Source organism: Nocardioides ginsengisegetis (assembly GCF_014138045.1).
GTDB lineage: Bacteria > Actinomycetota > Actinomycetes > Propionibacteriales > Nocardioidaceae > Nocardioides > Nocardioides ginsengisegetis.
This window is the reverse complement of the sequence record NZ_JACGXA010000001.1, coordinates 1-56619: the sequence shown is the minus strand read 5'-3', so window position 1 is coordinate 56619 and position 56619 is coordinate 1. Positions and strand designations below refer to the sequence as shown.

Sequence of the window (56619 nt, the reverse complement as noted above, 5' to 3'; positions counted from 1 at the left end):
AACGTCCGACGCCCACCGACCAGCGCGCTCTGGCCACCCTGGACCGCGCGTTCCGACCGACCTGGTCCGCCCTGCAGCTCGCGGCGGCCGGACCTCGAGGAGTGAACTGATGACGGCAACCGAACCCATGTCCAGCCCGCTCGTCGAGCAGGCCAAGGGCGTGCTGATGCTCCGCTACGGACACGGCTCGTACGAGTCGCTGGCGACCCTTACGCAGTGGTCGCACGAGGCGGGCGTCACGCTCCAGGCCCTGTGCCGGGCCATGGTCAGCGGCATCTGCCAGGGCCGGGTCGGCCCGGAGGACCGGCACGTCGTGCGGTGGCTGGAGCAGCGGCTGCGCGGCGAGCTGCCGGGCCCGGTCGCGCCGCCCGTGCCGGCGCCGCGCGGTGGCGGCGAGGTCGGCCGGAGCAGCCGTCGGTCGGCGCCCGACATCACGATGGTCAAGCGCTGGCGCTACGCCTCCGCCGTGCACGCGGCGCGGGCGCTCGAGACTGGGGTATAGGGGGGAACCCCGCCGGGGGAAACAAATGGGGGGCGAAATCGGGGGATGAAAGCGGGGGGTAGGAGCAGTGCCGCAGGTCGGTCAAGGACCTGCGGTACTGCCTCCCTTGCCACGCGTTGCCACGTCCCGGGCTTGTGAGGCTCAGGCCTCGCCGCGCACCTGACGGGCGGCGAGCCAGGCGTCGAAGCGCCCTGCCGAGGTCCGGAGGTAGTCACGGACCCGGGTCTCGAGCTCGGCGACCTCGTCGCGGAGCCCGAAGAGCTGGTAGTCGGCCAGGCGCTCCGGCGAGCAATCGTGCTGGGAGTCACCGGCCCGGTCGACGGACGCGCCGCAGTCGGGACAGGGCAGGTAGCGGGAGTGGAACATCGGGGGACCTCGCTTCTCGGTGCTGTCGTGAGCATTCCCAGACGGCACACGGCCCAAACGGTCCATTGCTGCCCGCGGGAGCACAGGTCTAGCGTCGACGAGGGCGGGCAGGTGTCAGAGCGGAGGCTCACATGACAGACAACGCAGACCTCGCACGCAGCATCTACGAGGCGTGGAACCAGCGCGACTTCGACCTCATGGCCGACTCCGTGGCACCCGACGGCACCCTCACCGTCGTCGGCACCGGCGACACCTTCACCGGCCAGGAGGGGTCGCGGCAGTACAACCAGATGTGGGCGGACGCCTTCCCCGACGGCACGATCACGATCGACCGGCTGATCTCCTCGGGCGACCAGGTCGTCGTGGAGTTCACCGGACGCGGCACGCACACCGGCACCCTGGTCACGAGCATGGGCGAGATCCCTGCGACCGGGCGCAGCGTCACGCTGCACCTGTGTGACATCGCCGAGTTCAAGGACGGGAAGGTCCGGACCCAACGGACCTACTTCGACACCGGATCGCTCATGTCCCAGCTCGGGCTCGGGGTCGGGCAGGCCGCCGCATCGACGCAGCAGTAGCGCACCACCACTCCCGAACCAGACACGACACCGACACCTGTCACCGCCCGCACCCTGTCCCACCGCCGTACCCGACATCGGGGACGCCGGGTCAAGCGGCTGCGAGCCGCTGCCGCGGCCGCCAGCATGGGGAGTCATGACGACTGCACCCGGCGGCCGCTCCCGCCGTCTCGGAGCCCTGGGCTGCGCGGCCCTCACGGCCGCCGCCCTCGCCTGCGCCAGCACCACCGTCGGCGGTCCTGCCGACGCCGCACCCGCCGGCACCGTCCATCTCCCCGACCTGACCACGGTCATCCCCACCGACTCCTTCTCCATCGTCGACGGTCCGGACGGGCGGGAGTTCCGCTACACGCACCTGGTCTTCAACCGGGGTGAGGGGCCGTTGCGGATCGAGCCGTCCTACTCCGAGGCCGCCGGGACCTACCTCGGCCACCAGCAGCTCATGACCCACGACGCCGGGGACACCTGGACGGTCGTGGACCAGCGCCGGATCGCCGACGCGTTCACCTTCCACGCCGAGCACGGCCACTTCCACTTCCCGCTGGCGACGTTCGGCCTCTTCGAGGTCGCGCCCGGCGGCGGCATCGGGGCGGCGGTGACCATGTCGCCGAAGGTCGGCTTCTGCATCTCCGACTCCTACATCTACGACACCTCGATGGAGCACGCCGGCGTCGGGCACGACTGGTGGGGCACCTGCGCAGATCCGACGACGCTGCGGGGGCTCTCGGTCGGCGGGGCCGACGAGTACGACTACCGCGACCCCGGCCAGTCGGTGCCCCTGGACGGCGTCCCGGACGGCACGTACTGGTTCCGCGCCATGTCCGACCCCAACAACGACTTCGTCGAGTCCGACGAGAGCAACAACGAGACCGACGTGCTGGTGACCCTGTCGCAGGGCACGGTCACCGTCGGGACGACCACCGAGCCGGACACCACGCCCTGCACCAGCGAGCTGGTGTCACCCGCGGGCGGCGACACGGTCTCGGGCACGGTCGCGCTCACCTCGACGACGTCGGCGGGCAACCCGGCGCGCGTGCGCTACCTCGTCGACGGCACCCCGGTCGGGTCCACGACCGCGGGGGCGCCGTACGACGTGGACTGGGCCTCGGGGACGGTCGTCGACGGCCAGCACTGGCTCGCCGCTCGGGTGACCACCGGCGCGGGTCGCGTCTGCACCTCGCCGGTGCGCGCGATCACGGTCGACAACAGCAGCGGCCCGGACCACGCGGGTCCACTGGTCACGTTCACCGACCCCGAGGCGGGGAGCACCGTGGGCGGCCGCGTCGCGGTCGCGGTCAGGGCGGTCGACGCGAGCGGGGTCGACCACGTGCAGTTCCTGCTGGACGGGAAGCCCCTCAAGGCGGCCCGCACCGCACCGCCGTACACGGTCATCTGGAACAGCCGCGAGACGACCCCCGGGACGCACCACCTCGGCGCCCGGGCCGTCGACACCCGGGGCAACGCCACGACGAGGACCATCCGGGTCGACGTCGTGCCCACCACCCCGCCGAAGCCGCTCAGCATCGACGCGTCCGTCGTCGCCCGCGGCTCCGACAGCCTGACCACGCCGAAGCTGTCCACCTCCTACCGGCGCGAGGTGCTGCTCGCCCTCGTCTCGTACGACGGTCCCGCGGGCGCAGACGGCCAGTCGGCGCAGGTGTCGGGGGCCGGCCTGACCTGGCACCTCGTCAAGCGGAGCAGCTCGCAGTCCGGCGTCTCAGAGATCTGGGCGGCCCGGACGACCGCGCGGGTCAGCTCGCGGACGGTCACGGCAACCCCGGCGTCGCCCGGCTACGACGGGATGCTCAGCGTCGTCTCGGTGCGCAACGGCGCCCGGGTCGGCGTCGCCGCAGCGGCCGGTGCGCCCAGCGGGGCACCGGACTTCTACGTCCCCGCCGTCCAGGAGGGATCGCTCGTCTTCGCCGCGGGCAACGACTGGGACGCCGCCGTCGCGCGAACCCCGGTGTCGAACCAGGTCGTGCGCCGGCAGTGGCTGGACACGGCCGCGGGCGACACGTTCTGGGTGCAGGCGCTCAAGCGCCCCACGACGGCACACCGTCTCGTCACGATCCGCGACACCGCACCCACCGCCGACCAGTGGAACTACGTCGGCGTCGAGGTCGTGGCCCGGCACTGATCCCTCCGTTGCCCGTGGGGCGTGGCGCACCCCACGTCGGACTTTCCTTGTGTGAATAAGTAGTAATGTGATCGACTTCGGTTGTTTTGTTTACTACTGCCCCGTACGACAGGAGCTCACGCATGGCAACCGGACCGGCCTCACCCCGAAAGGTCGCTCTGGCCTCAGCGGTCGGCGCGACCATCGAGTGGTACGACTTCTTCCTCTACGGCACGGCCGCCGGCCTCGTCTTCGGCAAGCTCTTCTTCAACGGCCTCGACGGCCCGGCCGCCCAGTTCGCGGCGTTCGGCACCTTCGCGGTGGGCTTCATCGCCCGACCCATCGGCGGCTTCCTCTTCGGCCACTTCGGGGACCGGATCGGCCGCAAGAAGATGCTGATCTGGACGCTGGCGATCATGGGCCTCGGCACCGCCGCGATCGGCCTGCTCCCGTCGTACGACCGGATCGGCGTGTGGGCACCGGTCCTCCTCATCGTGCTGCGGGTGCTCCAGGGCATCGGCGTGGGCGGCGAGTACGGCGGCGCCGTGCTGCTCGCTGTCGAGTTCGCCCCCCAGGGCCGTCGCGGCTTCTTCGGCAGCTTCGCCCACATCGGCGTGCCCGGCGGGCTCTTCCTCGCCTCGGGCGCGTTCGCCCTGGCGAGCCGCCTGCCCGACGACGCGTTCCTGGCCTGGGGCTGGCGCGCCTGCTTCCTGGTCAGCGTGGTCCTGCTCGCGATCGGCGCCTGGATCCGGATGAGCGTCATGGAGACGCCGGCCTTCGCGCAGGTGCAGGAGGAGAAGCAGGTCTCGGCGATGCCCGTCGGCCAGCTGCTCCGCCGCCAGCCCCGCCGGCTGCTGCTCGGCATGGGCACCCGCTTCATCGAGGGCTTCACCTTCAACTTCTTCTCGGTCTACCTGCTGGCCTACGCCGTGACCACCGTCGGCGTCTCCAAGCAGACCGTCCTCTACTCGATCATGGCCGGCGCCGCCCTCGGCGTCGGGCTCGTGGTCGTGTCCGGCCGGTTGAGCGACCGGTTCGGCCGCAAGACGATCTACAACGCGGGCACCGTGGTCGCGCTGCTCTTCGCGTTCCCCGCCGCCTGGCTCGTGCAGACCGGCCAGACCTGGGCAGTGGCCGCGACCTTCATCGGCGGGCTGGGCGTCATCTACGGCGTCGTCTACGGCCCCCTGGCCGCGTTCTGGAGCGAGCTGTTCGACACGCGCTACCGCTACACGGCGCTCAGCACGCTCTACCAGATGTCCGGCATCGTCGCCTCGGGCTTCACGCCGCTCATCGCCGCCTGGCTGGTCTCCCGCGGGGGTGGAGATCTCTGGCTGGTGGCGACGTACAACGTCGGCGTGGCGCTCGTCAGCCTGGTGTGCGCGCGGTTCCTGCCCGAGACACTCGGTCGGGACCTGCAGGTCGACGAGGCGGCCGAGCCGAACTCGGCGACCGCACCGCGGCACCGGGAGACGGTCGCCGCCTGAAGCAGCGGCACGGCCGGACATCACGAGGGGCGGACCAGGGGTCCGCCCCTCGTTGGCATTTCGCCCGCTGTCGCCCGCTGTCGCCCGCTGTCGCCCGCTGTCGCCCGCTTCGCGGGCGGGTTGCCGCTGCGCGGGGCAGCCTCCCCGGGAGGTCGGGCTTCGGGGTGGGGCCGACGGGGCGCTCCCACGGTCCCCTCGCGAGTCCCTGGGGTCGCCGTGTCGCCGCTACAGGCGGTTTCCCTTCCGTGTTCGCCGTCGGCGGCGCCACGCCGACCTTTTACGGGACCTCGCGAGGGGCCCGCGTGCTCACCCCGCCGTCCCCGGGCCGTCCCCGGGCTCTCGGGCGGGCGGGGAACAAGGTCGGTTGACCACTCAGGTTGCACTGCCGCAGGACAGGGGACATTCCGCGTCAGCGCGGAACGGGTCACTGGGCGACCCTTGACCCCCGCCCGCCCGGGAGCCGGGCGGCGAGCCGTGGGGACGGGCGGGCGCGCACGCGGCGACGATGCGAGGTCCCGTCAAAGGGAGGCGCGGCGCCGCCCAGCGGCGGCCCGGCAGGAAACCCACGCCGTGGCGAGCGACGCGGCGAGCATAGGGACTCGCATCGTCGACGTGGGAGCGACCGTCCGGCCCCACCCCACCCCGCGCCGAGACTGTCCCGGGAAGGCAGCCCCGCGCAGCGGCAACCCGCCCGCGAAGCGGGCGACAGGCTGAGTCGACGTACTCATCTGGACCTGAGCACGGTTTCGCTCCCCCGCAGGGCCTCCGTCGGGCCCAATGAGCGCATGCCTCGCTACGCCGACCCCACCCGCTGCCCGGACTGTGGCTTCCTGCTGCCCGTCGACCCCGACGCCTGCCCGCAGTGCCGGCTGCCGCTCCGCCACCCGCTCGCGAGCCAACTCTTCGCCACGCTCACCTCGGCCGACCAGCTGCTCGCCGACCTGCGCGCCACGATCGACCTGGCCCCGGCCCTCGCCGTCACCCCCGTTCCCCTGCCCGAGGACGCGCCGCCCGCGGCCCGCCGCCGCGGGCTCACGGGCGCGTCGGTGCCCCGGATCCTGCTGAGCCTCGGCGCGCTGTGCCTGCTGGTGGCCGCCATCACGTTCCTCGCGGTCGCGTGGTCGTGGCTCGGTGTCGGTGGGCGTACGACGATCCTCGTCGCCCTGACCCTCCTCAGCGGCGTACTCGGCAACCGCCTCGCCCGGCGCGACCTGCGGGTGGCCGGTGAGGCGCTGACCGTCGTGGCGTTCGGCCTGCTGGCCCTCGACGTGGTCGGCGCCGACAACGCCGGCTGGCTCGGCGACCTCGATGTGCACGGCCTGACGCTGGCCGTCGGTCTGGTGCTGGGTGCGAGCGCGCTGGCGATGGTGGTCGTCGACCGCGCCGGTCTCGTCGCGACGCAGATCGTCGCGGCGTTCGGGCTGTCCGTGGCCGGTGTCGGTGCCCTGGGCTCGACCGTGCACGACCACGTCGTCGCCGTCGTGGTGACCCTCGCGGCCACCACCCTGGCGGTGCTCGGCCGCCGCGTCGGGGCCGCGGCGCTCTCCGTCGCCTCGGTCGCGGTCGCCGGCACGTGGTGGACCGGGCTCGCCCTGTCCGGGCTCTCCGACGCCAGCGACCACGCGTCCGTGCGCGCGCTGTGGCTCGACGGGCACGCCGGCGGCCTCGTGTCCGCGGCGCTGCTCGCCCTGCTCCCTCTCGCCTTCCGACCGAGCCGGGTGGTCGCCAACGCGGCGGCGGCCGTCGCCGCGGTGCTCGCCAGCACCGTCGTGGCCCTGCCGACGCTCGCCGAGGGCATGACGCGGATGGCCCTGACCTGCCTGGTCGCCGTGCTCGTGTGGTCGGGGGTCGCGGCCGTCGTACGGCGTGAGCGGCTGGCCGTGCCGCTGGCCCCGCTGGCCCTCGCCGCCCTCGGCGTTCTCGCGGGTGCCCTCGAGCTCGTCGCGTTCGCGGCGGACAACGTGGTGTCCGCGGGTGACGCCTTCACCCGCACCGCGGGCGTCCGGCTGGTCGCCGCGACACCGGAGACGCACCGGTTGCTGCTCGTCCCGCTGGTCCTCGGGCTGGTGGTGGCCGTCGCGGCGACGGCCGAGCCCCGGCAGCGCCGGACGGTGGGCCTGGCCGCCGTCCCCGTCGTCGCGCTCGCCGCCACCACGACCCTCGCGCTCTTCGCGGTCCCGCTCTGGACGGTCGTCGCCTGCCTCTCGGCCGTCGGGCTCGTCCTCGTCGCCGACGGCGTACGCCGGGCGGGTGGCCGGGGCGCGCAGCAGACGGCCGTCGGTGGGCTGGTGGCCCTGCTCGGCGTGGGTGCCGCACTGCCGAGCGCCGGCCTCACCGCGGCCGCCACGGCGGTGGTCGTGGCCGGGGCCGCCTGGTGCCTGCTGCGCGGCGCCTTCCCCGGCGGCGAGACCGCGGCCGGTGCCGTCCTGCCGCTGTCGCTGGCCGGGCTGGCCTGGTCGCTGGCCGAGGCGGTCTCGGTGGACACCGCCTACCGCGCCGCGCCGGTCCTCGTGGTCGTCGGGCTGCTCGCGATCGCCCTGCCCCGGGTCGAGATCGAGGCAGCCGCCACCCTGGCCGTGCTGCTCGTCGCGCCGCCCGCGATCGAGGCGGCCAGCCGACCCAACACCTCGCTCGCGCTGCACCTCACGCTCGCCGGCGCCCTGGTCACCGCGACCGCGCTGGTGCACCCGTCGCGCCGTCCGGTGGCGTGGCTCGGCGGCCTGCTGCTCGCCGCCGCCACGTGGGTGCGGCTGGCCGACCTCGGCGTCACGGCCCCCGAGGCCTACACCCTGCCGAGCGCCGTCGCACTCGTGCTGGTCGGCCTGTGGCGGCTGCGCCGACTGCCCGACAGCAGCACGGCCACCGCCCTGGCGCCCGGCCTGGTGCTCGCCACCACGCCGTCGCTGCTGTGGCTGGTGACGGGTGACCCGATCTCGTGGCGGGCGGTCCTGCTCGGGCTGGGCTGCCTCGCGCTGGTCCTCATCGGGGTGCGGCTGCGGTGGGGCTCGCCGCTGGTGGTCGGCGGACTGGTCGGCGGGCTGCTCGCCCTGCGCGAGGTGGCGCCGTACACCGGGAACACGCCGCAGTGGGTGCTGATCGGGCTGGCGGGGACCCTGCTGACCGTCGTCGGGGTGACGTGGGAGAGCCGCCTGCACGACCTCCGCCAGGCCACGGCGTACCTCGCCCGGCTCCGGTGACAGCCCGGTGACAGCGCGAGGGGCGAGCCGGACGGCTCGCCCCTCGCGGGTGTCCTGCGGAGTCGTCAGCCGGTGACGACCGTGACCCGCTTGGACTTGTAGGTGCCGTTGTCGGTCACGACCAAGGAGTACAGCGTGACCTTGGTGCCCGGCTTGTACTGCTTGTCGAGCACCGTGTTGAGGCGACCCAGGCTGTTGAGCTCACCCGAGAACACCTGGACGGCCTTGCCGTCGACGACGCGGAAGACCTTGACGCCGGCGTGCGGCGCCGCGGGCAGGGTGTCGACCTTGGCGCGGACGCGGCCGTCGCTGGCCGGCAGCGCCTTGAGGCCCACGCGGGTGTCGTCGTTGACGATGGTGCCGCGCGCGGTGCCGTCGGCGATGGTGCCGAAGCCCGGCGAGCCGAGCGTCAGGGACAGCGACTCGTCGTCCTCGCGGACCTTGTCCGAGATGACCGGCACGCTGATCGTGGCCGTCTTCTGGCCGGCCGGGATGGTGACCTCGCCGCTCGTGGCGGTGTAGTCCTTGCCGGCCTTGGCGGTGCCGTCAGCGGTCCCGTAGGTGACCGTGACGTCCTTGCCGGACGTGCTGTCCAGCGTCACCGGGAACTTCAGCGTCGCGCCGCTGTTGCCCTCGGAGACCCGGGCGTTGCCGACCGAGACCGCCGGCGCGGTGGGCTCGAGGTCGAACTCGTCACTGGCCTTCGTGTGGCCGGTGGCCGCGTCGACCTTGCCGACGGTGATGTCGTCGAGGAAGTACTGGCCGTTCATCTGGGTGTCGGTGCCGCTGCCACCCACGAGGAACGACAGGCCACCGCCGTCGGCGTTGCCATCGGGGGTGTTGTTGACGATCGTCGCGTCCGGGTGGGCGACGAGGTAGTCGTCCAGCGTCACGCTCTGCTGCGGGCCCGGGTCGCCGTTGACGCCCCAGACACCCTCGGCCGCGTGCCACTTCTGCCACGCGTTCTGCTGCACCGCACCGTTGTTGGCCGGGTAGTAGAACAGGCTGGTGTCGCGCTGGCCGTCGCCGTCGTCGTCGAGGCTCAGGCGGGCGTAGACCGGCTGCTGCGGGGTCGCGTTGCCGCTGTTGGGCCGCTGGTAGGTGCCGAAGTCGAGCGTGCGCAGGTCGCGCAGCCGGGTGCCGTCGTACTGCGCGGTGCGGAAGAGCTCCACGCGGTCGGGGTTGGTGTCGTTGGACAGCGTCATCCGCAGGCTGCCCCCACCGGACGGCGGGTTGCCGGGACCCTCGACGAACTGCTGGTCGGAGGTCAGGTAGTTGACGTTGTCGTAGGCCTGCGACGCCCAGCCCTGGGCGTGCCCGGGCTCGACCGTCTGCTGGCTCGTCGCACCGCTGGTCTCGCTGTCCGGACCGAAGTCGAACAGCGTGTCCACGCCGGCCTGGCCCACGATGACCCGGTCGACGTCGTAGCGGCCGTTGTTCTGCGGGTCGGCGTTGCCGGCGTCGTTGCCGCCGGTGACGAGCGCGAGGGCACCGCCGTCGGGCTTGCCCGCGTCGTTGTTCACGAGCTTGGCGCCGGGGTTGTCGCTGGCGTACTGGGCGAGCGTCGTCGTCGCGCCCGGACCGCCGTCGCCGTCGACGCTGATCTTGCCGCTGTCGACGTCCCAGTCCTGCCACTGGCCGTTGGCGACCGGGTGCCCGGCGCGGTCGACGTTGTTGGCCGGGAAGAAGTACAGGCTGTGGTCACGCTCGTTGTCGCCGTTGGTGTCGACGTTGAGCCGCAGGTACGTCGGCTGCCGGAGGTCGCCGGTGCCGGAGGTGCGCTTGGCGTACGTCGAGTACTCCAGGCGGGTCAGCTCGGAGAGGGCGGTCCCGTCGTACTTCGGGGTCCGGTAGAGCTCCGTCTGCACCGTGGACTGCCCGATCTCGATCTGGTGGCTGCCCGTGCCGAACGGCGTGCGCTGCGGCCCGTCGACCTCCGACTGCTGGGGGTCGAGGTCGGCGCCGCCACTGCTCGCCTCGTAGGCCTGCTCGACCCAGTCGGCGTGGCCGGTGATGGTGGACGTGGGCTGGGGGTCACCGTCCGCGAAGGCGGGGACGGTGACGCCGGCGATGACCAGCGACCCGACTGCGAGCACGCTCAGGCGGCTGCGAAGGGGGGAAGTCATGGATCTCCTTGCTGTCGGTGGATCTGCGGTCACCTCCACCCCTAACACACCTCGTGACGACACTTCGAGCGCGGTTGTGAGCCATGTCACGCACCTCGCGGGACTCGCCACGCCGTCGTCGCCGGGGATCCTCCGGGTGTTCACCGCGAGGTCCGACGCCCTGCACATGGTCGAGCGCATGTCATCTCGGAACATCTCGGGCGCCGCCGCCCTCCTCCTCGGCGCGGCCCTCGTCGCCCCCCTCCACCCCGCGGCCGCGCAGGCCGCCACCGACAAGCCGACGTTCGACCTGCAGGCACACCGCGGCGGCATCGGCCTCACGGTCGAGAGCACGCTCGCGTCGTTCGACAAGGCGATCCGGCTGGGGGTCAGCACCCTCGAGCTCGACGTCCAGATCACCGAGGACGGCGAGGCCGTCGTCACCCACGACCGGAAGGTCAACGGCTCGAAGTGCCAGGACACCGGTCCGGCGACGCCGGGCGACCCGGAGTACCCCTACGTCGGCAAGTACGTGAACACGCTGAGCCTCGCCCAGGTGCGCACGCTGGACTGCGGCAGCCAGACGCTGCCGGACTTTCCCGGGCAGCAGGCCTCCCCCGGCGAGCGGATGCCGCTGCTCAGCGAGGTCTTCGACCTCGTGAAGGCCTACCACGCCAACGGGCTCAAGCTGAATGTCGAGACCAAGGTCGAGGCCGGCGCCCCCAGCGAGACCGCACCGATGGAGAAGTTCGTGCAGGTCACCGACCACGAGATCCGGGCCGCCGACATCGCGCCCCAGGTCACGATCCAGAGCTTCGACTGGAGCTCGCTGATGCGGATGAAGCAGGTCGACCCGCGGCTGCCGCTGGTGGCCCTGACCAACTACGACTTCCTCCAGGTCGACCAGCCCGGCAAGTCGCCGTGGCTCGGCGGCCTTGACATCGACGACTTCGACGACGACCCGATCAAGGCGATCGACTCGTTCGGCGCCTCGGCGTTCTCGCCGGTGCACGGCTTCCCGCAGAACGGCAAGGTCACCGACCCCGGCTACCAGCCCTACGTCACCAGGGCGATGGTCGACGAGGCGCACGCCGCCGGGATCAAGGTCATCCCGTGGACCGTCGACGACAAGCCCACGATGAACAAGCTCATCGACGACGGCGTGGACGGGATGATCACCGACTACCCCGACCGGCTCCGCGAGGTCCTCGCCGACCGCGGCTTCGCCCTCCCCCGTGCCTACGGCACGGCCCGCCAGGCCCAGCCCCTGCAGCAGGCGCACGCGCACAACGACTACGAGCACACCCACCCGCTGACCGACGCCCTCGACCACGGCTTCACCAGCGTCGAGGCCGACGTCTGGCTCGTCGACGGCCAGCTGCTCGTCGCCCACGACCGCGACCAGGTCGTCCCGGGCCGGACCCTCGAGAGCCTCTACCTCTCCCCGCTCGAGGCGCGCCGGAAGATGAACGGCGGCACGGAGTACCCCGGCTGGCACGGCACCTTCCAGCTGCTCGTCGACGTGAAGTCCGACGCGTCGACGACCTGGCCGGCCATCGACCGGGTGCTGCGCGAGCACCCCAACCTGATGACGACGTACACCCCCTCGACGACGCAGCAGGGCGCCGTCACCGCCGTCATCAGCGGCAACCGTGACCGCGCGGCCATGCTCGCCCAGCCCACGCGGTACGCCGGCTACGACGGCCGCCTCGCCGACCTCGACCAGGGCACGTCCCCCTCGTTCATGCCGCTGGTCAGCGACAACTGGACCAACACCTTCACGTGGGACGGCGCCGGCCCGATGCCGGCCGCCGAGGAGCAGAAGCTGCGCGACATCGTCGCCCGCGCACACCAGCACGGCTACCGGCTGCGGTTCTGGGCGACCAACGACGTCGCCGGCGCGTCCCGCGATGCGCTGTGGACCGAGCTCGTGAAGGTCGGCGTCGACCAGATCAACACCGACGACCTCGCCGGCCTGCAGAAGTTCCTCGCCCGATGACCGGCCGGAGGAGGACCCTGCAACGCAGCGCGGCCGCCTTCGTCTGCGGCGTCGCCGTCGCGGCCGCGGGCACCACCGGGACCGTGGCTCCCGCGCTGGCCGGCACGTCCGGCGCCCACCTGGACCTCGGGCCGGCCGACCTGCCCGAGTCGCGCACCACCACGACCCTCCAGCCCGGGGTCACGCTGACGCGGATCACCCGCGGGGGCACGGATCCGAGCCTGCGCTGGACGGAGGAGGCCGCCATCCCGGCGACCAGCACGTCCCCCGACCCGGACGCGCCACCCAAGGCGATCTCCGACGAGGCCAGCGCGCGTGCGGAGGCCGACCGGCTGACCGCCAAGGGTTTCGCAGCCCGGGTCGAGCGGGTGCGCCAGCCGCAGACCGCGGACGTCGCGGCCGGCGTCCTGGGCTACCGGGTGCGCGTCGGCAGCTTCACCACGAAGGCCGACGCGGACGCCGAGAAGGCCCGCCTGGCGGCGGCCGGCGAGACGGCCTCGTCGGTCTACACCGGCTGGGACGGCGACGCCTCGGACCGCGGTCCGTGGCACGTCAACGTCCTGCGCATCGACCCGCGCACGTTCTCGGGCCACCTGGGCGGGTCGTTCGGGCCCGACCTCTACCAGCGGGAGAGGACCTCGGACCTGGCCGCCGCCGGCGGCGCCACGGCCGCGATCAACTCCGGCTTCTTCGTGCTCGATCCCGCCGCCGGCGCGCCCGGCGACCCGGCGGGTGCCGGCGTCTACGACGGCCGGATCGTCTCGGAGTCCACCGACGACCGCCCGGCGCTCGTGCTGCACGACGACGCCCGCGGGAGCGCCGTACGACGTCTGACGTGGGGTGGGACCGTCGAGGTCGACGGGCGATCCCTCGACCTCGACGGCATGGACCGGGTTCCGGGCCTGATCCGCAACTGCGGCGGCGACGCGACCGACGCCCCGACGGACCTGCCGCTGCACGACGTCACGTGCGCGGACGGGAGTGAGCTGGTGGCGTTCACCCGGGAGTACGCCGCGTCCACGCCGCAGGGCCCCGGGCGCGAGGTCGTCGTCGAGAAGGGCGCCATCACCGCGGTGCGCGACTCCCGCGGCACCGCCCTCGCCCCCGGCCAGACGGCCCTCCAGGCGACCGGGGACGACGTGTCGCTCCTCGCAGGGGTCAGGGTCGGCGACGAGGTCTCGCTCCACCCCCGGCTGGAGTCCGGCGGCCGGCCGGTCGCGACGCCGCGCGGCACCACCATCACCAACGGCGGGCCGCTGCTCGTCCGCGACGGGAAGATCGACATCACCCAGAAGCGCGACGGCTTCGTCCACCCGGGCGACCCGAGCTTCCAGTACGGCTGGTTCATCAAGCGCAACCCGCGCACCATCGCGGGGATCGACGGGCAGGGCCGCACCGTGCTCATCACCGTCGACGGGCGCACCGACCAGGACCTCGGGCTCTCCGGACCCGAGGCCGCCGCGGTGGCGAAGTCGCTGGGGCTCGTCGACGCGATCAACCTCGACGGCGGCGGCTCGACCACGATGGTGGTCGACGGCCAGGTCATCTCGCACCCCTCGGACGCCACCGGGGAGCGACCGGTCGGGGACGCGCTGCTGATCCGTCCCTGACCATCGCAACAACGCAGCGGCGGTGACCCACGTGGGTCACCGCCGCTGCTCGTCTCACCGGGTTTCGAGGCTCAGGCCCCCAGGGGGCCTTCGCACCTCAACCAGCGGTCAACCGGCGGCGCCGAGTCGGACGTCGTCGACGTGCACGCCGTCCCAGCCGGAGGTCGAGGAGCACAGCGGCCCACCGATCGCCGAGCAGAGGGAGTCGGAGGTGAAGTGGAAGCGGACCTGGACGTTCCCCGCCGGGGCGGTGAACTTCAGGGCGTAGCGCGACCAGCCCGGGGCAGCGGGGTTCTTGCCGGAGAACTCCGCCAGCTGCTTCCACGTCGTCCCGTCGGAGGACCACTCGACCGAGACCGGGTCGAAGCCGCCCTCGGTGTCCATCTTCATCCACCACTCCACGACCGTCGCGCCGCCGGTCCCGGCCGTGGCCGGGGAGGTCAGCGAGGCGTCCATGTTGTCGACGTAGCCCGTGGGGCCGGCGATGGCCCAGGCCTGGCCGGAGTCGTCCGAGGCCGCGTCGGCACCGTGTCCGGGTGAGCCCTGCGACCACGTCAGCGGAACGCCGTCGGCGGTCCAGGACTGGGCGCCGTTCTCGAAGTCCCAGTGGGCGTACTCGTGGCCGATGGTCGGGGTCGGCGGCGGGCCCGGGTCGACCGGGACCGGGATCCGCTTGGCGAAGTCGTAGGTCCACACGCCGCGGCCGAACATCGCCAGGACCGCCTTGTTGGGGTTGCCCGGCTTGGTCGTGATGCTCGCGACCGGCGCGGACGGCAGGCCGCCGAGACGGGCGAACTTCGGTGTCGACTGCGTGACCCCGCGCGGGCCCGAGGCGAACGCCCCGACGTCCGTGGCGACGAGCAGCTGCTTGCCGCGGATCGAGACCCACGTCGCCGGCGCGTCCGGCAGGTTGCCGGTCGCGTTGCGGAACGTGCGACCGCCGTCCTTCGAGACGAACAGGTGGCCGGTGCCGATCTGCTTGTTGGCGTCGCCCACCGCACCCGGCGGCAGCCAGCGCCGCGTGTAGCCACCGAGGGTCACGAAGACGTGCTTCTTGTCCTTCGGGTCGATGGCGACCGACGTGATGTAGCGGTTGGGCAGGCCCTTGGCGGGCACGACGTGCCAGCCGTCGGCCTTGCCCTTCTTGCCGGGCTTGGACCCGCCGACGTTGGTGGCCAGACCGTTCTTGAAGTAGGTCTTCGACGTCGACAGCTTGTTGAGGGTGTCGCAGTAGCCGCAGTAGCCGACGTACTCCGCGTTGCCCCGCACCGCGACCGCCGACATCGAGTTGTCCGGGTCGGTGGTCGAGGACGTGGCCGACGCGTCGCCGGGGTGGCTGCGGGTGCCGAGGTCGAACACCTTGATCCAGGTGGTGGTGCTGCCGTCGGCGTCCGCGGCGGCGGTCATGCCGGCGTCGGTGCGCGGGCCCACCAGCGTCTCGACGACCTCACGGCCGGCGGTCAGCAGGTGGTCGGCGTCCAGCGGGTCCATCTGGAACGGGTTGGAGAACTTCGACGAGGTCAGGCCCGGGTCCATGTCCTTCCACGAGGTGCCGCCTTCGGACGTGCCGGACACGGCGCCGTTGGTGTACTCCTCGTAGGCGACCTTGGAGTCGTCGGGGTCGACCGCGCTGAAGAAGCCGTCGCCGCCGTAGGTCTCGTACTGCTTGCGGGTCTTGCCGTCGATCTTCAGGTTGCCGTTGTCCTGCAGGCCGCCCCAGACCGTGCCGTCCTTCGCCATCGCGGCGAAGTAGGGCATCAGCGTGTAGAAGCCCGTCTGGTTGCCCTTGCCCCAGTGGGAGTTGTCGAGCTCGGCGTCGTCGTCGTTCTCGAACTGGTAGCGGTAGGAGCCGCCGTCGTTGCCGACGACGAGCTGCACGCCGCCCTGGACCGACTTGTCGGCGAACCAGATGCCGTCCTGCTGGTCCGGGTGCGTCGTGTTGTTGTTGTCGGTGGGCTCACGGTCGCCGGGGCAGGTCGGGAGTCCGGTGGAGAGCAGCAGGCAGGAGCTGCCGCCGAAGTACTTGCCGACCACGCGGAAGTGCACGGGGGCGGTGCCGTCGAGCGGCTCCTCGACACCGGTGGACTCGTTGGTCCAGATCTCCTCGAGGCCGAAGGCCAGCCGCGTCGGGATGCCGTTGGCGTCCTGGCGGGTGGGGTCGGGCTGGACCCAGAGGTTGTACCAACCCTGGACGCCCGGCTGGTAGCCGGTGGCCGTGCCGGTGCCGACGAGGGCCGAGCCGGTGGTCGGGTCCCCGGCGAGCTGGGTGCCGCTGGCCAGCCTGCTCCACGTGGTGCCGAAGTCGCTGGAGACGTAGAGGCCGTTGAGGACGGTGCTGCCGACCGGCGGCTTCGCCCCCTCGGGTACGTCGATCCCCGAGACGCCGCCGTTGTTGAGCAGGTTGGCGTCCTGGACCAGCGCGTAGAGCACGTCGTGGTCCTGCTGCGGTCCCACGGCGTTGCCGAGCTCGACCCGGCCGATCGCGTCCTGGGCGGCGAAGCCGGTCACGGCCAGCTTCTTGAACGTGCCGGGCTTGCCGGTGCCGGAGCGGTAGACGCCGTTGCGGGGGCTCTGGACGGTGCCGTCCTGGTTCTTGCGCTGCCCGCCGCGCCAGCCGATGGTCGCGACCACGGTGCCGGCCTTCGTGGTGGTGCCCTCACCGCCGGCGGCCGCGACGACCACGTCGGTGACGACGTTGCGCAGCGCGCAGCGCGGGTGGGTCGTGGAGTCGGTGACGCCGGTGCATCGACCGGTCGGCAGCTTGAGGTTGCGGTAGGTGCGGCCGCCGTCGGTCGAGCCGAACAGGCCCAGCTGGGTGGCGGCGTACACGCGTCGGGGGTTGGCCTGGTCGACCGCGATCGCGAAGCCGAGCGCTCCGGAGGGCACGCCCTTCGACCGGGTCCAGTGCTTGCCGAGGTCGCCGGACCAGTAGGCGCCCAGGCCGGTGTAGGCCGAGGAGCCGAAGGTCGGCTCACCGGTCAGCGCCAGCAGCGTGCCGCCGCGGGCGGGGGACCAGCCCACGGCGCCGGTGACCGTGGTGGGCAGGTTGCCGTTGGCGTTGCGCCAGGTGGCCGCCTTGTCGTCCGAGCGCCAGATGCCGCCGTTGCCGACGGCGGCGAACAGCCGGCCGGCCTTGGCGTCGTAGACGTAGGAGTCGATCCGCCCCATGTTGTGGGAGAGGCCCAGCCCGTTGACCTCGGGATAGGCCGGGTCGTCGACGACCAGCGGGCCCTTGCCGTACTGGTGGGCGGTGCCGGCGGTGCCCGGCACCGAGCCGGGGGTCAGCGCTGCGGCCTCGCGGGCCGCGTTGACCGCTGCGCCGTCCTGGTAGGCGCCGTAGGGCGCGAGGCGGGAGATGGCCCGGGCGCCGAACATCGCCGAGAGCTCCTTGAGCGACTCGGGCCGCTTGCTGCGCACGCAGAGGTGTCCCCAGTCCTCGGGGTCGGTGCCGGCGAGCATCGGGAGCTCCTTGACGGCCTCGCGCACCAGCTCGGGGTCCAGGCCGGACTCCTCGTGGTCGCCCTCGGACTCCTCGCGCTCGCGCTCGGCCTCCTGCTCGGCCCCGGCGTCACCCTCGCCGCCGGACGCGCGCTCGTTGCGCATCTCCGAGCGGACCTCGGTGATCGCGGCGAGCACCGGCTGGTAGCCGCTCGCGCAGGAGCCGGACGCCTCCGCGTCGCGCTCGGCGCGGTCGGTGGACCGCAGGACCAGGGCCGACAGGGCCCCCGCCACCACGAGGGCCAGGACGGTGGCGATCAGGATCCATCTGTTGACGTGGCGCATGCAGGCTCCTCCGTGGGCGGGCGCGACTACCCGGCATCATGGGGCCCAACGGTGGACGACGTACATGGTTATGAGTCGTTCACTGGGGGAATGCACGCAAACTCCCCCTCTCCCGCGCGCGTGGGGAATGATGGGGCCCTCGGAAAGAGGGGACACATGCAGGAGCACACGGGGATGCTCCGTTGGATCGCTGCGGCGAGCACCGACGGTCTGTGGATCCTTGACGAGCACGGACGGACGGTCTTCGCCAACGACCGCTTCGCCGAGCTCATCGGCCGCTCCCCCGCCGAGCTGGAGACGATCTCGGCCCTCGAGCTGCTCGACGAGGAGGGCCGGGTCCAGTTCCGCAGGCACCTGGCCGACATGGCCGCCGGGCACCCCGGCGAGGAGAACCTCGAGACGCTCTTCCTGCGCCCCGACGGCAGCCCGATGTGGTGCCTGGCCAGCTGGGGCCCCGTCCACGACGGTGATGGCACGCGGCTGGGCTGGCTGCACCGGATCACGCCGTACGCCGAGCGCAAGGAGCTGCTCGGCGAGCTTCAGCACCGCAGCGAGCAGCTCGCGACCGCCCAGCGGATCGCCCACCTCGGCAGCTGGGAGTGGGACGTCGCGAGCGACACGGTGACCTGGTCCGACGAGCTCTACCGGATCTACAACCTCGAGCCACAGGAGTTCGAGGCGACCTACGAGGGCTTCCTGCAGTTCGTGCACCCCGAGGACCGGCCGCTGGTGAAGGGGCACGTCGAGTCGACGTTCGGCGGGGTCGACGAGTTCGCGTGGGACGCCCGCATCGTCCGCAAGGGCGGCGAGATCCGGTGGGTGCGCGGCCTGGGCCTGGTCGAGCGCGGCCCCGACGGGATGCCGGTCAAGATGGGCGGCACCGCCCAGGACATCACCGACCTCAAACGGGCCGACGAGCTGGCCGCCGAGGCCACCCGGCGGCTCGAGCTGCTCCAGCAGATGGCGATGGCCGCCAACCAGGCCGACAGCCTGGAGGAGGCCATCACGATGATGGCGATCGGCCTGCCGGTGCACACGAGCTGGGCGGCGACGTCGGTGTTCCTGGTCGGCAAGGACGACGGCGTGCTGCGCCCGCGTGCCCTGCCCCACGACCACGTCGAGTGGAGCGTGCCGCCCGATCCGGTGCTCGCCGAACGCGCCCGCATCTCGCGCCGGATGGAGGTCGGCCGGCCGCCGACCCACCAGGACACCCACAGCGTGGTGGCCATCCCGATCCTGCTCCGGGGTGACAGCGTCGCGGTGATCCAGGTGCTGGCCGACGAGGTGCCGCCCGACGACAACTCGCGCTTCCTGATCGGCCAGATCGCTGGCCAGCTCAGCCTGGTCGCCGAGCGCGAGCGCAACGCGGCCCAGCTGGCCGAGGCCCGGGACGAGGCGATGGAGGCCTCCCGGCTGAAGTCGGAGTTCCTGGCCACCATGAGCCACGAGATCCGCACCCCGATGAACGGCGTGATCGGCCTCAACGACCTGATGATGCGCACCGACCTGGACGCCCACCAGCGGCGCCTCGCCGAGGGTCTGCAGAGCGCCGGCCTGACCCTGCTCGGGATCATCAACGACATCCTCGACCTGTCCAAGATCGAGTCCGGCAAGCTCGAGCTCGAGGAGGCCGACTTCGACGTCCGCGCCGTCTTCGAGCAGACCGCCGCGGTGCTGAGCGGGCCGGCCCACGACAAGGGGCTCGAGCTGGTCGTCGCCTGCCACCCGGATGTTCCGCTCTTCCTGCGGGGCGACCCCGTGCGGTTCGGTCAGGTGCTGACCAACCTGGGCTCCAACGCCGTGAAGTTCACGGACTCCGGCGAGGTGGTCGTCCAGGCGACCGTCGAGAGCCAGTCGCACGACGCCGTGGTCCTGCGCGTCGAGGTCACCGACACCGGTGTCGGGATCCGTCCCGATGCCCGCGACCGGCTCTTCGACGCGTTCACGCAGGCCGATCCCTCGACGACCCGGCGCCACGGCGGCACCGGCCTGGGCCTGGCCATCTCCCGCCAGCTGGTCGAGGCGCTCGGCGGCGAGATCGACCTGCGGAGCGAGCTGGGCCGCGGCAGCACCTTCACGTTCACCGCGCGGTTCGCCCGGGCGACCGGTGCCCCGCAGCGCCCGCAGGTCTCCCCGCACGTGCTCAACGCCAAGCGGGTGCTGGTCGTCGACGACAACGAGACCAACCGCTTCATCCTCACCGAGCAGCTCGCCGCCTGGCAGCTCCGGCCGGTGGCCGCCGCCGACGGGCGCGAGGCCCTGATGCGGCTGCGCGAGGCCGCCGAGGAGGGGCAGCCCTTCGACGTCGCGCTGCTCGACATGGTCATGCCCGGCATGGACGGCCTCGAGCTGGCCCGCCGGATCGGCGCCGACCGGTCCCTGGGCCGCCCGGCGATGCTGCTGCTCTCCTCCGACCAGGGCGTCGGCGCCCAGCTGGTCCACCAGGCCGGCATCCGGGCGGCCCTCAGCAAGCCGGTGCGGCACTCCGAGCTGTTCGACACGCTGCTGGACCTGCTCGCCTCCGGTCCCGCCGCCGCACCCCGGGAGGTCGAGCACGAGTCGGCGCCGGCGATCGACGTACGCGTGCTGGTGGTGGAGGACAACCAGGTCAACCAGCTCGTCGCGATGGGACTCCTCGAGTCGATCGGCTGCAAGGTCGACATCGCCAACGACGGCGCCGAGGCGGTCGAGATGCTGGCCCGCCCGCACTCCTACGCCGCCGTCCTCATGGACTGCCGGATGCCGCGCCTCGACGGCTTCGACGCCACCCGGGCGGTCCGGGCCCACGAGCCGCCGGGCCGGCACGTCCCGATCATCGCGATGACCGCCTCGGCCCTCGAGGGCGAGCGGGAGCGCTGCCTGGCGGTCGGCATGGACGACTTCCTGACCAAGCCCGTGGACGCCGCCGAGCTGGAGCGGGTGATCCGCCAGTGGACCGGGGTCTCCGACCCGCCGCAGGCTCAGGCCCGCCCGGTGGAGGCGCCCCGGGCGCGGTCGGTGGTGCCCGAGTCCTCGATCCTCGACCCCGACCGGCGGCGGATGCTGGAGGAGCTGAAGAAGGACGGCGTCAGCTTCTTCGAGCGCACGTCGGCGTCCTTCATGTCCCGCGTCGGTGACCAGGTGGTCGCGATCCGGGACGCCATCGACTCCCGTGACGCCCACCGGCTGATGAGCTCGGCACACCAGCTCAAGGGCAGTGCGCTCAACCTCGGGCTGCCGCTCGTGGGCGCGACGGCCGCCCGGCTCGAGGCCCTCGGCGACGGTGGCCGGACCGACGGCGCGACCGAGCTGCTCGCCGAGCTCGTCGTCGAGATCGACCGGGCGGTCGCCGCCCTCAAGACCTCGATCGGCAGCCGGGGCTGACCGCTCACCCTGCGCTGGGCGGCTGCCAGACTGCTGGGGTGCTGCCCCGCTTCGAGATCGTCGGCCGGCGCCGGCCCGTCGACCTCGTCTCTCCCGGGTCCGCCCTCGTCGACGCGGCGACCGCCGGAGCCGTCGAGTGGGCCACGCCGCACCCCGCGCCGTACGCCGCGGTCGTCGCGACGGGCCCGCCCACCAGCGGCACCCTCACCCTGTCGCTCACCGGCGGGGACGTCCGCCTCTCCGGGGAGTACGACGCGTCGCGGGGTGCCGTGGGGCTCACCGTCCGTGCGGGCGGTGCCACGACGACCCACGCCAGCCGTCGCAGCGGCCGGGCGACCGCGCCGGTCGACGGCGTCGCCCTGACCCTGACCGGCACCCACCTGACCGTGCTCACCCACGAGGCCGGCACCTGGCTGGCCCGCGGCCGCGTGAACCTCGCCGAGCGGTGCGACACGCGGGACGAGGTCTGGCTCGCTTCCCTGGTCACCGCCGTCGACGGACCCGTCGAGCGCCTCACGGCCGGCGGCTTCGGCCAGCTCGGGCTGCGCGACGTCCGGCTCGTCACCCGGGAGGACGGCAGCCCGGTCCGTGACGGTGACGACCTGCTCCTCAGCGCCACCAGCGCAGGACCGGGCTTCTTCGACACCGCCCACACCTCGCTGTGGCGGCTCTCCCCCGCGCTCGACCTCGCCCACGTCTCCGACGTGTTCTTCCGCCGCCCGGACCGTCCGGGGGTCTTCGGCGACCACGCGACCCACGTGGTGCGCCGCGACGACGACTGGCTGGTCGCGACCAGCACGTGGGGCGACTTCGACCGGCGCCGGCCCGGGGCATCGGTGGCGATCACGCTCGCCACGACGCGTGCCGACCTGCTCGCCGGCCGGCACGTCCTCGACACCCGTCCGCTCGCGGTCCCCACCACGGGGTTGCGCTCGGTCGGCGTCTGGGACCCGCACCTGGTCCGGATCGGGGACACCTGGCACGTGGGTTTCGTCAGCGCCCCGAAGTTCTTCCGCTTCCACCCGGCCCTGGCGGCGGGCCCGTCCCTCGACGAGCTCACGCTGGTGGGCGCCGACACGGGCCGGATCGCGACCGAGGGCACCACGCTGGTCCGCCTCGACGACGGATGGCGGGTGCTGGCCAGCGACGGCCGCGACGGGCGCCGGGGCCAGCGGCGCGGCTACCCGGTGTACGACCTCGCGCTGGCCGAGGTCGGCGGGCTCGACGCGCCGTACCCCACCAACATCCCGTGGCCCACGCTCGTCCGCGAGGACGACGGCTGGCTGATGGTCGGCTTCAACGGCGCGTCGTACGGCGGCCGGCTGGTCGGCTACGGCAGCCACGGCGACGTGGTGCTGATGCGGACGTCCCCGGCCGACCGAATCGGAATACCCGCCGGTCACGACTAGCCTTGTGAGCACGGACACGCGCCACCCCTGCGGGTCCGGTACGCACGCCACTCACCCGTGGCCGACACACAAGAAAGTGGGCAGCACCCATGTCTACGCAGACCTCCGGTGTCGACGTGTTCGATCTCGGTTCCGAGCACGAGCAGGTCGTCTTCTGCAACGATCCCGCGACCGGCCTCAAGGCCATCATCGCCATCCACTCGACCGCGCTGGGCCCCGCTCTGGGCGGCACCCGCTTCTACCCGTACGCGTCGACCAACGACGCCATCACGGACGTCCTGAACCTCTCCCGCGGCATGTCCTACAAGGCCGCGCTCGCCGGCCTGGACCTCGGCGGCGGCAAGGCGGTCATCATCGGTGACCCGGCGACGCTGAAGAACGAGGCGCTGCTGCGTGCCTACGGCCGCTTCGTGCAGTCGCTCGACGGTCGCTACTACACCGCCTGCGACGTGGGCACGTTCTCCGAGGACATGGACCACATCGCGCGCGAGTGCGACTACGTCACGGGGCGCACCGTCGCCCACGGCGGCGCCGGCGACAGCTCGGTGCTGACGGCGTTCGGTGTCTTCCAGGGCATGCGCGCCGCGGCCGAGGTCGTGTGGGGCACCGACTCGCTCGCCGGCCGGACCGTCGGCGTCGCCGGCGTCGGCAAGGTCGGCCGCCACCTGGTCCGTCACCTGATCGAGGACGGCGCAACCGTGGTCGTCACCGACGTGCACCAGCCGTCGGTCGACGCGGTGCGCGACGAGTTCCCGCAGGTCACCAGCGTCGAGTCGACGCAGGCCCTCGTCGCCTCCGAGCTCGACGTCTACGCCCCCTGCGCGCTGGGTGGCGCGATCACCGACGAGGTCGTCGACGTGCTGTCGGCCAGGATCGTCTGCGGCGCGGCCAACAACCAGCTGGCCCACCCCGGCGTGGAGAAGGCCCTCGAGGACCGCGGCATCCTCTACGCCCCCGACTACTGCGTGAACTCCGGGGGCCTGATCCAGGTCGCCGACGAGCTCGAGGGCTTCAGCTTCGACCGGGCGCACCACCGCGCGACCGGCATCTTCGACACCACGCGCCAGGTCTTCGAGCTCGCGAAGACCGACGGTGTCGCCCCCGCGATCGCGGCCGACCGGCTCGCGGAGCGGCGGATGCGCGACGTGGGTCGCCTGCGTGGCCTCTGGCTGAACAGCTGAGCCGGACAGGCCAGCAACAACGAGACAGGGCCTCGCGTTCACAGACGTGGACGCGGGGCCCTTCTCATGTGGGCGGGTGACCCGTGACGACGAGGAGAGTCAGTCGCGCCGGGGCTCGACGTAGTCGGACCACTTGTCGAGCACCTCAGGGTCGACCTGGTCGGTGTCGTTGTTCTCTTCGCCATGCAGCTCATTGGCCAACGCACCGAAGTCCGTCTCGTGAGTGCGGTACTTAAGGTCGCGTGCGACCTTGGTCTGCTTGGCTTTCGCTCGGCCGCGCCCCATAGGGTCAGCCCCCTCGCACACTCGGCCGGGGCTCGTTGGCACCCGGGCTGTCCTCAAAGATTTCTCGTGGGGGTAACGCTACCTGCTGGGCGGCTGTTCCCGCACACCGAGGGAGCGTTTCGGCTGTGGATCACACCGAATCACCCAGATTCGGGGGGGATCCGCCCTCACCAGCCGGGGTGCTGGCCCGTCAGGGTGACCCGGCCGCCCCCGCCATCGCCTGCCTCGTCGGCCCGGACCTCGCCGGCGACCCAGGCCCGGATGCCGTGGGTGGCCAGCACCTCGATCGCGGTGTCGACGTCCTCGGGGTCGGTCAGCGAGACCATCCCGACGCCGCAGTTGAGGGTGGCCTCGAGGTCGGCCTGGGGCACCGAGCCGACCCGGCGGACCAGGTCGAAGACCGGCTGCGGGGTCCAGGTGGCGCGCTCGAGCGTCGCCGAGAGCTCGGCCGGCATGACCCGCTCGAGGTTGGCGGCCAGGCCGCCGCCGGTGACGTGGGCCATCGCGTGGGTGCGGGTCCGGTCGGCGAGCTCGAGGCAGGCCTTGGCGTAGATGCGGGTCGGCTCGAGGAGCTCCTCGCCGAGGGTGCGCCCGAGCTCGGGCACGTCGCGGTCCAGCTCCCACTTGGCGGTGTTGAGCAGCACGTGGCGCACCAGGGAGTAGCCGTTGGAGTGCAGGCCGCTGGCCTCCATCGCGATGACCGCGTCACCGGGTCGGACCCGGGCCGGGCCGAGGAGCTTGTCGGCCTCCACGACACCGGTCGTGGCACCCGCGACGTCGTACTCGTCGGGGTCCAGCAGCCCGGGGTGCTCGGCGGTCTCACCGCCGATGAGGGCGCACCCGGCGACCACGCAGGCCTCCGCGATGCCCTTGACGATGGCGGCGATCCGCTCGGGCACGACCCGGCCGGTGGCGATGTAGTCGGTCATGAAGAGCGGCTCGGCGCCGCACACGACCAAGTCGTCGACGACCATGCCGACCAGGTCGAAGCCGATGGTGTCGTGGACGTCCATGGCCTGCGCGATCGCGACCTTGGTGCCGACGCCGTCGGTGGAGGTCGCGAGGAGCGGGCGCTCGTAGCGGGTCAGCGCCGAGGCGTCGAAGAGCCCGGCGAAGCCGCCGAGGCCGCCGATCATCTCCGGCCGGCGGGCCTTGTCGACCCAGACCTTCATCAGCTCGATCGCCTTGTCGGCGGCCTCGATCGAGACTCCGGCGGCGGCGTAGGCGTTCTGCTGCTCGGTCACGGGTGCTGCTCCTGGGCTGGTCGTCCGGCGGGGATCAGGGGTTGTTCAGGACGGGGAGCGACTTGCCCAGCGTCGGGGCGCTCAGCGTCGACTCGAGGAGGTGCTTGCCGAGCATGCTCTCGTCGGGGAGCTCGATGGGGTACTCCCCGGTGAAGCAGGCCTTGCAGAGCCGGTCGGACGGCTGCTTCGTCGCGTCGATCATGCCGTCGAGCGAGATGTAGCCCAGGGTGTCGGCGCCGACGCTGGCGGCGATCTCCTCCGGGGTGAGGCCGTTGGCGATCAGCTCGGCGCGGGTGGCGAAGTCGATGCCGTAGAAGCACGGCCACTTGACCGGCGGGCTGGAGATCCGGACGTGCACCTCGAGGGCGCCCGCCTCGCGGAGCATCCGGACCTGGGCGCGCTGGGTGTTGCCGCGCACGATCGAGTCGTCGACCACCACGATCCGCTTGCCGCGGATCATGTGCTCGAGGGCGTTGAGCTTGAGCCGGATGCCGAGCTGACGCAGCGTCTGGCTGGGCTGGATGAAGGTGCGGCCGACGTAGGCGTTCTTGACGAAGCCCTGGCCGAAGGGGATCCCGCTCTCCTCGGCGTAGCCGGCGGCGGCCGGGGTCCCGGACTCGGGGACCGGGATGACCAGGTCGGCCTCGACGGGGAACTCGCGGGCCAGCTGGCGGCCCATCTCGACCCGGGACTCGTGGACGCTGCGACCGCTGATGGTGGCGTCCGGCCGGGCGAGGTAGACGTACTCGAACACGCAGCCCTTGGGGGCCGGCTCGGCGAAGGTGTGGGAGCGCAGGCCGTTCTCGTCGATGACGATCATCTCGCCGGGCTCGACCTCGCGGACGACGCTCGCGCCGATGGTGGCCAGGGCCGCGTCCTCGGACGCCACGACCCAGCCGCGGTCCAGCCGGCCCAGGACGAGCGGGCGGATGCCCTGCGGGTCGCGCGCGGCGTACAGGGTGTTCTCGTTCATCCAGACGAACGAGAAGGCGCCGCGGAGCGACGGCAGCACCTCGAGGGCCCGCTGCTCCAGCGAGGTGTCGGGGTGGTGGGCGAGCAGCGCGGTCACCAGACCGGTGTCGTTGGTCGACGCCTCGTGGTTCTTGGCGTGCAGCTCGAGCTCGTCGGCGGGACCCGGCAGCGCGGCGACCATGTCGCGCAGCTCGTGGGTGTTGATCAGGTTGCCGTTGTGGCCCAGCGCGATCGACCCGTCGGCGGTGGGCCGGAAGGTGGGCTGGGCGTTCTGCCAGGTGCTCGCGCCCGTGGTCGAGTAGCGGGCGTGGCCGATCGCAAGGTGGCCGTGCAGCGAGGCCAGCGTGGTCTCGTCGAACACCTGCGAGACCAAGCCCATGTCCTTGTAGACCAGGATCTGGCGGCCGTTGCTCACCGCGATGCCGGCCGACTCCTGGCCGCGGTGCTGGAGGGCGTAGAGCCCGAAGTACGTCAGCTTGGCGACGTCCTCGCCCGGGGCCCACACCCCGAAGACGCCGCAGGCGTCCTGAGGTCCCTGGTCCTGCGGGTCGAGGGCCAGGGTCAACCGGCCGTCGCCGCCCTTGCGGCTGGTGCTGGGGTGGGGCACGGTCCGAGTGTAGGGGGCGGGACAGACGCGTCCCATTCGCCGGACCCGCCGCCGCCCGCTCGGTCGACGGCACCCGGACAGTGTTCGACTACCGGAAACCACGGTGCCGGCGCGTTCGAACACCGGAATCTTGCGTATTCCTTGAAAGTAAAGACCGAGAACGGTGACGCACGTAACATGGCTCGGCAACCACCCATGAAGACGCGAGGGACGATGACCGGGGACATCACCGAGCACCAGCTGGATGCCGCTGACGCGGCCGAGCTGTCCGAGGCGCCTTCGCGGGATGCACTCCAGACCATCGCCGAGGGCGTCACCCAGCTGGCCGGCTTCGGGATCGCCGCCATCAGCGTCGTCCGCGACGACGGCCGCCTCGAGGTGATGGCCGTCGCCGGGTCCGACGACGCCCGTCGCGAGCTCCAGGGGCGCCGCACCCCCGTCGACAAGCTGCTCGCCGAGATCGAGAAGGCCGACGAGTGGGGCCTGCTGCGCTTCGTCCCCCACGAGCGCCTCGACCTCGGCCCCGAGGGCGACGCCTGGGGCTGGGTCCCCGACGTCGAGCCCATCGACGACCCCGACGCCTGGCACCCCATGGACCTCCTGGTCGCGCCCCTCCTCGACGAGTCCGGAGCGATGCGCGGCACGCTCGCGATGGACCTGCCCCTCGACGGCCGGCGACCGGGCGCCGAGCAGCGCCGCGTCCTGCAGAAGTACGCCGAGCAGGCCGGCCGCGCCGTCCTCACCGCGCTGGAGCGGGAGGCCCTGGCCCACCAGGTCCGGCTCGCCGACGCCGCCCGCCACATCGTCCGCAACGCCAGCGCCCAGCTGAGCATGAGCCGGATCCTGGCCGACAGCCAGGCGGCGCTCGTCGAGGGCTTCCAGGCGCGCGGCATGTGGATCCAGACCTTCGACGAGGACGGCCTCGGCACCGGCGCGATCTACTCCGCCAACGGCACCACCATCCAGCTCCCCGAGGAGCTGGTCAGCATCGCCGACAACGCCGCCCACCGGGCGTGGGAGCTGCAGCGGACCGAGGTCGTCTCCCCGGACCACCCCTTCGGACCCTCGATCACCGCCGGCCAGGGCGAGCGGATCCTGGAGTTCCTGGCCGCCATCGGCATCGGGTCGCTGCTCTTCGCCCCTCTGGGTGCCGGGCCCGAGTGCCTGGGCAACCTCGTGCTCACCCGGGAGCCGGGGGCGCCGGACTGGACCCACATGGAGGGGGCCACGGCGCTCGACATCGGCCACGACCTGGGCCGCGCGATCCTCAACGCGCGCGCCTTCGAGCGCGAGCACCAGCTCGTGGAGGAGCTCCAGGCGCTCGACAGCTACAAGAGCGAGCTGATCGCGACGGTCTCGCACGAGCTGAAGAACCCGCTCACCGCGATCATCGGCCACCTCGAGATGCTCGAGGCGTCGCCCGACCTGAACGGCACGACCCGCAGCTCGCTCGCGGCGATGGACCGGGGAGCCCGGCGCCTGGCCCGCGTCATCGACGACCTGCTGCTGCTCTCCAAGGTCGGCGACCCCACCAACACGATCATCCCGGCCCCGGTCGACCTGCACCGTGTCCTGGACGACGTGGTCGACCTCTCCTCGGTCGCGGCCGACCGCAAGCACCTGACGGTCCGGATCGAGGCGCCCGACGCGCCGGTGCTGGCGCTCGGCGACGCCGACGAGCTCGACCGGGTCTGCGCCAACCTGGTCAGCAACGCGGTCAAGTACACCCCCGAGGGCCGCTCGGTCACCGTCTCGCTCGCCCACGTCGGCGACCAGGTCGTCCTGGAGTGCAGCGACGAGGGCATCGGCATCTCCACCGCCGACCAGGAGCAGCTCTTCACCGAGTTCTATCGCTCGACCAACCCGGAGGCGATCGCCCAGCCCGGCACCGGCCTGGGCCTGGCCATCGTCAGCCGGATCGTGGGCCGCCACCACGGCCGCATCGAGGTCGAGTCGGCCCTGGGCAAGGGCAGCACGTTCCGCATCTACCTGCCGGCCGCCTGACCCGCGGCGCACGCCTCACATGTGCTGCTCGCCCTGCTTGATCGCTTCCCGGATGCGCGTGTAGGTGCCGCAGCGGCAGATGTTGCGGATCCCGTCGAGGTCGGCCTCGGTGATCGAGCGCCCCTCCCGCCGGGTCTTCCGCACGAGGGCCACCGCGGCCATGATCTGGCCCGGCTGGCAGTAGCCGCACTGGGCCACGTCGCGGTCCAGCCACGCCTGCTGCATCGGGTGCAGGTCGCGCCCAACGGTGTCCGGCAGGCCCTCGATCGTGGTCACCTCGTCGTCGCTGCTGAGGTCGCCCACGCGCACCGAGCACGGGTTGAACGCCTTGCCGTTGATGTGCGAGGTGCAGGCCTTGCAGACGTTGATGCCGCAGCCGTACTTGGGCCCGGTGACTCCGAGCAGGTCGCGGAGCACCCACAGGACGCGCACGTCGTCATGGACGTCGACGGTGATGGACTTGCCGTTGAGGACAAAGGTCTGGGTCGGCATCGCGCGCTCCTCAGTAGGTCTTCTTCAGGCCGTTGGTCGGCGACTGCGGGATGGGCGGGACGACCGGCTTGGGCCGGAACCGCAACGGGTCGCGGTGGTTGATCGGGAAGTACGTCGGCAGCTCGCCGGTCGCCCGTGCGAAGGCGCACGCGACCGCCGCGAACGAGGCCGCGACCCCCGCCTCGCCGGCGCCTCCGGGCTGGCCGGAGTCGGACGGCATCAGGATGACCTTCACCTCCGGCGGGGTGTTCCACTGGCGCGTGTAGAAGTAGTTGTCCCAGCTGGCCTCGAGGAAGTGGCCGTCGCGCAGGTGCAGGCTCGAGGTCAGCGCCAGCGCGATGCCGTCGTTGATGCCGCCCTGCATCTGGGCCTCCATGCCGCGCGGGTTGATGACCAGGCCGGCATCGATGGCGAACACGACCCGGGTGACGCGCGGACCGGTCGTGGCGTCCGGGACGTCCCGGTCGACCGTCGCGGGCCGGCAGTCGATCTCGACCAGGCAGGCGCTGGCGCCCTTGTACTCCTTGTGGATCGCGATGCCCTGGGCGGTGCCGGCCGGCATCGACCTGCCCCAGTCGCCGACCTTGGCGACCTTGTCGAGCACGGCGGCCACCCGGTCGTTGCGCAGGTGGCTGCGGCGGAACTCGTAGGGGTCCTTCTTGAGCTTCTTCGCCAGCTGGTCGACCACGAGCTCGCTGGCGCAGCGCACGTCGGGTGAGTAGATGTTGCGCATGCTGCCGGTGTTGAAGCGGTCGTCGGTCTCGGTCAGCGTCTGGGAGACCACCCCGAAGTCGTAGGGCACCTCCTGGGTCAGCGAGAAGATCGTCTCGGCGTACCCGAGGTTGCCGTAGCCCGCCGGGAGGTCCGCGGCCATGGCGCTGATGATCTCGCCGAGGCCGTGGCGGTAGTCCGTCTCGACGCTCGTGTGGGTCTGCTGGAAGGCCAGCACCTCGTCACCGGCGTGGGTGATCCGCACCCTGTTGGTCGACATCGGGTGCCCGCGGCCCACCCGGGCGTCGTCGGCGCGGTGCCACATGAGCTTGACCGGCTTGCCCATCGCCTGGGAGATCTTCGCCGCCTCGAGGGCACCGTCGAAGAAGAGCCGACGACCGAACGATCCACCGGCGGTGACGACGTTGACCGTGACCTGGTCCTGGGTCATGCCCAGCGCCTCGGCGATCCGCTGCTGGGCGGTGATCGGGGACTTCAGCCCGGCCCAGATCGTCGCGCGGTCGGCGCGGACGTCGGCGATGGCCGAGTTGGTGTCCATCGCGGAGTTGCTGCGGAAGTAGAAGAGGAAGTCGGCCTCGAGGGTCTCGGCCAGCGGGTTGTCGGGCGGCGCCGGCAGCGCGAGCTCGGCCGCCTTGAGCTCGTGGACGATGTCCTCGTCGGACTCGCCGGCGACCGGGCCGTCGTTCCACTCGACCTTCATCGCGCGGATCGCGTCGATGCACTGGCCGAACGTGTCGGCACGCACCGCGATGCCGGTGTCGACCTTCGCGAGGTCGCGGACGCCCGGCATCCGCGCGATCTCGGCCTTGTTGGTCAGCCGCTTCGGCGTGCCGTTGAGCGTGGGGGCGCGGCAGACCATGGTCGGCAGCGCGCCCTTCACCTGCTTGTCGGTGGTGAACTCCTTGCGCCCGGTGACCGCGTCCAGCGCGTCGACGCGGCCCTGGCCGACGCCGATCACCCGGAACTCCGAGGTGTCCTTGAGCTGGACCCCGACCGCCCTGGTGGTCGGGCTCGCGGCCTTCGACGCCAGCTCGGCGTAGGTGACGCTCGAGCCGTCAGGGGCGTGCACGACGCCGTTGCGGGCGTGGAGGTTGGCCACGGTGTCGCCGAGCACGATGGCCGCTGCGTCCATCAGGGCGCCCTTGGCGACGGCGGCGGCCACCCGGATCGGGGTGTACGTCGAGATCGTGGTGTTGGAGCCGCCGGTCAGCTGGTTGAACTGCAGCTCGGGTCGCGCCGGGGCCAGTGTCACCTTCACCTTGCTGACGGGGAGCTCGAGCTCCTCGGCGATCAGCATCGCGCTCGAGGTGGTGATCCCCTGGCCGACCTCCATGCGAGGCAGTGCGAACGACGCGGTCCCGTCGTCGTGGACGGTGACAGTGATCAGGTTGGCGGTCGGCCGACACGAGTCGGTGAGCATGTCGTTGAGGTCGTAGAGCTCGGCCGGCTGGGGCGCGGTCGGCGCGGCCGCGGCGGCATCGACGAGGCCCAGGTCGGCGGCGGCCACGAGGGTCGCTCCGCCGAGGACGTAGCCGAGGAAGCTGCGTCGTCGGACCGAGATCCGGTGGGCATCCTCCTCGAGATCGGTGGCGGGGCCGTCGGGCTGGTCGGTGCGGGCGCGTGCGTCCACGGTCATGCGATGTGCCTCCAGAGCGTCGGCCGCGGGCCGCCGAGGCGGTCCGGGCGTCGTGCTCCCTCCCTGGGTCCAGCGTGACAGCCGTCACGCGGACGCACCATGCGCGCGATGCCCACGATTGGAGCGCCTGCTCTGTGCAGACTGCACAGCGACGGGTCAGCGGTGCAGGCCGCTGCGGAGGGCGCGGAGGGCCAGGCCGAGCTCGAGAGGGGGCACTCCGTCCAACGATTCCCGTCCGACGAGCCGAGCGACCCGGCGCAGCCGGTTGATCACCGTGTTGCGGTGGCAGTGCACCCGGGCGGCGGTGTGGGTGGTCGAGCCGCCGGTCGCGACCCAGGCGTCCAGGGTCGCCAGCAGGGAGGCCTGCTCCCCTGCCGGCAGCGTCAGCAGCGGGCCCAGCCAGACGGCGACCAGCCGGCCGGCGACCTCCGGCGAGGTGAGCAGCAGCGCCTCCGGGAGCCGATCGTCGAAGGCGGCCACGCCCGGCTCCCCGTCGAGGGTGCGGACGGCCAACGAGGCCTGGCGCACCCCGGTGTCGACGCCGGCCAGGCCGGAGACCACCACCGACACCCCGACCGGCCACGCCACCGCGCCGCGGAGCGCCGCCAGCGCGCCGTCCGGGTCGGCCCGGTCGTCGGAGCCCAGCGCGACCAGCCCCACCGTGCCGCCGGTGCGGCGCACCCAGGCGGTGGTCCGCGGTGCGAGCGCCTCCTCCAGGCGCGGGACGTCCAGGCCCTCCCCGGTCACGACGAGGTAGTTCCCGCCGACCGGCACGTCGAGGATGCGGGCGGCCTCGTGGGCGAAGCCCGGCTCCTTGGCCCGGCCGCTCAGCACGCCCTCCCACAGCTCGGCCCGCAGCTGCTCGTCGGCGCGCACCGCCGCCCGCTCGGTCGCGTGGTAGGCCGCCGCGACCTGGGCCGACGTCTCGTCGACGACCTCCCAGAGGCGGGTGCCGACCTCCCGCAGCTCCTCGGCGTCCAGCGCGGCCCGGGCCTGCTCGACCAGGTCGTCCCAGATCAGCCGCCCGCCGATCCGGAACGAGCGCAGGACGTCGTCCAGCGGGAGGCCCTGCTCGGCCCGGCGGCGCCCGGTCGCCCGGGCAGCGTCGTACGCCGCCTCGGACTCGTCCGGGACGGCGGCACCCTGGACGGCGACGCCGAGGAGCTCGAGGACCCGGCCGATGTTGTCGTGGCAGGAGCTCCGCAGGTCGGGCAGCGGGACGACCCGGGTCGCGCGGTAGCCGGGGTTGCTGTCGACGATCGCGTCGACGAGCCGGTCGGTGAGCGGGTCGACCCGTGCGGCGCGGTGCCCCGCCAGGAAGGCGAGGGTCGCGTCGCGCACGGGTCGCGGACCCGTCAGCGCTCGGTGAGTGCGCCGAGGTTGTGCAGGAGCAGCGCCTCGGCCAGCACGACCCGCTCGAACTCCGCGAGGTGCAGGCCCTCGTTGGCGCCGTGGGCGCGGGTGTCGGGGTCCTCGACGCCGGTGACCAGCACGCTGGCCTGCGGGAACGCCTCGAGGAACTCGGCGATGAACGGGATCGAGCCGCCGACGCCCATGTCGACGGGCTCGGTGCCGTCCCAGGCGGTGGTGAACGCGGCGCGGGCGGCGTCGTACGCCGGTCCGGTGGCCTCGATCTGGGTCGCCTCACCGGTGTCGACGACCGTGAAGGTCAGCTCGGCGCCCCACGGGACGTGCGCCTCGAGGTGGGACCGGAGGCACTGGACGGCGTTGGCGGTCGTGTCACCCGGGGCGATGCGCATCGAGATCTTGGCACGGGCCGAGGCGACGAGGGTGTTGCTGGCGCCCTCGACCTTGGGGGCGTCGAGGCCGGTGATGCTGAGCGACGGCTTGGTCCAGAGGCGCTCGACGATCGGGCCCTCACCGATCCACTCGATGCCCGGGTTGGCTCCGGACTCGGCACGCAGGCGCTCCTCGGGGTACTCCACGTCGGCGGCCGGGCCGCTGTGCAGGCCCTTGACCGCGACGTTGCCGGCGTCGTCGTGCAGGGTGGCGATCAGGCGGCTCAGCGTCATCAGCGAGTCGGGGACCAGGCCGCCCCACATGCCGGAGTGGACGGCGTGGGTCAGGGTGCGGACCGTGACGTCGGCGCGGACCAGGCCGCGGAGGCTGGTGGTCAGCGCGGGGACGCCGATGTCCCAGTTGCCGGAGTCGGCGATGACGATGACATCGGCGGCGAGCTTGTCCTGGTGCTCCTTGAGCAGCGCCGGCAGCGTCTCGGAGCCGACCTCCTCCTCGCCCTCGATGAACATCGTGACGTTGACGGGCAGGTCGTCGCCGTACACGCGCAGCGCGCCGAGGTGGGCGGCGATGCCGGCCTTGTCGTCGGCGGCGCCGCGGGCGTAGAGGCGGTCGCCGCGCTCGGTCGGCTCGAACGGCGGGGAGTCCCACTCGGCGTGGTCGTTCTCGGGCTGGACGTCGTGGTGGGCGTAGAGCAGCACGGTCGGGGCGCCCGCTCGGCCCGCCTTGTGGGCGATCACGGCCGGGGCGCCGCCCTCGGCGCTGACGATCTCGACGGAGTCGAACTTCTCGGCCCGGAACAGCTCGGCGACGGCCTCGGCACTGCGCTGGACCTCGCCCGCGCGGGCGGGGTCGGCGCTGACGGACTCGATGCGGACGAGGTCCTCGAGGTCCTTGCGGATGCCGGGGAGGACGCCCTCGACCCGGGCCTTGATGCTGTCGATCTCGCTGCTCATGGGCGCCAACCTATCCGTGGCGGGGGCCGGGGGTGAATCCGGATAGTCCCCAACGCAGTTGCTGCGGAGCACGGCATTTCACGACATCTGCGTTGGGGACTACCCCAGCGGGAGGTACGGCGCGAGGTTGGTGCGCTCCCCGCTGGCCCGGAGCAGCGCGGACTCCTCGGCCTCGGCCCAGGCGAGCGCGCCGGTGGCGAGGGCGACCCAGGTCGCGGGGTCCATCTCGACGACGGCGGGCGGGGTGCCGCGGGTGTGGCGGACGCCTTCGACGACCTGCACCGCGGCGTACGGCGGGACGCGGACCTCGACGGACCGGCCGGGCGCGCGCGTCTCGAGCAGGGCGAGATAGTGCTTGGTCAGCAGCTTCAGGTCGGCCGGGGCCGCCGCGTCCGCGGCGAACCGGGCGGTGGCCTCGGCGAGGGCGGCCGGGTCAGCGGGGCGGAGTCGGGCGGGCACGGGTCGAGCCTAGGAGCCTAGGCCTCGTCGAGCCGGGGCTGGGGCTGGAGCACCTGCATGAGGAGGTAGGTGCGACGGGCGACGTCGTCGCGGCCGCGGGTCCGCGCCACCCACGACTCGACGAGGTCGGCGAGCTCGGTCGCCATCTCCTCCGCCTCGGCCTTCGTGAGCTTGACGGTCTGGTTCATCATCGTGCGGATCGCGTCCTCCTCCTTGTCCCCAGATGGGCCGTCGGAGAGGACGAGGTCGATGAGGTGGTGGGCCCAGTCGGCGGTGTTGCGGCGGAACACCGCGACCGCCGCCCGGCCGCCGGGCGCCTTCGACAGCTCGCTCAGGTCGGCGCGCAGCCCGCTCTCGGAGCTGGCCTTCCACACCCGGTCGCGCTTGTCGCGCGCCTCCTCGGGCGCCTCCTCGACCAGGCCGTACTTGGCCAGCTGGCGCAGGTGGAAGCTCGCCTGGTTGGCCGGGATGTCCAGGACCCGGGCCAGGTCGGCCGCGCGGGTCGGACCGCCGGCGGCGATCTCGCCGAGGATCTGGGTGCGCACCGGGTGGGCGATCGCGCGCAGCAGCCGGGGGTCGTGGATGGGGCGGTCCGCGGGCATGGAGGAAGCCTACCCAACTTTCGCAAGAACCATTGCGCAACATTACGTGCGCAATATATGGTGCGGGACATGACCGGCTACCGCGCCCTCGCCCGCAACCACGACTTCACCGTCCTCTGGGTCGGGCAGACCGTCTCCGAGCTCGGCAGCCGGATCAGCATGTTCGTCTTCCCGCTGCTGGCCTTCGCGCTCACCCACTCGCCCGTCCAGGCGGGTCTGGTGGAGGCGGCGCACCTGCTCGGCATGTGCGCGGCGCTCCTGCCGGCCGGGGTCCTCGCCGACCGCACCGACCGACAGCGGGTCATGCGGATGGCGAGCGCGGCCGGGGTCCTGCTCTACGCCTCACTCGTCGTCGCCGGACTCATGCACGCGCTGACCATCCCCCACCTCGTCGTCGTCGCGCTGCTGACCGGCGTCGCGACCGGGTGCTTCGGCCCGGCCGAGACCTCCGCGGTCCGGGCCGTGGTGTCGACCGAGGAGCTGCCCACCGCGCTGAGCCAGAACCAGGCCAGGCAGCACGTCGCCTCGCTGGTCGGCGGCCCGATCGGCGGCCTGCTGTACGGCGTCACCCGCTGGCTGCCCTTCGCCGCCGACGCCGCCAGCTTCGCGATCTCCTGGGTGATGCTCGGCCGGATCCGCACCGACCTCTCCGCCCCGGTCCACGAGGGGCCGCGACCGAGCCCGCGCCAGGACATCGCCGAGGGGCTGCGGTTCATCCTGGCCCGGCCGTTCTTCCGGGCCCTGCTGGTCTACGCCGCCCTGTCGAACCTGGTCGTCAACGGGATCTTCTTCGTGGCGATCATCCGGCTGATCCGCGCGGGCTTCCACCCCGCCGAGATCGGCCTCGTCGAGACCGCCGCCGGCATCGGCGGCCTCCTCGGCGCGGTGGCGGCGCCCACGATCATCGACCACATGGCCACGGGCCGGCTCACGGTGGTCGGCGCGTGGAGCTTCGTGCCCCTGGTCATCCCGATCATCTTCTGGAACAACCCGCTGGTCGTCGCGTTCGCGCTCGGCGTCGGGCTCCTGCTCAACCCGGCCGGCAACGCGGGCATCAGCGCCTACGCGATCGCCCAGACCCCGGACCACCTCCAGGGCCGGATGGGGGCAGCGACGCGCTTCCTCGCCATGTCGGTGATGCCGCTCGCACCGGTGCTGGGCGGCGTGCTGCTGAGCACGCTGGGAGGTCCTGCTGCCGTGGCCGCAATGGCGGTCGCGACCGCGCTCTGCGCCCTCGTCCCGACCCTGGCGCGCAGCGTCCGCGACGTGCCGCGCCCGATCCACTGGCAGGCCGAGCTCGCCGCAGCCGCACCCGCCGAGGTGGTCAGCGCAGGTCGTTGAGGATCGCCAGAGTCCGGGTCCACGCGGCGGAGCCGGCGTCGATCAGCGTGAAGTGGTCGCCGTCGACCGCCACCAGCTCGGCGCTGGCGCCGGCGGCCGTCGCGTGGGCGACGTACTGCTCGGACTGCGAGAGCGGCACGATGTCGTCGCCGGTGCCGTGGATGCAGACGACCGGGACGTCCAGCGGGACCTGCTGCATGGGGTCGGCGGGCGCGTCGTCGGGGCCCGGCGGGTGGCCGAGGAACGCCTCGACGGCCCCGCCGCCCAGCCCGTCGTCGTACGCCGCGCGCAGGTCGAGCACGCCGGCCTGCGACACGACCCCGGTGAGCGGGACCCGCGCGGCCCAGCGGTCGAAGCGGCCGCGGCTCGCGGCGAAGGCGGCGAGGTGGCCGCCGGCGGAGTGGCCGAGGGCGAGCACCGTGGAGGTGTCGACGTCGAGCTCGGCCAGCTTGTCGATGCCGGCGGCGATGTCGTCGAGGGTGGCCGGGGCGCCGCCGCCTCCCCCAGATCCAGCAGGCCCGACGCGGCGGTACTCCAGGTTCCACGCGACCCAGCCGTCCGCGGCCAGCGACCCGGCGAGCGGCCGACCCAGCGACAGGTCGTAGGCCGACTTCCAGAAGCCGCCGTGGATGACCACGACGACCCCCTTGGCGGCGCCCGTTGGGAGGTAGAGCTCCCCGAACTGACTGGGGTCCTCGCCGTAGGCGTGGGTCTTGTCGGGCACCGTGGTCTCCCTCGTCGATCCGTCCCCGCAGGCTGTGAGGAGTCCGAGGCCGGCCAGGACGAGGACGCTCCTCCGGCTCGGCTGCACGGCCCCATGATGGCAGCCGTCCGGCGCTAGCCTGAGCAGGAGGCGAGGGAGGTCGGTCGTGACGGACAGGATCGGCGGCAAGGTCTACCAGGCGGAGCTGCTGCGGCTCCAGGAGGACCTGGTCGACCTCCAGGAGTGGGTGCGCGACACCGGGCAGCGGGTCGTCGTGGTCTTCGAGGGACGCGACGCGGCCGGCAAGGGCGGCACGATCACCCGGATCACCGAGTACCTCAACCCGCGGCACGTCCGCGTGGTCGCGCTGCCCACGCCCAGCGACCGCGAGCGCACCCAGTGGTACTTCCAGCGGTACGTCGAGCAGCTGCCGGCGGCCGGCGAGATCGTGCTGTTCGACCGGTCCTGGTACAACCGCGCGGTCGTCGAGCCGGTGATGGGCTACTGCACGCCCCAGCAGCACCGACTCTTCCTGCGCCAGTGCCCGACCTTCGAGCGGATGCTGATCGACGACGGGATCCTGCTGCGCAAGTACTGGTTCTCCGTCAGCGACGAGGAGCAGGAACGCCGGCTGGTCGCGCGACTGTCGGACCCGCTGCGGCGCTGGAAGTTCTCCGACAACGACCTGATGATCCGGGAGAAGTGGGAGGCCGTGTCCCGGGCCAAGGACGAGATGTTCGTCCACACCGACCTCGACGAGTCGCCGTGGTACGTCGTGGAGGCGGACGACAAGCGGCGCGCGCGCCTCAACATGATCGCCCACCTGCTCTCGACGATCCCCTACGTCGCGCCGACGTGGGGACGGGTCGAGCTCCCGCCCCGGCCTCCCGGCCACGACTACGAGCGACCGCCGCGCGAGCTCTTCCGGGCGGTGCCGGACCACGCGGCCACGCTGAAGGGCTGAGCCCGGCTGCTCAGCCCAGCGCGGCCGGCAGGGTGGCCGTCCAGGCCTCGCGCAGCTCCGCGAGCGGCGCCTCGAACTGGCCGTCGACCACGAGTGCGTCGCCACCGGTGACACCGAGACCGGTGAGGGCGACGCCGTGGCGGGCGGCGAGGTCGGCGAGCCGGTCCTCGTCACCCGGGGCGACGGTCACCAGCACACGGCCGGCGGACTCGGCGAAGAGCCCGAGGAACGCGTCGCCCGGGACCGTGACGGTCGCGCCGACGCCGTGCCGCAGGGCGGCCTCGACCAGCGCCTGCCCCAGGCCGCCGTCGGAGAGGTCGTGCGCCGAGGTCAGCAGGCCGACTCCCTCGCGGAGCAGCTCGGCCAGCACCTTCTCGGCGGCCAGGTCCACCACCGGCGGGCGTCCGCCGAGGTGGCCGTGGACGACGTGCGCCCACTCCGAGCCCGACAGCTCCTCGCGGGACTCGCCGAGCACGAAGACCTGCTCGCCGGCGGCACTCCAGGCCGACGGCGTACGGCGCGTGACGTCGTCGATGACGCCGAGCACGGCGACCACCGGGGTCGGCAGGATCGCGGTCTCGCCGGTCTGGTTGTAGAGGCTGACGTTGCCGCCGGTGACGGGGATGCCGAGCTCGAGGCAGCCGTCCTTCAGGCCGCGGCACGCCTCGGCGAACTGCCACATGACGTCGGGGTCCTCGGGCGAGCCGAAGTTGAGGCAGTCCGAGATCGCCAGCGGGGTGGCCCCGCCGGTGGCGACGTTGCGGTAGGACTCGGCCAGGGCGAGCTGCGCGCCGGCGTACGGGTCGAGCTTGGCGAAGCGGCCGTTGCAGTCGGTCGAGACGGCGACACCCAGGTTGGTCTCCTCGTCGACGCGGACCATGCCGCTGTCGGAGGGCTGGGCAAGCACGGTGTTGCCGCGGACGTAGCGGTCGTACTGGTCGGTGATCCAGGACTTGTCGCACAGGTTGGGGCTGGCGACCAGGCGCAGCAGGGTCGCGCGCAGCTCGTCGCCGGTCGTGGGCCGGGGCAGCGCCTCGGCACTGTCGGCCTGAAGGGCGTCCTGCCAGTCCGGGCGGGCGAACGGACGGTGGTAGGTGGGCCCGTCGTGGGCCACCGAGCGCGGCGGCACGTCGACGACGCGCTCCCCGTGCCAGTCGATCTGGAGACGGCCCGTGTCGGTGACCTCGCCGACCACGACCGCCTCGACGTCCCACTTGGCGCAGATCGCGAGGAACGCCGCGACGTCGTCGGGCTCGACGACCGCCATCATCCGCTCCTGCGACTCGCTCATCAGGATCTCCTCCGGCGCGAGCGTGGAGTCGCGCAGCGGCACCCGGTCGAGCTCGACGTGCATGCCGCCGTCGCCGGCGCTGGCCAGCTCCGAGGTGGCGCACGAGAGCCCGGCGCCGCCGAGGTCCTGGATGCCGGCCACGAGCCCGGCCGCGAAGATCTCGAGGGTGCACTCGATGAGCAGCTTCTCCATGAAGGGGTCGCCGACCTGCACGCTGGGCCGCTTGGCGGGGCCGTCCGCGTCGAAGGTCTCGCTCGCGAGCACGCTCACGCCGCCGATGCCGTCGCCGCCGGTGCGGGCGCCGTAGAGGATCACCTGGTTGCCGACGCCGCTCGCCTTGGCGAGGTGGAGGTCCTCGTGGCGGAGCACGCCGACGCAGAGCGCGTTGACGAGCGGGTTGCCGAGGTAGGTCTCGTCGAAGACGGCCTCGCCGCCGATGTTGGGCAGGCCGAGGCAGTTGCCGTAGCCGCCGACGCCGGCCACGATCCCGGGCAGCACGCGGTGGGTGTCGGGCGCGTCGAGGGGGCCGAAGCGGAGCGGGTCCATGACCGCGACCGGGCGGGCGCCCATCGCGAGGATGTCGCGGACGATGCCGCCGATGCCGGTCGCGGCGCCCTGGTGGGGCTCGACGTACGACGGGTGGTTGTGGCTCTCGACCTTGAACGTGACGGCGTAGCCCTGGCCGATGTCGATGACGCCGGCGTTCTCGCCGATCCCGGCCAGCATCTTGCCGGCCGGTGTCTCCTGCGGGATCTCGGAGAACTGCTTGAGGTGCACCTTCGAGCTCTTGTAGGAGCAGTGCTCGCTCCACATCACGGAGTACATCGCGAGCTCGGAGGAGGTGGGTCGACGGCCGAGGATCTCGCGGATCCGCTGGTACTCGTCGGCCTTCAGCCCCAGGTCCGCCCACGGCTGTGCGTGGTGGGGATCCTCGGAGGCGACGGCAACGGTGTCGAGATTGGCGATCCGGGTCTCTGGCACGGGCGTCAATCTACCGGCGGCGCCGGGCGGGCGCGGAGCCGGAGTGGTGCGGCGGACGCTCCGGCGACTACTGGGCCAGGACGCCGTCGGCGACGACCTCGAGGAGCGGGCGTACGACGGCCGCGTCGAGCTCGCCCTGGTCGGCCACCGTGGCGACCCCGCCGACCAGCCGGCACATCTGCACGGAGTCGACGTCGGGCCGCAGCGCACCGGCCTCGCGGAGGTGGTCGAGGACCCGGTCGTTGGCCGCGGCGAGGGTCTGGCACTTGGTGCGGATCGGGGACTCCTCGTGCCCCATCGCGCTGGTGATCTTGGCGGGGCCGCCCTTGTGGACCGAGATCAGCCCGACGTAGGTCTCGAACCAGGCGAGCAGCTGCTCCCGCGGCGTCCCCTCGCGGGTCACCGCCTTGTCGGCGGCGTCGTGCACCCGGTCGACCCAGCTCTGCATGATCGCGTCGAGGAGGTTCTCGCGCTGGGGGAAGTGCCGGTAGAGCGTGCCCGCGCCGACGCCGGCCCGCTTGGCGACCTCGTCGAGCGACGCGTCGTACCCCTGCTCGCGGAAGACGTCCCTCGCGACCTCGACGATGCGGTCCCGATTGCGCTGTGCATCGGCGCGCATTCACTCACCCCTTGCTAAACGGAGACGGTCTCCGTATGGTTGACCCCAGAACCGGAGTCATTCTCCGCTAAGTCTACGTCGGCCGCAACGGCCAGAACAGGACAACCGCCTCATGTCTTCCACCACCTCCTCGCCGGGCCTGCCCACCGAGCTGCCGGCCAACGCCGGCCGCGCGGCGACGGGTGTGGCGATCGTGCTCGTCGCCCAGCTCATGCTCGTGCTCGACGCGACCGTCGTGAACGTCGCCCTCCCCCGCATCGACACCGACCTCGGCTTCGGCCCCGCGTCGCTGTCGTGGGTGCTCAACTCCTACACGCTCGCCTTCGGCGGGCTGCTGCTGCTCGGCGGACGCCTCGGCGACGTCCGCGGCCGGCTCCGTCTCTTCGAGATCGGCCTGACGCTCTTCACCGTGTCCTCCCTGCTCGGCGGGCTCGCCCAGACCCCGGGCCAGCTGGTCGCCGCCCGTGCGCTCCAGGGCGTCGGCGCGGCCCTGGCGGCCCCGAGCGTGCTGGCCCTGCTCACCACCAGCGCCCCCGACGAGGCCGCCCGCAACCGGGCCTTCGCGCTCTTCGGCGCCGTCTCGTCCGGCGGCGCCTCGATCGGCCTGATCCTCGGCGGCCTCCTGACGGACGTCGGCTCCTGGCGCTGGACGCTCTTCATCAACGTGCCGCTCGGCATCGCCGTCGTGCTGCTGGCCCGCCGGTTCGTCGACGAGACGCCGCGCCGGACCGGCCGGTTCGACCTGGTCGGTGCCGCGACCGCAACGCTCGGGGCCGTGTCGCTGGTGTGGGCGCTGATCGGCACCCCCGAGCACGGCTGGACCTCCGCCCGCACGCTCGGCGGCTTCGCGCTCGGCCTCGCCCTGCTCGCCGTCCTTGCCCGCACCGAGGCGCGGCACCCGCACCCGCTGGTGCAGCCGCACCTCGTCCGCAACCGTCGCCGGGTCGGCGCGCTGGCCGTGATGGCACTGGTGATCGGCGCCAACCTGTCGATGTTCTTCCTGGTCGTGCAGTACGTCCAGCGCGTGCTCGGCTTCGGCCCGCTCGCGTCCGGCTTCGCCTTCCTGCCCTTCAGCCTCGGCATCTTCGCGATGTCGCGGGTCACGCCGTGGCTGATCGGCCGCCTCGGCCCGCGCACGATGATGATGATCGGCACCGCCGCGCTCGTCGTCGGCTACGCCTGGCTGAGCGGCATCGGCACCACCGACACCTACCTCGGCGCGGTCTTCGGGCCGATGCTGATCGCGGGCCTGGCGACCGGCTTCGTCTTCATGCCGATCACCGCGACCGTGCTCGGCGGCGTCGAGCCCGAGCACGCCGGGTCGGCCTCGGGCCTGCTGCAGACCACGCAGCAGCTCGGCTCGGCCATCGGGGTCGCCGTGATCGTCTCGGTGTACGCCGCGGGCGCCGTGCCCGGCGCCTTCGTCCCCGGCCTGCAGGCGGCGTTCCTCACCTCGGCCACCTTCGCGGCCCTCGCCCTCGTCGTCAGCACCGTCGTGCTGCGGCCGGCGCGGCGCCCGGCCGAGGCGGTCGCGCCGACTGATCCGGCCGAGTCGCTGGCGATGGCCGACGCGGCCTGACCCGCTGGCCACACCCCGTGTCGTACGACGGCCCGTCCGGAGCTCTTCCGGCCGGGCCGTCGGCGTCTGCGGGGGCGCGCCACGTAGCCGATCGCGTCTCGGCCTCAAGGAGCTTCGCCCGCTTCGCGGCGCCTTCGGCGTCCTTGACCCCGAGCCTCGCGCGATCGGCTTCAGGCGGCGGTCGGGCGGCCGGCCCTCGCTGCGCTCGGTCCGCCGCCCCGCCCCAGGCGCACCCCCCCCCACGGCCCAGCGGTGAGCCCTCAACCGAACCCGACCTGGAAACGGTTCACCACTCACCGCCCGGCCGACCCGACGGTGACCCATGAACCGAACCGGGCAGGGAATGGGTTCACGGCCCACCGCTCCCCCCGCCAGGGGCGCCCGCGCATGCGGGCGGCGCGGGCGAAGCCCGTGCCGACAAGCGCGCCGCCGGCCGACCGTCCGGGTCCCGGAGTCAAGGGCGGCGAAGCCGCCGAAGGGAACCCTTGACGCCGGGAGACGGTCGGCCACGCGCGCGGGCGCCCCGGCGTACCGAATTACAGATCTGTAGTTCCCGCGACTCCTGTTACGGGTGTGACTTGTGAGGTTATGGTCGTCGGAGCCCCCTGACGAAAGACCCGCCTCGGAGCGGTCCCTCGCCACCTGGAGTACCCCCATGCAGCGCCTCGCCAGCCGGACCGCCCCCCGGATCCTCCGCACCCTCGCGAGCGGGGTGGTCGCCCTCCTCACCACCCTCGCCCTGGTGCTGACGACCGGCGCCCTGACCACGCCCGCGCGCGCCGACGGCAACGTCGTGACGCCCGGCGACTTCACCGGCTACGGCTTCGACCAGTGCCTGGCGCCCAAGCAGTGGGAGATGAACCGCTGGCTCAACCACTCGCCGTTCCTGGCGGTGGGCATCTACATCTCCGGCAAGTCCCGCGCCTGCCGCAGCCAGCCCAACCTGACGCCGTCCTGGGTGAGCACCCAGCTGGCCAACGGCTGGCGGCTGCTGCCGATCACCCTCGGCCCGCAGGCCTCCTGCCAGCCCCGCTTCCCGCGCTACGGCGACGACCCGACGATCAACCCCAAGCCCGGCAAGTACGGCAAGTACTCCCTCGCCCGCACGATGGGCACGGACGAGGCCAGCACGACCGTCTCGGACGCCAAGGCGCTCGGCATCGTCGCGGGCAGCACGCTCTGGTACGACCTCGAGGGCTTCGACCTCGGCAACATCAACTGCCGTGAGTCGGCGCTGGCGTTCCTCTCGGCCTGGACGACGAAGATCCACGCCCTCGGCTACGTCTCCGGCGTCTACTCCAGCGCCGGCTCGGGCATCAAGATGCTCGACGACGCCCGCGTCAACCGCCCCGGCACGTTCGACCTCCCCGACACGATCTGGATCGCCCGCTGGGACGGCCACGCCAACACGTCCACGTCCTACGTCCGCAGCGACGGCTGGCAGCCGCACGCCCGGGTGAAGCAGTACCAGGGCGGCCACGACGAGACGTGGGGTCGCGTGCGGATCAACATCGACCGCAACTTCCTCGACCTCGGCAAGGGCTCGTACGCCGACCCCGAGACGCACTGCAACGGCACCAAGATCGCCTTCTACAAGTACGAGGTGCTCCAGCCGGGCATCAAGCTGCCGGTCAAGGTGAAGGCGCTGCAGTGCCTGCTCACCGAGCAGGGCCTGTACAAGGGCAAGCTCGACGGCGTCTACTCACCCGCCGTCGTCACGGCCGTGCACCAGTGGCAGGGCGCGCACGGCTTCAAGGTCGCCGACCGCTGGACCAAGTCCAACTGGATGTCGCTGCTCATCGCCGGCACGCAGCCGGTGCTGAAGTACGGCTCCGCCGGTCCCGCCGTACGCCGGCTCCAGCGCACCCTCAACGCCGCCAACCCGCAGACCGAGCTCAACGCGACCGGCGTCTTCGACGCGGCGACCACCGTGGCGCTCAAGTCGTGGCAGTCCCGCGTGGGCTTCGAGACGTCCGGCGTGGCCAACGCCGAGTCGTGGGCGGGCCTGGCGGCCGGCGCCCGCTGAGCCGAGGGGTCAGCTCGAGGCCGGCGGACCCATCAGCAGCGCCAGCACCGTGAGCGCCGCGACCGCGACGAGGCCGGCGACCGCGCCGCGGGCCGGGTTGCGCAGCAGCCAGGCAACGGGACGGTCGAGTGCCGAGACCGGCCCGGACGTGACGAGGCGCCACGTGTCGCCCAGGGCGCCGCGCTTCTCGGCGAAGCGGTCGAACCAGACGGTCATGAAGGGCGGCACCGAGCAGGCCAGGCCGAGCAGGACGCGGCCGCGCGACCAGCGCTGGTCGACGCCGACCAGCACCGTCACGAGGCAGTAGGAGATGAAGACGACGCCGTGGACCATGCCGAAGACGCGGACCCCGATCTCGGTGACACCGGAGTACTTGAGGGTCATCCCGAACAGCAGCAGCGCCCAGGTGATGGCCTCCGCCACGGCGACGCGGCGGAAGAGGTGGAGCGGGGTCACGAGAAGACGGCCTCCGTCAGGCTGGTGAAGAAGCCGAGGCCCTGGGTGCCGGCCCCGGTGAGGTCCTCGACGGCGTGCTCGGGGTGCGGCATCAGGCCGACGACGTTGCCGCGGTCGTTGGTGATGCCGGCGATGTCGCGCATCGAGCCGTTGGGGTTGACCTCGAGGTAGCGGGCGACGACCCGGCCCTCGCCCTCGAGCCGGTCGAGGGTCTCGGTGTCCGCGACGAAGCCGCCCTCGCCGTTCTTGAGCACCACGGTGATCTCCGCGCCCTCGGCGTACGACGACGTCCACGGCGTGGAGGTGTTCTCGATGCGCAGCAGCTGGTCGCGGCAGACGAACTTGCGGTGGTCGTTGCGGATCAGCGCGCCGGGCAGCAGGTGCGACTCGCACAGGATCTGGAAGCCGTTGCAGATGCCGAGCACGGGCATGCCCTTGCCGGCCGCCTCGATCACCTCGGCCATGACCGGGGAGAAGCGGGAGATCGCACCGCAGCGGAGGTAGTCGCCGTAGGAGAAGCCCCCGGGCAGCACCACTGCGTCGACACCCCGGAGGTCGTGGTCGCCGTGCCACAGCGCGACCGCCTCGTTGCCGCCGATCCGGACCGCGCGCTGCGCGTCGACGTCGTCGAGCGAGCCCGGGAAGGTGACGACCCCGACCTTCACGCGACGGTCCCGGCGGGGGTCCCGGCAGGGGTCTCGACGGAGACGGTGAAGTCCTCGATGACCGGGTTGGACAGGAGGGTCTCGGCCATCTGGCGGACCTGCTCGAGGACCTCGTCGGTCAGCTCACCGGCGATCTCCAGCTCGAAGCGCTTGCCCTGGCGGACCTCGGTGACCCCGGAGAAGCCGAGGCGCGGCAGCGCGCCGAGCACGGCCTTGCCCTGGGGGTCGAGGATCTCGGGCTTGGGCATGACGTCGACGACGACTCGGGGCACGGGTGGCTCCTGGGTGCGGGGGCAGGTGCGACCTCATCCTACGGAGGTTCGGTCACACTGGATGCATGAGCATCCCCTCCGGACTCCCGGGCCCCGCCGCGCTGCGGCTGGAGTTCCCCCAGTCCCTCGCGGTGTACGACGACTACGCGGCCGCCCAGCGCACCGTCGACTACCTCTCCGACAACAAGTTCCCGGTCGAGCAGTGCATGATCGTCGGCACCGACCTGAAGCGGATCGAGCGGATCACCGGGCGTCTGACCACCGGCCGGGTCGCCGCCGGCGGCGCCCTGTCGGGGCTGTGGCTGGGCCTGTTCGTGGGTCTGGTCTTCACCCTCTTCACCGATGGCAACGGGCTGGCGACGATCCTCTCGACCGTCCTGTTCGGCGCCCTCTTCGGGCTCGTCTGGGCGCTCGTCGGCTATGCCGCGACCCGCGGGCAGCGCGACTTCTCCTCGGTCACGCAGGTCGTCGCGACCCGCTACGAGGTGCTGGTCGAGCACAAGTCGGCAGCCCGGGCGCGCGAGCTGCTCGCCGGGCTGCCGGGCTCGTTGCCCGACCCGTTCGCCTGAACCGGCCGGTCAGGCCAGCTCGCGCTTGAGGATCTTGCCGGTCGCGGTCATCGGGAGGGCGTCGACGAACTGCACGATGCGGGGGTACTTGTAGGAGGCCATCTGCTCCTTCCCCCACGCCACCAGCTCCTCCTCGGTCACGGTGGCGCCCGGGTTGCGGATCACGACGGCCTTGATCTCCTCGCCGTGGCTCTCGTGGGGCACGCCGATCACCGCGGCGAGCGACACGTCGGGGTGGGTCAGCAGGACCTCCTCGATCTCGCGCGGGTACACGTTGTAGCCGCCGCGGATGATCATGTCCTTGGACCGGTCGACGATGTAGTACCAGCCGTCTTCGTCGCGCCGGCCCAGGTCGCCGCTGCGGAACCACCCGTCGCGGATCGCCTCGTCGGTGGCGTCGGGCCGGTTGTAGTAGCCCTTCATGATGTTGTGGCCCTTGATCGCGATCTCGCCGACCTCGCCCTCGGGTGCCTCGTCCCAGCTGTCGGCCTGGAGCAGCTTCATCTCGACGCCGGGGATGGGGTGGCCGATCGAGCCGACCCGCACCGGCTCGCCGTGCGGGGAGAAGCTCGCGACCGGGGAGGTCTCGGAGAGGCCGTAGCCCTCCAGGATGGTCACCCCGAACTTCTTCTGGAAGTCCTTGTGCACCTCCACCGGCAGGGCCGAGCCGCCGGCGGCGGCGATCCGCAGGTTGCGGGCCAGCCGGTCCACGTCGACCGAGGCGTCCAGCGCGCCGAGCAGGCCCCAGTACATCGTCGGGACGCCCGCGAAGAAGGTCACCTCCTCCTTGCCCATGGCGGCCAGCGCCTGCTGGGCGTCGAAGCGCGGCAGCATCACGACGGTGCCACCGAAGGCGAAGGCGCCGTTCTGGATGACGGTCTGCCCGAAGGAGTGGAAGAGCGGCAGCACGCAGAGGTAGGTGTCGGGGTGCTCGGCGTCGGCGCCGAACAGGTCGCGGCCGGCGAGCGCGTTGTCGCGCATGTTGCGGTGCCGCAGCTCCGCGCCCTTGGGCTGGCCGGTGGTGCCCGAGGTGTAGAGGATGACGGCGGTGTCGTCCTCGTCGGTGGCGACGGTGTCGAACGTGGTGGGCTTGCCGGCCAGCGCGCTGCCGAACGTCTCGGCGCCCTCGATCGGCGACGCCGCGGCCGGGTCGACGGTGATGAGGAAGAAGGAGTCGCAGTTCTCGGCCTGCTGGAAGCCGGCGTACCCCTCCCGCCCGATCGGCAGCTCCGCGGTGCCCTCGAAGCAGAGGTAGGCCTTCGCCTCGGCGTCGCCGAGGTGGTAGGCCACCTCGCGCGCCTTGAGCAGCACGTTGAGCGGGACGACGGTCGCACCGGCCTTGAGGATGCCGTAGTAGGCGATCGTGAAGTAGGGCAGGTTGGCGCAGCTCAGCGCGACCTTGTCGCCGTGCTCGATGCCGCGCTCGACCAGCAGGTTGGCGACCTGGTTGGCCGCGCGGTTGACCTGGGCGTAGGTCAGCCGGGTGTCCCCGAGGACGATGGCCTCGCGGTCGGGGTAGGTCTCGGCGCTGTGCTCGAGCAGGGTTGCCAGGTTGTACGCCGTGGTGCTCACGGTGGCCTCCGTCACGTCGGGATCGGTGGGGCCAACCTACTCAGGGCCCCGAACACCTGCAGCCGCGTCCGCTGACAGGACGCCCGCGGAGGCGTACCGTGCCGGACATGGTGTGGCTGATGCTCGGGCTGATCGCCCTCTCCCTCGTGGTCCTGGGTCGGATCTCCCTCCGGCGGCACGAGCACGACCCGCTCGTGATGCCCTACCGCACCGGTCACATCGGGGCCCTGGGCGAGGCGCCCATCCCCACGCACCACCGCCTCGGTGCCCGCCGCGCCTAGCCCTTCGCCAGGATCGCCGCAGCCCGCCGCAGGTCGGCGCGGACGGCGGGTCGCGACGCGACCGTCAGCAGGCGTAGCGCCGGGCCGAGCGGCCCGCGACCGGTGACCGCGAAGTCCGCGTGCACGGTGCAGCCGCCGGGAGCGTCGGCGAACGTCAGCGTCAGGGTGGCGGTGACGCCGCGCCAGGTGCCGCGCTCGGACCACCGTCGTGGCCGCTCGAGGACGGTCGTCTCCATCGCCGGGCGCAGGCCGGGCACCGTCACGTCGGTCCAGGTCTGGCCGACCCGCGGCTCGCCGTCGACGTCCTCGACGCGCCGCAGCGACGACTGCCACTCGGGCCGGTGGACCGGGTCGACGAGGTAGTCGAAGGCAGCCTCGGACGACACCGGGAACGCGACGTCCACGACGGCTACCAGCGCAGCCCGGTGAGCAGCTCGTAGGCCTCGACGTAGCGGGACCGGGTGCGCTCGACCACCTCGGGCGGCAGCGGCGGCGGGGCCTCGCCCGAGGCGCGGTCCCAGCCGGAGGCCGGCGAGAGCGCCCAGTCGCGCACGATCTGCTTGTCGTAGGACGGCTGCGTGCGACCCGGCTGCCACTCGGCCGCGGGCCAGAAGCGTGACGAGTCGGGCGTCAGCACCTCGTCGCCGAGGACCGTGACGCCGTCGGCGCGACGGCCGAACTCCAGCTTCGTGTCGGCCAGGATGATGCCGCGCTCGCGGGCGATCGACTCGGCCCGGCCGTAGACGGCCATCGTGAGGTCGCGCAGCGCGGCCGCGTCCGCCTCGCCGATGGTGCGCGCGACGGCGTCGTAGGAGACGTTCTCGTCGTGCTCGCCGAGCTCGGCCTTCGTCGCCGGCGTGAACACGGGACCGGGCAGCCGGGAGCCGTCCACGAGACCCGGCGGCAGGGCGATGCCGCAGACCTCGCCGGTGGCCCGGTAGTCGAGCAGGCCGGAGCCGGTGAGGTAGCCGCGGGCCACGCACTCGACGGGGAACATGTCGAGCCGCTCGCAGACGACCGCGCGGCCGCGGACCGCGTCGGGGACGTCGGTCGAGACCACGTGGTTCGGCACGAGGTCGGCGAGCTGGTCGAACCACCACAGCGACATCCGGGTGAGGATCTCGCCCTTGTCGGGGATGGTGCTGTCGAGCACGAAGTCGAAGATCGAGATCCGGTCGCTGGCCACCATCAGCAGATGGCCGTCGGGGAGCTCGTAGAGGTCGCGCACCTTGCCGGAGTGGAGGTGGGTCGCGCCCTCGAGCACGGGGGCGTCGGGGATGTTGATGTCGGCCACGGGGGCAGCCTACGGGCGGAGCATCGTCACGAGGTCGTGAGCGCCGTCGGGCCGAGACGCCTCGACGAAGAAGCGGGTCCGCCCGTCGGGCAACGGCACGGCGCTGGCATAGCGCAGCGCCCCGTCGGAGTACGGCGACCGCAGCGGTCCGACGGTCCGGTCCGGCACCAGCCGGGTGCCGTCCCAGCGCGCGAGCCCGGTCGTCTCGTACCAGTTGGAGGCGGCGTCCGGGCGGCCGTCGTAGAGGAACCAGCCGTCGCCGAGCGCCGTCGACACCCGCGCCCCGCGGGCGTCCCACTCGCCCGGCGTGCCGGCGAGCACCTCGCCGTGGTCCTGCCACGTCAGGCCGTCGGCCGAGGAGAGCCGGCGCGTGGTCATCCGGTCCTCGTGCCCGGGCAGGTCCAGGGGGTGGCAGCACAGCCACATCTCCCAACCGCCCGGCCCGTGCGTGACCACCGGGTCCTTGACGCCGACCAGGTCCGACCCCGGGTGCACGACCCGCCGCTCACCGGCCGGCAGGCCCTCGACCGTGCCGGCGGTGAGGCTGTCGACCCACCAGTGCTTGCTGTCCGGCGTGGCGCACGAGAGGTAGAGCCGCCAGCCGCCCGGCACCGGCACCAGCACCGGCTTCTCGAAGGACTCTGCGCCGAAGGCGTCGCGGTGCACCTCGGCGACCGTCTCGAACGCGACGCCGTCCTGCGACCGGGCCACGACCACGGTCACTCCGCGGCCGTCGGTGAGCGGCCGGCGTACGCGGTAGGTGAGCCAGAAGGTGCCGTCGACCAGCAGCGCGGAGGCGGCACCGGACCAGTTGCCCGGGCCGGGCCCGGGCGCGGGCACGACGAGGGCGACGCTGTCGTCGAAGTCCTCGACGGAGGGGGCGAGGGTGGGGAGCGCGGGCAGGGCCACGCCCCCCACCGTAGTCAGGCCGGAGTCACCCGGGGCGTCAGCAGCCGCAGGTGTAGTAGGTGACGTCCCAGTGGCTGCCCTCGTCGGCGTAGATGTTGCCCGAGGCCGCCTGGTACTGCGGCGCACCGTCGCCGCGCAGCCCGATGTAGGTGTAGGTGTTGTGCACCCAGCTGGTCAGGCAGGTCGTGTGCGTGAAGTCCAGCTTGTAGCCGTTGTAGTGGCTGTAGGTGCCCGACGCGTGGCCGACCTCCGTGCCGCCGGTGATGTTGAGGGCACAGCCGCTGGCGCCCTTGAGCGTCCTGGCGCCGTCGATGGTGGCCTGGCGGATCCCGTCGAAGGACGTGCAGGTCGAGATGCTGCGCGTCGTGCAGTTGCCCGACGAGCTCCAGGTGATGCTGGCGGCGCTGAACTGCGACTCTGCGCTGGCCTGGGTCACGGCCGAGGCGGCGCCGGCGAGGCCGAGGGTGCCGGCGGCGGCCAGGCCCAGCGCGGCGAGGCCGGTGCCGGTCCGGCCGAGCCGGGTGTGGGAGGAGGGACGGTGGGTGGTTCCCGAGAGAGTGGTCATGCCACCTCACTCCCCCGGGGACGGATCCTGAAACATCCGGCTGGCAGAGTGAGGCCATGCCGGAGAGTGCCGAGGAGATCCACGCCCGAGTCGTCGCCGCCGTCGGTGAGGACGGCCGCCTGCCGATGCCCTCGATGGGCGAGTGGGACGTCTTCCCCTGGGAGGTGGTCGACGGCGCCATCGCACCCAAGCGCCTCGCCCGGCCCGCCCCGGAGAAGCCCCGGCAGGGCGAGGGCGGCGAGGGCTGCCACGCCTGCGCCGGGTTCAGCGGGGTGATCTGGGAGAACGAGCGCTGGGTCGTCACGCACCCCCGCGAGCGGGGTGGGCTGCCGCTCCTGCTGTTCCTGCAGCCCAAGGAGCACCTCGACCTCACCGACCTCGACGACGCGATGGCCGCGGAGTACGGCAGGCTCCAGGTCTGGCTGCACCGGATCATGGGCAACCTGCCGCACATCGCGCGCGTCCACGTCGACAAGTGGGGCGACGGGGCCGAGCACCTGCACACTTGGTATGATGGATTGCACGTAGTCGCGGCCTGACTCGCAGACCGCAAATCTTGCGGTGGGGGATGACATGACGCTGACCGAGTTCCTGCTGGACCGGATCGCCGAGGACGAGAGTGTGGCGCGCGAGGCCCACTACGACGGGCAACGCTGGGTTCCCGAAGAGGAGGCCGTTGTCGCTGCGGACCGCGACCTTGATCCGCTGCTGTACCTCGACCGCAAGCGCGACGCTCGCCACGCGGCCAACTGGTCGCCCGCCCGTGTGCTGGCCGAGTGCGAGGCCAAGCGGCAGATCATTGAGGAGCACCGGAACCCCGAGGGGACCGAATGGTGCTTGCGATGCGTAGAGCACGACGGCGAGGACACCCCCTATCCATGCCCGACTCTTCGCGCCCTGGCCACCACCATCTACACGGACCACCCGGACTACCGCGACGAGTGGCGCCCGTGAAGGTCGCCATCTACTGCCGCATCTCGCAGGACAACACTGGCGAAGGGCTCGGCGTCTCCCGCCAACTCGAGGACTGCGCCGCACTCGCCGAGCAACTCGGCTGGGAAGTCGTCGAGGTCTACACCGACAACGACATCAGCGCCATGAGCAGCAAGCCGCGCCCCGCCTACCGTCGGATGCTCGCCGACTGCGACGCCGGCCACATCGAAGGCATCGTCGCCTGGCACGCCGACCGCATGTACCGCAAAGCCACAGACCTCGGCGAACTCGTAGACGTCTGCAAGCGCAACAACGTCCAGATCGCCACCGTCAAGGCCGGCACCATCGACCTCACCACCCCAACCGGCCGCCTCGTCGCCGGGCTACTCGCACAAGTCGCCACCTACGAGGGCGAGGCCAAGTCCGACCGCTGGAAGCGCAGCATCAGACAGCGTCGCGAGGCTGGCGCCGCACCCTTCTCCCGGTCTCGCCTCTTCGGCTACGAGCGTGACACCGCCATCAACGAGCCCGAGGCCGAGCACGTCCGCTGGATGGCCGCCGAAATCCTCGACGGCCGATCCATGAACAGCCTCGCCAGGGAACTCAATGAACGCGGCATCCTCACCACCGAGGGCAACACCTGGTCAACCCAGTCCCTCCGCAGGCTGCTACTGAATCCCCGCATCGCCGGATTCGCCACCCTCGGCCGCCGCGAGGAGAGAGTAAACAGCAAGGGCGAGCGAGTCGGCCGCCGCGTCATCGACATCGTCGGCAAGGGTCAATGGAAGCCGATCCTCGACGACGCCACCTGGGAGGGCGTCCGCGCCACCCTCACCGCGCGCGCCGACACTCGACCAACCCCGCCGCGGGTCGCACTCCTCCCCGGCCTCGTCTACTGCCACTGCGGCGCACGCATGGTAACCGGCTCACGGATGACCAAACGCAAGGGCGTCCTGTCCCGCACCTACCGCTGCGACCACACCCCCGGCGCGAAAGGCTGTGGGAAACTATCCGTGCAAGCCGAACCCGTCGAGGAAGTCGTCGAGGCCTTGGCGCGGAAGCTGCTAGCCGACCCCAGTGTGCGCGCTCGACTCGATGGACTCCGCAGTGAGCCAGGCCCCAAGCGCCACGAAGTAGCCGAGCTCGAGTTGCGCATCGCCGAACTCAAGCGGCAACTCGACGAACCCGGCACCCCCGTCGCCACACTCCTCCGCGCCATCGACCGCGCCAAGGAGCGCCAAGAGGCACTCTTGCGGGAACTCGGTGCCGTTGCGCACCCATCCATCCCTGCGGACATCGCCTCGTGGCCCAGCGACCTACGCAGACGCCGCGCCCTGGTGGACCTCGTCGTCGAGCGCGTCCACATCATGCCCTCGGAGACGCCAGGCCTGTTCGACCCCAAGCGGGTTGTGGTCGACCCGCGCTAGTTGCTGGGCCAAGATCGGACGTACTGCTCCAGCGCGCGGCGGATGACCTCGGCTACGGACTCGCCGCGGTCTGACGCCGCGCGCTGGGCGGCCTCCCACAACTCATCCGGCACGCGCACGGTCCTGATGGGGACCCAATCCTCGCGCGCCACGCGAGGGAGTAAAGCCGTCCCCGTATTTACGTGGCCGCATGGGTGTCCGATTAACGGAGAGGCCGCACCGGATCACGTACAGTGAGCTCGGCGAGCGAGTCGGCGTTCATGCGAACTAACCGACAGGTCTGCACCGCGTAGCACCTGACGTGCGCGACAGCCGCAGCCGCCGACGCAACACAGCCAGTCAGACCCAGCATCATCCAAGCCGATTCTGTGCCGAGCAGCCAGGCCGCCCAAGCACTCCCCATGAAGGCGGCGACCAGCGCCGTCAGTCCCCATTTTGCAAGCTTCCCGAGTGGGACAGAGCCTTCATTCACGTTCATTCTCCCCGTTGCCTATCACTAGCCCAACCCTCCGAGTGGGCCGGGTCGGAAGTAAAACAGTGGCCGCCGACAGCTACCGACCGGTAGACGGTTTGGGGCGAGGATCTCGCCCGAACGTGCCATGCCAAGAGTGACCGTTCGACACGTAACGATCCGACCCCCTGACGACAACGCGAGACCCCCCTCACCCTGCAGGGTGAGGGGGGTCTTTTTCGCTACTCTGGGACCTAGCGCCCCTCGTCCTCTGGTTCCTAAGCCGCCTGGACGAGGGGCGTGGCATTGGGGGCGGGACGGTCATCCGGAACGCCTCCCCTCGGCCTCGTCCTGCTCGTACAGGTGGCGCTGGTATGTGGTGATGACGTCGTTCTGACGCCACCCGATCAACCTGGACCGACGCACGGCCTCCTCGACCGCGTCACGCTCCTCGGCCGGCGCGTCAAGCCCGTCGGTGAGCGACTGCCCGAACACCTTCTCGAGCGCGCCGATCGAGCTGCGCGGGTCATTGCGCCCGTTCTCCCAGTTGCCGACCGTCTTCGAGGTGACGTCGAGGCGCAGAGCGAGATCGCCCTGCGTCCACCGCTTCTGCTCCCGCAGTCGCTTGATCCTCTGACCCACCGTTTCCATGGGCCAAGCGTGGGTGCGACTGGAAAGAAAAGCAAACATCTGGAAGGGGCCTTGCGGCGCCAAAATGGCGAGAAACCACCCCTGTGGTTCGCCCGCGTGTCGCGACGTTTCCGCAGGCAGATGGCATATTTCTGGTCCGTCGCCCCTTTTTTCCACTCGATGCTTGACTTCCTTTCCGCATTTTTCTAGTATCCCCAATATGGATGAAAGAAGCCTCAACGGAGCGGCCGTCAAAGCCCTCCGCGAAGCCCTCCGACTGCCGGGTGGCGAGTTCGCCATCAAGTGCGGCATGTCCCACGGGCAACTCTCGAACATCGAAGCCGACAGGAAGCCGGCCTCTGCCGAGGCGGCCCGTCGGATCTGTGCGGCCCTCACCGCAGCGTTCCCCGCCCCGTCCCACCCGCGCGTGCAGGTCGACGTCTGGAAGGCGATCACCAACCCGAGCCCCATTGAGTTGGAGGAGACGGCATGACCCCCACCGAGTACGGCGAGCACCTCGCCTTGACGTGGCCCCCGCTCACTGAGGAGCAGATCGAGTCCGCGGCCCGCATCCTCGCCAGCGTCGAGGCTGAGGGGATGGCGGCGTGAACCGCCACCAGGGCGAGACGCTGGGCGAGTGGCGCGCCCGCTGTGACGCGATGGCCGAGCGCCACGAGGCCGCGGAGAACTACGTCTACCGCGCCTTCGACGATGCGGGCCGACTCCTCTACATCGGATGCTCGCTCAACGTCGAGCAGCGCCTCACGGTCCACCGTCGCGAGTCCGACTGGTTCCGCTACTGCAACACGCTCCGCCTCGCGGGCCCGTACCGCCGCAGCGAGGCGATGCGACTCGAGCGCGATGCAATCGAGTCCGAGGGCTCCTACTTCAACAGCCCCATGTCGAACATGCGGCTCTACCAGTTGGGGTCGCCGGAGCACGTCACGGCCACCCAGCGCCTCGAGCGCTACCTGGCCGCCCGAGCTGATCGCGAGGTGGCCGCATGAACGCCACCCTCCAGCGCATCGCCGACCTCGCCGTGGGCTGTCTGTTCTTTGTCGCGTTCCTTCCGGCGCGTCTGGCTGATCGTTCGTTCACGTCGTGGGCGAACCGGACGGGCGGCGACCGATGAGCGTCTACATCGCCACTGTCGCTGTCTGGGTGTTCCTTGGTGGCTGCGTTGTTGCGGCGGCCCAGCGATGACCGCCGAGATCCTGCGCCGGGCTGCTGCGTTGATGCGCGAGCGGGCTTCACGCGCTGAGGCTCGGCGCTGGTATCCATCGGACGAACACGACGGCATGGACGAGATCCACTGGTGGGACATCACCGCGGCGCTTCCTGGGGACGATGACGACCCGATCAACGAGTTCGTGGACTCGTGGCACCCCACCGTCGCGCTCGCCGTGGCCGATTGGCTGGACTCCGAGGTTATGGCCTTCGACCTCCTTTACGTTGCTGGCTACACGAAGGTCGAGGCGGCCAAGACGCTCTCTCGACACGCCCTCACTGTCGCCCGCGCCTTTCTCGGCGAGTCGGCATGACCGCCCTCACCGGCGGCGAGCGCGAGTTGCTGGCATCGGCGCTCTGCGAGATCGAGAACCCGACCGTCGAGTGGTCGAGCGTGGGCGAAGGAATCCGCGACATCTAC

At 71.9% G+C, this 56619-nt stretch carries 50 protein-coding genes (1 of these 50 only partly in view); 25 read left to right on the top strand and 25 right to left on the bottom strand.

All coding sequences use genetic code 11. The annotated features are described in order from the left end of the window. Both FB382_RS00245 and FB382_RS00240 read left to right on the top strand, forming a co-directional pair. On the top strand, positions 1–110 hold the 3' end of the coding sequence (locus FB382_RS00245; protein ID WP_182535766.1) for a hypothetical protein. It extends 193 nt beyond the left edge of the window; the window shows 110 of its 303 coding nt (coding positions 194–303); the start codon falls outside the window, past its left edge; the stop codon is at positions 108–110. Further along, positions 110–502, top strand: coding sequence for an ANTAR domain-containing protein (locus FB382_RS00240; RefSeq protein ID WP_182535764.1), 393 nt, complete (start codon positions 110–112; stop codon positions 500–502). The genes FB382_RS00245 and FB382_RS00240 overlap by 1 nt, the downstream gene beginning before the upstream one ends. Before the next feature lie 141 nt (positions 503–643). On the opposite strand, the gene FB382_RS00235 is transcribed toward FB382_RS00240, so the two are convergent. Further along, positions 644–868 carry a hypothetical protein gene (locus FB382_RS00235; protein ID WP_182535762.1) on the bottom strand — a complete coding sequence of 75 codons (225 nt, stop codon included), beginning with the start codon at positions 866–868 and terminating at the stop codon, positions 644–646. Between the two features lie 131 nt (positions 869–999). On the opposite strand from FB382_RS00235, the gene FB382_RS00230 reads away from it, so the two are divergent. From FB382_RS00230 to FB382_RS00215, 4 genes are all read left to right on the top strand, one after another. Further along, positions 1000–1446: an ester cyclase gene (locus tag FB382_RS00230; protein ID WP_182535760.1), complete on the top strand. Its 447-nt coding sequence runs from the start codon at positions 1000–1002 to the stop codon at positions 1444–1446. A 136-nt stretch (positions 1447–1582) separates the two neighbouring features. Next, on the top strand, positions 1583–3583 hold the full coding sequence (locus FB382_RS00225) for an Ig-like domain-containing protein (RefSeq protein WP_182535758.1): 2001 nt from the start codon (positions 1583–1585) through the stop codon (positions 3581–3583). A 122-nt stretch (positions 3584–3705) separates the two neighbouring features. Next, positions 3706–5049, top strand: a complete 1344-nt coding sequence (locus tag FB382_RS00220) for an MFS transporter (RefSeq protein ID WP_182535756.1) — start codon at positions 3706–3708, stop codon at positions 5047–5049. Positions 5050–5834: 785 nt separating this feature from the next. Next, positions 5835–8246: an SCO7613 C-terminal domain-containing membrane protein gene (locus tag FB382_RS00215; protein ID WP_182535754.1), complete on the top strand. Its 2412-nt coding sequence runs from the start codon at positions 5835–5837 to the stop codon at positions 8244–8246. 65 nt (positions 8247–8311) lie between these two features. On the opposite strand, the gene FB382_RS00210 is transcribed toward FB382_RS00215, so the two are convergent. After that, positions 8312–10372, bottom strand: a complete 2061-nt coding sequence (locus FB382_RS00210; protein ID WP_182535752.1) for a Calx-beta domain-containing protein — start codon at positions 10370–10372, stop codon at positions 8312–8314. A gap of 178 nt (positions 10373–10550) precedes the next feature. Between FB382_RS00210 and FB382_RS00205 the strand changes: the two genes are divergently transcribed. Continuing rightward, positions 10551–12350: a glycerophosphodiester phosphodiesterase family protein gene (locus FB382_RS00205; protein WP_182535750.1), complete on the top strand. Its 1800-nt coding sequence runs from the start codon at positions 10551–10553 to the stop codon at positions 12348–12350. Continuing rightward, on the top strand, positions 12347–13960 hold the full coding sequence (locus tag FB382_RS00200) for a phosphodiester glycosidase family protein (RefSeq protein ID WP_182535748.1): 1614 nt from the start codon (positions 12347–12349) through the stop codon (positions 13958–13960). The genes FB382_RS00205 and FB382_RS00200 overlap by 4 nt, the downstream gene beginning before the upstream one ends. Positions 13961–14068: 108 nt before the next feature. Here FB382_RS00200 and FB382_RS00195 read toward each other — a convergent pair whose 3' ends face one another. Continuing rightward, positions 14069–17743 carry a hypothetical protein gene (locus FB382_RS00195; RefSeq protein WP_182535746.1) on the bottom strand — a complete coding sequence of 1225 codons (3675 nt, stop codon included), beginning with the start codon at positions 17741–17743 and terminating at the stop codon, positions 14069–14071. Between the two features lie 156 nt (positions 17744–17899). Here FB382_RS00195 and FB382_RS00190 point away from each other — a divergent pair, with 156 nt between their 5' ends. The 3 genes from FB382_RS00190 (at position 17900) to FB382_RS00180 (ending at position 23696) form a co-directional block, all read left to right on the top strand. Beyond that, positions 17900–21106: a response regulator gene (locus tag FB382_RS00190; RefSeq protein ID WP_182535744.1), complete on the top strand. Its 3207-nt coding sequence runs from the start codon at positions 17900–17902 to the stop codon at positions 21104–21106. Positions 21107–21144: 38 nt separating this feature from the next. Continuing rightward, on the top strand, positions 21145–22515 hold the full coding sequence (locus FB382_RS00185) for a hypothetical protein (protein WP_182535742.1): 1371 nt from the start codon (positions 21145–21147) through the stop codon (positions 22513–22515). Positions 22516–22604: 89 nt separating this feature from the next. After that, positions 22605–23696: a Glu/Leu/Phe/Val family dehydrogenase gene (locus tag FB382_RS00180; RefSeq protein ID WP_182535740.1), complete on the top strand. Its 1092-nt coding sequence runs from the start codon at positions 22605–22607 to the stop codon at positions 23694–23696. A 99-nt stretch (positions 23697–23795) separates the two neighbouring features. Here the strand turns inward: FB382_RS00180 and FB382_RS00175 are convergent, their stop codons facing one another. The 3 genes from FB382_RS00175 to purF form a co-directional block, all read right to left on the bottom strand. Beyond that, positions 23796–23981, bottom strand: coding sequence for a DUF3073 domain-containing protein (locus tag FB382_RS00175; RefSeq protein ID WP_125037389.1), 186 nt, complete (start codon positions 23979–23981; stop codon positions 23796–23798). A gap of 167 nt (positions 23982–24148) precedes the next feature. Beyond that, entirely contained in the window at positions 24149–25225 is a 1077-nt protein-coding gene (gene purM, locus FB382_RS00170; protein WP_182535738.1) for a phosphoribosylformylglycinamidine cyclo-ligase, read from the bottom strand. 34 nt (positions 25226–25259) lie between these two features. After that, a complete protein-coding gene (purF, locus tag FB382_RS00165) occupies positions 25260–26804 on the bottom strand; it encodes an amidophosphoribosyltransferase (protein WP_182535736.1) in 1545 nt (514 codons plus the stop codon). A 213-nt stretch (positions 26805–27017) separates the two neighbouring features. On the opposite strand from purF, the gene FB382_RS00160 reads away from it, so the two are divergent. Further along, positions 27018–28808: a sensor histidine kinase gene (locus tag FB382_RS00160; protein ID WP_182535734.1), complete on the top strand. Its 1791-nt coding sequence runs from the start codon at positions 27018–27020 to the stop codon at positions 28806–28808. A 15-nt stretch (positions 28809–28823) separates the two neighbouring features. Here the strand turns inward: FB382_RS00160 and FB382_RS00155 are convergent, their stop codons facing one another. The 6 genes from FB382_RS00155 to FB382_RS00130 form a co-directional block, all read right to left on the bottom strand. Then, positions 28824–29300, bottom strand: coding sequence for a (2Fe-2S)-binding protein (locus tag FB382_RS00155; protein WP_182535732.1), 477 nt, complete (start codon positions 29298–29300; stop codon positions 28824–28826). 10 nt (positions 29301–29310) lie between these two features. After that, entirely contained in the window at positions 29311–31668 is a 2358-nt protein-coding gene (locus FB382_RS00150; RefSeq protein ID WP_182535730.1) for a molybdopterin cofactor-binding domain-containing protein, read from the bottom strand. A gap of 156 nt (positions 31669–31824) precedes the next feature. Next, positions 31825–33009: an RsbRD N-terminal domain-containing protein gene (locus FB382_RS22725; RefSeq protein ID WP_182535728.1), complete on the bottom strand. Its 1185-nt coding sequence runs from the start codon at positions 33007–33009 to the stop codon at positions 31825–31827. 14 nt (positions 33010–33023) lie between these two features. Then, positions 33024–34382 carry a dipeptidase gene (locus tag FB382_RS00140; RefSeq protein WP_182535726.1) on the bottom strand — a complete coding sequence of 453 codons (1359 nt, stop codon included), beginning with the start codon at positions 34380–34382 and terminating at the stop codon, positions 33024–33026. A gap of 99 nt (positions 34383–34481) precedes the next feature. Beyond that, entirely contained in the window at positions 34482–34841 is a 360-nt protein-coding gene (locus FB382_RS00135; protein ID WP_125037382.1) for a sterol carrier family protein, read from the bottom strand. Between the two features lie 17 nt (positions 34842–34858). Then, positions 34859–35443 (bottom strand): winged helix-turn-helix domain-containing protein, encoded by a 585-nt coding sequence (locus tag FB382_RS00130; protein ID WP_182535724.1) that lies wholly within the window; start codon positions 35441–35443, stop codon positions 34859–34861. Between the two features lie 69 nt (positions 35444–35512). On the opposite strand from FB382_RS00130, the gene FB382_RS00125 reads away from it, so the two are divergent. Continuing rightward, the gene (locus tag FB382_RS00125; RefSeq protein ID WP_182535722.1) at positions 35513–36784 is read left to right on the top strand and encodes an MFS transporter; all 1272 of its coding nucleotides are present in this window, start codon (positions 35513–35515) and stop codon (positions 36782–36784) included. On the opposite strand, the gene FB382_RS00120 is transcribed toward FB382_RS00125, so the two are convergent. Beyond that, on the bottom strand, positions 36768–37508 hold the full coding sequence (locus FB382_RS00120) for a prolyl oligopeptidase family serine peptidase (RefSeq protein ID WP_220481203.1): 741 nt from the start codon (positions 37506–37508) through the stop codon (positions 36768–36770). The genes FB382_RS00125 and FB382_RS00120 overlap by 17 nt on opposite strands. A 145-nt stretch (positions 37509–37653) precedes the next feature. Here FB382_RS00120 and ppk2 point away from each other — a divergent pair, with 145 nt between their 5' ends. After that, complete coding sequence (ppk2, locus tag FB382_RS00115; protein WP_182535717.1) at positions 37654–38451, top strand: polyphosphate kinase 2; 798 nt, start codon at positions 37654–37656, stop codon at positions 38449–38451. A 10-nt stretch (positions 38452–38461) separates the two neighbouring features. Here the strand turns inward: ppk2 and purL are convergent, their stop codons facing one another. Both purL and FB382_RS00105 read right to left on the bottom strand, forming a co-directional pair. Then, complete coding sequence (purL, locus tag FB382_RS00110; RefSeq protein ID WP_425490034.1) at positions 38462–40723, bottom strand: phosphoribosylformylglycinamidine synthase subunit PurL; 2262 nt, start codon at positions 40721–40723, stop codon at positions 38462–38464. A 67-nt stretch (positions 40724–40790) separates the two neighbouring features. Continuing rightward, positions 40791–41342, bottom strand: a complete 552-nt coding sequence (locus FB382_RS00105) for a TetR/AcrR family transcriptional regulator (RefSeq protein WP_182535715.1) — start codon at positions 41340–41342, stop codon at positions 40791–40793. A 112-nt stretch (positions 41343–41454) separates the two neighbouring features. Here FB382_RS00105 and FB382_RS00100 point away from each other — a divergent pair, with 112 nt between their 5' ends. Together FB382_RS00100 and FB382_RS00095 are read left to right on the top strand one after the other, a co-directional pair. Then, the gene (locus tag FB382_RS00100) at positions 41455–42921 is read left to right on the top strand and encodes an MFS transporter (protein ID WP_182535713.1); all 1467 of its coding nucleotides are present in this window, start codon (positions 41455–41457) and stop codon (positions 42919–42921) included. Between the two features lie 655 nt (positions 42922–43576). Beyond that, on the top strand, positions 43577–44947 hold the full coding sequence (locus tag FB382_RS00095) for a glycoside hydrolase domain-containing protein (protein WP_182535711.1): 1371 nt from the start codon (positions 43577–43579) through the stop codon (positions 44945–44947). 9 nt (positions 44948–44956) lie between these two features. Here the strand turns inward: FB382_RS00095 and FB382_RS00090 are convergent, their stop codons facing one another. Genes FB382_RS00090 through purS form a run of 3 tightly spaced genes read right to left on the bottom strand, consistent with a single transcriptional unit; the run spans position 44957 to position 46340 of the window. Next, complete coding sequence (locus FB382_RS00090) at positions 44957–45403, bottom strand: DUF3817 domain-containing protein (RefSeq protein WP_182535709.1); 447 nt, start codon at positions 45401–45403, stop codon at positions 44957–44959. After that, entirely contained in the window at positions 45400–46068 is a 669-nt protein-coding gene (purQ, locus tag FB382_RS00085) for a phosphoribosylformylglycinamidine synthase subunit PurQ (RefSeq protein WP_182535707.1), read from the bottom strand. Before purQ ends, FB382_RS00090 begins: the two co-directional genes overlap by 4 nt. Next, on the bottom strand, positions 46065–46340 hold the full coding sequence (purS, locus tag FB382_RS00080) for a phosphoribosylformylglycinamidine synthase subunit PurS (RefSeq protein ID WP_182535704.1): 276 nt from the start codon (positions 46338–46340) through the stop codon (positions 46065–46067). The genes purQ and purS overlap by 4 nt, the downstream gene beginning before the upstream one ends. 71 nt (positions 46341–46411) lie before the next feature. Between purS and FB382_RS00075 the strand changes: the two genes are divergently transcribed. After that, the gene (locus FB382_RS00075; RefSeq protein WP_343055674.1) at positions 46412–46909 is read left to right on the top strand and encodes a YflT domain-containing protein; all 498 of its coding nucleotides are present in this window, start codon (positions 46412–46414) and stop codon (positions 46907–46909) included. A gap of 9 nt (positions 46910–46918) precedes the next feature. Here FB382_RS00075 and FB382_RS00070 read toward each other — a convergent pair whose 3' ends face one another. Next, a complete protein-coding gene (locus FB382_RS00070) occupies positions 46919–48496 on the bottom strand; it encodes a long-chain-fatty-acid--CoA ligase (protein WP_343055425.1) in 1578 nt (525 codons plus the stop codon). Positions 48497–48588: 92 nt separating this feature from the next. On the opposite strand from FB382_RS00070, the gene FB382_RS00065 reads away from it, so the two are divergent. Continuing rightward, a complete protein-coding gene (locus tag FB382_RS00065; RefSeq protein WP_182535700.1) occupies positions 48589–48762 on the top strand; it encodes a hypothetical protein in 174 nt (57 codons plus the stop codon). Here the strand turns inward: FB382_RS00065 and FB382_RS00060 are convergent. The 4 genes from FB382_RS00060 to FB382_RS00045 are packed head-to-tail and all read right to left on the bottom strand — an operon-like array spanning position 48759 to position 51530. Beyond that, positions 48759–49166, bottom strand: coding sequence for an SRPBCC family protein (locus tag FB382_RS00060; RefSeq protein ID WP_182535698.1), 408 nt, complete (start codon positions 49164–49166; stop codon positions 48759–48761). The genes FB382_RS00065 and FB382_RS00060 overlap by 4 nt on opposite strands. A gap of 5 nt (positions 49167–49171) precedes the next feature. After that, positions 49172–50056 carry a phosphoribosylaminoimidazolesuccinocarboxamide synthase gene (locus FB382_RS00055; protein WP_182535696.1) on the bottom strand — a complete coding sequence of 295 codons (885 nt, stop codon included), beginning with the start codon at positions 50054–50056 and terminating at the stop codon, positions 49172–49174. A 9-nt stretch (positions 50057–50065) separates the two neighbouring features. Continuing rightward, entirely contained in the window at positions 50066–50965 is a 900-nt protein-coding gene (locus FB382_RS00050) for a glycoside hydrolase family protein (protein WP_343055424.1), read from the bottom strand. A gap of 37 nt (positions 50966–51002) precedes the next feature. Beyond that, complete coding sequence (locus FB382_RS00045) at positions 51003–51530, bottom strand: hypothetical protein (protein ID WP_220481201.1); 528 nt, start codon at positions 51528–51530, stop codon at positions 51003–51005. Between the two features lie 56 nt (positions 51531–51586). Between FB382_RS00045 and FB382_RS00040 the strand changes: the two genes are divergently transcribed. The 3 genes from FB382_RS00040 to FB382_RS00030 are packed head-to-tail and all read left to right on the top strand — an operon-like array spanning position 51587 to position 53890. Then, complete coding sequence (locus FB382_RS00040; RefSeq protein ID WP_182535694.1) at positions 51587–52069, top strand: hypothetical protein; 483 nt, start codon at positions 51587–51589, stop codon at positions 52067–52069. A gap of 34 nt (positions 52070–52103) precedes the next feature. Then, positions 52104–52484, top strand: a complete 381-nt coding sequence (locus FB382_RS00035) for a DUF6221 family protein (protein WP_182535691.1) — start codon at positions 52104–52106, stop codon at positions 52482–52484. Next, positions 52481–53890 carry a recombinase family protein gene (locus FB382_RS00030; protein WP_182535689.1) on the top strand — a complete coding sequence of 470 codons (1410 nt, stop codon included), beginning with the start codon at positions 52481–52483 and terminating at the stop codon, positions 53888–53890. Before FB382_RS00035 ends, FB382_RS00030 begins: the two co-directional genes overlap by 4 nt. Here the strand turns inward: FB382_RS00030 and FB382_RS23030 are convergent. Together FB382_RS23030 and FB382_RS00020 are read right to left on the bottom strand one after the other, a co-directional pair. Next, a complete protein-coding gene (locus tag FB382_RS23030; protein ID WP_182535687.1) occupies positions 53887–54003 on the bottom strand; it encodes a ribbon-helix-helix protein, CopG family in 117 nt (38 codons plus the stop codon). The two genes, FB382_RS00030 and FB382_RS23030, sit on opposite strands and share 4 nt — an antisense overlap. A gap of 659 nt (positions 54004–54662) precedes the next feature. Further along, positions 54663–54992 carry a helix-turn-helix transcriptional regulator gene (locus FB382_RS00020; protein ID WP_182535685.1) on the bottom strand — a complete coding sequence of 110 codons (330 nt, stop codon included), beginning with the start codon at positions 54990–54992 and terminating at the stop codon, positions 54663–54665. 199 nt (positions 54993–55191) lie between these two features. On the opposite strand from FB382_RS00020, the gene FB382_RS00015 reads away from it, so the two are divergent. The 4 genes from FB382_RS00015 (at position 55192) to FB382_RS00005 (ending at position 56512) form a co-directional block, all read left to right on the top strand. Then, a complete protein-coding gene (locus tag FB382_RS00015; protein ID WP_182535683.1) occupies positions 55192–55464 on the top strand; it encodes a helix-turn-helix domain-containing protein in 273 nt (90 codons plus the stop codon). Positions 55465–55576: 112 nt separating this feature from the next. Next, entirely contained in the window at positions 55577–55978 is a 402-nt protein-coding gene (locus FB382_RS00010; RefSeq protein ID WP_182535681.1) for a GIY-YIG nuclease family protein, read from the top strand. After that, positions 55975–56103: a hypothetical protein gene (locus tag FB382_RS22440; RefSeq protein WP_281379785.1), complete on the top strand. Its 129-nt coding sequence runs from the start codon at positions 55975–55977 to the stop codon at positions 56101–56103. Before FB382_RS00010 ends, FB382_RS22440 begins: the two co-directional genes overlap by 4 nt. Positions 56104–56170: 67 nt before the next feature. Then, positions 56171–56512: a hypothetical protein gene (locus FB382_RS00005; RefSeq protein ID WP_182535679.1), complete on the top strand. Its 342-nt coding sequence runs from the start codon at positions 56171–56173 to the stop codon at positions 56510–56512. The last annotated feature ends 107 nt before the right edge of the window (positions 56513–56619 follow it).

Bases quoted from the DNA above. Each gene is read 5' to 3' on its own strand.
- FB382_RS00035 (WP_182535691.1), top strand. From the start codon at position 52,104: ATGACGCTGACCGAGTTCCTGCTGGACCGGATCGCCGAGGACGAGAGT.
- FB382_RS00180 (WP_182535740.1), top strand. From the start codon at position 22,605: ATGTCTACGCAGACCTCCGGTGTCGACGTGTTCGATCTCGGTTCCGAG.
- FB382_RS00020 (WP_182535685.1), bottom strand. From the start codon at position 54,992: ATGGAAACGGTGGGTCAGAGGATCAAGCGACTGCGGGAGCAGAAGCGG.
- FB382_RS00230 (WP_182535760.1), top strand. From the start codon at position 1,000: ATGACAGACAACGCAGACCTCGCACGCAGCATCTACGAGGCGTGGAAC.
- FB382_RS00200 (WP_182535748.1), top strand. From the start codon at position 12,347: ATGACCGGCCGGAGGAGGACCCTGCAACGCAGCGCGGCCGCCTTCGTC.
- FB382_RS00005 (WP_182535679.1), top strand. From the start codon at position 56,171: ATGACCGCCGAGATCCTGCGCCGGGCTGCTGCGTTGATGCGCGAGCGG.
- FB382_RS00240 (WP_182535764.1), top strand. From the start codon at position 110: ATGACGGCAACCGAACCCATGTCCAGCCCGCTCGTCGAGCAGGCCAAG.
- FB382_RS00140 (WP_182535726.1), bottom strand. From the start codon at position 34,382: ATGAGCAGCGAGATCGACAGCATCAAGGCCCGGGTCGAGGGCGTCCTC.
- FB382_RS22440 (WP_281379785.1), top strand. From the start codon at position 55,975: ATGAACGCCACCCTCCAGCGCATCGCCGACCTCGCCGTGGGCTGTCTG.
- FB382_RS00125 (WP_182535722.1), top strand. From the start codon at position 35,513: ATGACCGGCTACCGCGCCCTCGCCCGCAACCACGACTTCACCGTCCTC.
- FB382_RS00105 (WP_182535715.1), bottom strand. From the start codon at position 41,342: ATGCGCGCCGATGCACAGCGCAATCGGGACCGCATCGTCGAGGTCGCG.
- FB382_RS00175 (WP_125037389.1), bottom strand. From the start codon at position 23,981: ATGGGGCGCGGCCGAGCGAAAGCCAAGCAGACCAAGGTCGCACGCGAC.
- FB382_RS00190 (WP_182535744.1), top strand. From the start codon at position 17,900: ATGCAGGAGCACACGGGGATGCTCCGTTGGATCGCTGCGGCGAGCACC.
- FB382_RS00220 (WP_182535756.1), top strand. From the start codon at position 3,706: ATGGCAACCGGACCGGCCTCACCCCGAAAGGTCGCTCTGGCCTCAGCG.
- FB382_RS00205 (WP_182535750.1), top strand. From the start codon at position 10,551: ATGTCATCTCGGAACATCTCGGGCGCCGCCGCCCTCCTCCTCGGCGCG.
- FB382_RS00045 (WP_220481201.1), bottom strand. From the start codon at position 51,530: ATGACCACTCTCTCGGGAACCACCCACCGTCCCTCCTCCCACACCCGG.
- FB382_RS00040 (WP_182535694.1), top strand. From the start codon at position 51,587: ATGCCGGAGAGTGCCGAGGAGATCCACGCCCGAGTCGTCGCCGCCGTC.
- FB382_RS00130 (WP_182535724.1), bottom strand. From the start codon at position 35,443: ATGCCCGCGGACCGCCCCATCCACGACCCCCGGCTGCTGCGCGCGATC.
- FB382_RS00210 (WP_182535752.1), bottom strand. From the start codon at position 10,372: ATGACTTCCCCCCTTCGCAGCCGCCTGAGCGTGCTCGCAGTCGGGTCG.
- FB382_RS00065 (WP_182535700.1), top strand. From the start codon at position 48,589: ATGGTGTGGCTGATGCTCGGGCTGATCGCCCTCTCCCTCGTGGTCCTG.
- FB382_RS00150 (WP_182535730.1), bottom strand. From the start codon at position 31,668: ATGACCGTGGACGCACGCGCCCGCACCGACCAGCCCGACGGCCCCGCC.
- FB382_RS00155 (WP_182535732.1), bottom strand. From the start codon at position 29,300: ATGCCGACCCAGACCTTTGTCCTCAACGGCAAGTCCATCACCGTCGAC.
- FB382_RS00015 (WP_182535683.1), top strand. From the start codon at position 55,192: ATGGATGAAAGAAGCCTCAACGGAGCGGCCGTCAAAGCCCTCCGCGAA.
- FB382_RS00235 (WP_182535762.1), bottom strand. From the start codon at position 868: ATGTTCCACTCCCGCTACCTGCCCTGTCCCGACTGCGGCGCGTCCGTC.
- FB382_RS00225 (WP_182535758.1), top strand. From the start codon at position 1,583: ATGACGACTGCACCCGGCGGCCGCTCCCGCCGTCTCGGAGCCCTGGGC.
- FB382_RS00095 (WP_182535711.1), top strand. From the start codon at position 43,577: ATGCAGCGCCTCGCCAGCCGGACCGCCCCCCGGATCCTCCGCACCCTC.
- FB382_RS00160 (WP_182535734.1), top strand. From the start codon at position 27,018: ATGACCGGGGACATCACCGAGCACCAGCTGGATGCCGCTGACGCGGCC.
- FB382_RS00195 (WP_182535746.1), bottom strand. From the start codon at position 17,743: ATGCGCCACGTCAACAGATGGATCCTGATCGCCACCGTCCTGGCCCTC.
- FB382_RS00215 (WP_182535754.1), top strand. From the start codon at position 5,835: ATGCCTCGCTACGCCGACCCCACCCGCTGCCCGGACTGTGGCTTCCTG.
- FB382_RS00100 (WP_182535713.1), top strand. From the start codon at position 41,455: ATGTCTTCCACCACCTCCTCGCCGGGCCTGCCCACCGAGCTGCCGGCC.